The organism is Fumia xinanensis (assembly GCF_014384905.1).
GTDB classification, from domain to species: domain Bacteria; phylum Bacillota; class Clostridia; order Oscillospirales; family Ruminococcaceae; genus Fumia; species Fumia xinanensis.
In genome coordinates this window covers 1,209,635-1,266,574 of the sequence record NZ_JACRSV010000001.1, presented here as the reverse complement: position 1 = coordinate 1,266,574, position 56,940 = coordinate 1,209,635, and the positions used below count along the sequence as shown (strand labels likewise).

At 53.4% G+C, this 56,940-nt stretch carries 57 protein-coding genes (2 of these 57 only partly in view); 30 read left to right on the top strand and 27 right to left on the bottom strand.

The window, feature by feature from the left end; translation table 11 throughout:
- Positions 1–863, top strand: the 3' portion of a protein-coding gene (locus H8710_RS05975; RefSeq protein WP_249294505.1) for a GH36-type glycosyl hydrolase domain-containing protein. 1,621 nt of this gene lie to the left of the window's left edge; only the last 863 of its 2,484 coding nucleotides appear in the window; its start codon lies beyond the left edge, outside the window; the stop codon is at positions 861–863.
- A gap of 84 nt (positions 864–947) precedes the next feature.
- Here the strand turns inward: H8710_RS05975 and H8710_RS13455 are convergent, their stop codons facing one another.
- Positions 948–2,309 carry a collagen-like protein gene (locus H8710_RS13455; RefSeq protein ID WP_430413305.1) on the bottom strand — a complete coding sequence of 454 codons (1,362 nt, stop codon included), beginning with the start codon at positions 2,307–2,309 and terminating at the stop codon, positions 948–950.
- A gap of 255 nt (positions 2,310–2,564) precedes the next feature.
- On the opposite strand from H8710_RS13455, the gene H8710_RS05965 reads away from it, so the two are divergent.
- Together H8710_RS05965 and H8710_RS05960 are read left to right on the top strand one after the other, a co-directional pair.
- A complete protein-coding gene (locus H8710_RS05965) occupies positions 2,565–3,950 on the top strand; it encodes an FAD-dependent oxidoreductase (RefSeq protein WP_249294504.1) in 1,386 nt (461 codons plus the stop codon).
- Between the two features lie 234 nt (positions 3,951–4,184).
- A complete protein-coding gene (locus H8710_RS05960) occupies positions 4,185–4,610 on the top strand; it encodes a pyridoxamine 5'-phosphate oxidase family protein (RefSeq protein ID WP_249294503.1) in 426 nt (141 codons plus the stop codon).
- A 117-nt stretch (positions 4,611–4,727) separates the two neighbouring features.
- Here H8710_RS05960 and H8710_RS05955 read toward each other — a convergent pair whose 3' ends face one another.
- Together H8710_RS05955 and H8710_RS05950 are read right to left on the bottom strand one after the other, a co-directional pair.
- Entirely contained in the window at positions 4,728–5,198 is a 471-nt protein-coding gene (locus tag H8710_RS05955) for a GNAT family N-acetyltransferase (protein ID WP_249294502.1), read from the bottom strand.
- Positions 5,199–5,299: 101 nt separating this feature from the next.
- Positions 5,300–5,986, bottom strand: coding sequence for a hypothetical protein (locus H8710_RS05950; RefSeq protein WP_249294501.1), 687 nt, complete (start codon positions 5,984–5,986; stop codon positions 5,300–5,302).
- A 109-nt stretch (positions 5,987–6,095) separates the two neighbouring features.
- On the opposite strand from H8710_RS05950, the gene H8710_RS05945 reads away from it, so the two are divergent.
- Positions 6,096–7,166 (top strand): M23 family metallopeptidase, encoded by a 1,071-nt coding sequence (locus tag H8710_RS05945; protein ID WP_249294500.1) that lies wholly within the window; start codon positions 6,096–6,098, stop codon positions 7,164–7,166.
- 667 nt (positions 7,167–7,833) lie between these two features.
- Here H8710_RS05945 and H8710_RS05940 read toward each other — a convergent pair.
- Together H8710_RS05940 and H8710_RS05935 are read right to left on the bottom strand one after the other, a co-directional pair.
- The gene (locus H8710_RS05940; protein ID WP_249294499.1) at positions 7,834–8,184 is read right to left on the bottom strand and encodes an SdpI family protein; all 351 of its coding nucleotides are present in this window, start codon (positions 8,182–8,184) and stop codon (positions 7,834–7,836) included.
- Between the two features lie 24 nt (positions 8,185–8,208).
- Positions 8,209–8,628, bottom strand: coding sequence for an NUDIX hydrolase (locus H8710_RS05935; protein ID WP_249294498.1), 420 nt, complete (start codon positions 8,626–8,628; stop codon positions 8,209–8,211).
- Positions 8,629–9,087: 459 nt separating this feature from the next.
- On the opposite strand from H8710_RS05935, the gene H8710_RS05930 reads away from it, so the two are divergent.
- Positions 9,088–11,253, top strand: coding sequence for a YhgE/Pip domain-containing protein (locus tag H8710_RS05930; protein WP_249294731.1), 2,166 nt, complete (start codon positions 9,088–9,090; stop codon positions 11,251–11,253).
- 208 nt (positions 11,254–11,461) lie between these two features.
- Positions 11,462–12,229, top strand: coding sequence for a hypothetical protein (locus H8710_RS05925; protein WP_249294497.1), 768 nt, complete (start codon positions 11,462–11,464; stop codon positions 12,227–12,229).
- 52 nt (positions 12,230–12,281) lie between these two features.
- Here H8710_RS05925 and H8710_RS05920 read toward each other — a convergent pair whose 3' ends face one another.
- From H8710_RS05920 to H8710_RS05910, 3 genes are all read right to left on the bottom strand, one after another.
- A complete protein-coding gene (locus H8710_RS05920) occupies positions 12,282–12,680 on the bottom strand; it encodes a DUF1284 domain-containing protein (RefSeq protein ID WP_249294496.1) in 399 nt (132 codons plus the stop codon).
- Between the two features lie 305 nt (positions 12,681–12,985).
- Positions 12,986–14,329 (bottom strand): MATE family efflux transporter, encoded by a 1,344-nt coding sequence (locus tag H8710_RS05915; RefSeq protein WP_249294495.1) that lies wholly within the window; start codon positions 14,327–14,329, stop codon positions 12,986–12,988.
- Between the two features lie 122 nt (positions 14,330–14,451).
- On the bottom strand, positions 14,452–14,991 hold the full coding sequence (locus H8710_RS05910; RefSeq protein ID WP_249294494.1) for an ECF transporter S component: 540 nt from the start codon (positions 14,989–14,991) through the stop codon (positions 14,452–14,454).
- 337 nt (positions 14,992–15,328) lie between these two features.
- Between H8710_RS05910 and H8710_RS05905 the strand changes: the two genes are divergently transcribed.
- From H8710_RS05905 to H8710_RS05890, 4 genes are all read left to right on the top strand, one after another.
- The gene (locus H8710_RS05905; protein WP_249294493.1) at positions 15,329–16,177 is read left to right on the top strand and encodes a helix-turn-helix domain-containing protein; all 849 of its coding nucleotides are present in this window, start codon (positions 15,329–15,331) and stop codon (positions 16,175–16,177) included.
- Positions 16,178–16,413: 236 nt separating this feature from the next.
- On the top strand, positions 16,414–17,880 hold the full coding sequence (gltX, locus tag H8710_RS05900; protein ID WP_249294492.1) for a glutamate--tRNA ligase: 1,467 nt from the start codon (positions 16,414–16,416) through the stop codon (positions 17,878–17,880).
- A gap of 448 nt (positions 17,881–18,328) precedes the next feature.
- Positions 18,329–18,535 carry a 4Fe-4S binding protein gene (locus tag H8710_RS05895; protein WP_249294491.1) on the top strand — a complete coding sequence of 69 codons (207 nt, stop codon included), beginning with the start codon at positions 18,329–18,331 and terminating at the stop codon, positions 18,533–18,535.
- The gene (locus tag H8710_RS05890) at positions 18,532–19,101 is read left to right on the top strand and encodes a 4Fe-4S binding protein (protein ID WP_249294490.1); all 570 of its coding nucleotides are present in this window, start codon (positions 18,532–18,534) and stop codon (positions 19,099–19,101) included. Before H8710_RS05895 ends, H8710_RS05890 begins: the two co-directional genes overlap by 4 nt.
- A gap of 97 nt (positions 19,102–19,198) precedes the next feature.
- On the opposite strand, the gene H8710_RS05885 is transcribed toward H8710_RS05890, so the two are convergent.
- The 5 genes from H8710_RS05885 to H8710_RS05865 form a co-directional block, all read right to left on the bottom strand.
- Complete coding sequence (locus tag H8710_RS05885; protein ID WP_249294489.1) at positions 19,199–19,537, bottom strand: DUF6897 domain-containing protein; 339 nt, start codon at positions 19,535–19,537, stop codon at positions 19,199–19,201.
- A 69-nt stretch (positions 19,538–19,606) separates the two neighbouring features.
- On the bottom strand, positions 19,607–20,284 hold the full coding sequence (locus H8710_RS05880; protein WP_249294488.1) for a TVP38/TMEM64 family protein: 678 nt from the start codon (positions 20,282–20,284) through the stop codon (positions 19,607–19,609).
- 205 nt (positions 20,285–20,489) lie between these two features.
- A complete protein-coding gene (locus H8710_RS05875) occupies positions 20,490–21,485 on the bottom strand; it encodes a DUF4097 family beta strand repeat-containing protein (protein ID WP_249294487.1) in 996 nt (331 codons plus the stop codon).
- A gap of 1 nt (position 21,486) precedes the next feature.
- A complete protein-coding gene (locus H8710_RS05870; RefSeq protein ID WP_249294486.1) occupies positions 21,487–22,236 on the bottom strand; it encodes a DUF1700 domain-containing protein in 750 nt (249 codons plus the stop codon).
- Positions 22,223–22,594, bottom strand: a complete 372-nt coding sequence (locus tag H8710_RS05865) for a PadR family transcriptional regulator (RefSeq protein WP_249294485.1) — start codon at positions 22,592–22,594, stop codon at positions 22,223–22,225. Before H8710_RS05865 ends, H8710_RS05870 begins: the two co-directional genes overlap by 14 nt.
- 328 nt (positions 22,595–22,922) lie before the next feature.
- Here H8710_RS05865 and H8710_RS05860 point away from each other — a divergent pair, with 328 nt between their 5' ends.
- Genes H8710_RS05860 through H8710_RS05845 form a run of 4 tightly spaced genes read left to right on the top strand, consistent with a single transcriptional unit; the run spans position 22,923 to position 24,675 of the window.
- Positions 22,923–23,072, top strand: a complete 150-nt coding sequence (locus tag H8710_RS05860) for a hypothetical protein (RefSeq protein WP_249294484.1) — start codon at positions 22,923–22,925, stop codon at positions 23,070–23,072.
- A gap of 43 nt (positions 23,073–23,115) precedes the next feature.
- Positions 23,116–23,343 carry a DUF1653 domain-containing protein gene (locus tag H8710_RS05855; RefSeq protein ID WP_249294483.1) on the top strand — a complete coding sequence of 76 codons (228 nt, stop codon included), beginning with the start codon at positions 23,116–23,118 and terminating at the stop codon, positions 23,341–23,343.
- A complete protein-coding gene (sfsA, locus tag H8710_RS05850) occupies positions 23,333–24,172 on the top strand; it encodes a DNA/RNA nuclease SfsA (protein ID WP_249294482.1) in 840 nt (279 codons plus the stop codon). The genes H8710_RS05855 and sfsA overlap by 11 nt, the downstream gene beginning before the upstream one ends.
- A gap of 38 nt (positions 24,173–24,210) precedes the next feature.
- On the top strand, positions 24,211–24,675 hold the full coding sequence (locus tag H8710_RS05845) for a GNAT family N-acetyltransferase (RefSeq protein WP_249294481.1): 465 nt from the start codon (positions 24,211–24,213) through the stop codon (positions 24,673–24,675).
- 65 nt (positions 24,676–24,740) lie between these two features.
- On the opposite strand, the gene H8710_RS05840 is transcribed toward H8710_RS05845, so the two are convergent.
- The 5 genes from H8710_RS05840 to H8710_RS05820 all read right to left on the bottom strand — a co-directional run bounded on the left by H8710_RS05840 (position 24,741) and on the right by H8710_RS05820 (position 28,533).
- Entirely contained in the window at positions 24,741–26,324 is a 1,584-nt protein-coding gene (locus tag H8710_RS05840) for a putative polysaccharide biosynthesis protein (RefSeq protein ID WP_249294480.1), read from the bottom strand.
- 154 nt (positions 26,325–26,478) lie between these two features.
- Positions 26,479–27,279, bottom strand: coding sequence for a class I SAM-dependent methyltransferase (locus H8710_RS05835; protein ID WP_249294479.1), 801 nt, complete (start codon positions 27,277–27,279; stop codon positions 26,479–26,481).
- A 66-nt stretch (positions 27,280–27,345) separates the two neighbouring features.
- Positions 27,346–27,636, bottom strand: coding sequence for a hypothetical protein (locus tag H8710_RS05830; RefSeq protein ID WP_249294478.1), 291 nt, complete (start codon positions 27,634–27,636; stop codon positions 27,346–27,348).
- 108 nt (positions 27,637–27,744) lie between these two features.
- Positions 27,745–28,272: a coiled-coil domain-containing protein gene (locus H8710_RS05825; protein ID WP_249294477.1), complete on the bottom strand. Its 528-nt coding sequence runs from the start codon at positions 28,270–28,272 to the stop codon at positions 27,745–27,747.
- Positions 28,273–28,341: 69 nt separating this feature from the next.
- The gene (locus H8710_RS05820) at positions 28,342–28,533 is read right to left on the bottom strand and encodes a hypothetical protein (protein ID WP_249294476.1); all 192 of its coding nucleotides are present in this window, start codon (positions 28,531–28,533) and stop codon (positions 28,342–28,344) included.
- Between the two features lie 382 nt (positions 28,534–28,915).
- Between H8710_RS05820 and H8710_RS05815 the strand changes: the two genes are divergently transcribed.
- The 7 genes from H8710_RS05815 to H8710_RS05785 all read left to right on the top strand — a co-directional run bounded on the left by H8710_RS05815 (position 28,916) and on the right by H8710_RS05785 (position 39,588).
- Positions 28,916–30,895 carry a DNA gyrase/topoisomerase IV subunit B gene (locus H8710_RS05815; RefSeq protein WP_249294475.1) on the top strand — a complete coding sequence of 660 codons (1,980 nt, stop codon included), beginning with the start codon at positions 28,916–28,918 and terminating at the stop codon, positions 30,893–30,895.
- Between the two features lie 71 nt (positions 30,896–30,966).
- Entirely contained in the window at positions 30,967–33,201 is a 2,235-nt protein-coding gene (locus H8710_RS05810; RefSeq protein WP_249294474.1) for a DNA gyrase subunit A, read from the top strand.
- Positions 33,202–33,594: 393 nt separating this feature from the next.
- Positions 33,595–35,205 carry a colicin E5-related ribonuclease gene (locus H8710_RS05805; RefSeq protein ID WP_249294473.1) on the top strand — a complete coding sequence of 537 codons (1,611 nt, stop codon included), beginning with the start codon at positions 33,595–33,597 and terminating at the stop codon, positions 35,203–35,205.
- A gap of 11 nt (positions 35,206–35,216) precedes the next feature.
- Positions 35,217–35,663 carry a hypothetical protein gene (locus H8710_RS05800; RefSeq protein WP_249294472.1) on the top strand — a complete coding sequence of 149 codons (447 nt, stop codon included), beginning with the start codon at positions 35,217–35,219 and terminating at the stop codon, positions 35,661–35,663.
- Between the two features lie 149 nt (positions 35,664–35,812).
- Positions 35,813–36,967 (top strand): IS110 family RNA-guided transposase, encoded by a 1,155-nt coding sequence (locus H8710_RS05795; RefSeq protein WP_249294471.1) that lies wholly within the window; start codon positions 35,813–35,815, stop codon positions 36,965–36,967.
- A gap of 497 nt (positions 36,968–37,464) precedes the next feature.
- Positions 37,465–37,776: a hypothetical protein gene (locus tag H8710_RS05790; RefSeq protein ID WP_249294470.1), complete on the top strand. Its 312-nt coding sequence runs from the start codon at positions 37,465–37,467 to the stop codon at positions 37,774–37,776.
- Positions 37,777–38,211: 435 nt separating this feature from the next.
- Entirely contained in the window at positions 38,212–39,588 is a 1,377-nt protein-coding gene (locus H8710_RS05785) for an MATE family efflux transporter (protein ID WP_249294469.1), read from the top strand.
- 130 nt (positions 39,589–39,718) lie between these two features.
- Here H8710_RS05785 and H8710_RS05780 read toward each other — a convergent pair whose 3' ends face one another.
- The 6 genes from H8710_RS05780 to H8710_RS05755 form a co-directional block, all read right to left on the bottom strand.
- The gene (locus H8710_RS05780) at positions 39,719–39,913 is read right to left on the bottom strand and encodes a hypothetical protein (protein ID WP_249294468.1); all 195 of its coding nucleotides are present in this window, start codon (positions 39,911–39,913) and stop codon (positions 39,719–39,721) included.
- Positions 39,914–40,038: 125 nt separating this feature from the next.
- Positions 40,039–40,893, bottom strand: coding sequence for an EamA family transporter (locus H8710_RS05775; RefSeq protein WP_249294467.1), 855 nt, complete (start codon positions 40,891–40,893; stop codon positions 40,039–40,041).
- A gap of 243 nt (positions 40,894–41,136) precedes the next feature.
- Positions 41,137–42,246: a putative glycoside hydrolase gene (locus tag H8710_RS05770; RefSeq protein ID WP_249294466.1), complete on the bottom strand. Its 1,110-nt coding sequence runs from the start codon at positions 42,244–42,246 to the stop codon at positions 41,137–41,139.
- 27 nt (positions 42,247–42,273) lie between these two features.
- Positions 42,274–42,891 carry an Rnf-Nqr domain containing protein gene (locus H8710_RS05765; protein WP_249294465.1) on the bottom strand — a complete coding sequence of 206 codons (618 nt, stop codon included), beginning with the start codon at positions 42,889–42,891 and terminating at the stop codon, positions 42,274–42,276.
- Entirely contained in the window at positions 42,884–43,591 is a 708-nt protein-coding gene (locus H8710_RS05760) for an Rnf-Nqr domain containing protein (RefSeq protein WP_249294464.1), read from the bottom strand. Before H8710_RS05760 ends, H8710_RS05765 begins: the two co-directional genes overlap by 8 nt.
- Positions 43,592–43,603: 12 nt before the next feature.
- A complete protein-coding gene (locus H8710_RS05755) occupies positions 43,604–44,650 on the bottom strand; it encodes an RnfABCDGE type electron transport complex subunit D (protein WP_249294463.1) in 1,047 nt (348 codons plus the stop codon).
- Positions 44,651–44,767: 117 nt separating this feature from the next.
- Between H8710_RS05755 and H8710_RS05750 the strand changes: the two genes are divergently transcribed.
- Positions 44,768–45,337: an adaptor protein MecA gene (locus tag H8710_RS05750; protein ID WP_249294462.1), complete on the top strand. Its 570-nt coding sequence runs from the start codon at positions 44,768–44,770 to the stop codon at positions 45,335–45,337.
- A 213-nt stretch (positions 45,338–45,550) separates the two neighbouring features.
- Here the strand turns inward: H8710_RS05750 and rpe are convergent, their stop codons facing one another.
- Complete coding sequence (gene rpe, locus H8710_RS05745) at positions 45,551–46,183, bottom strand: ribulose-phosphate 3-epimerase (protein WP_249294461.1); 633 nt, start codon at positions 46,181–46,183, stop codon at positions 45,551–45,553.
- A 260-nt stretch (positions 46,184–46,443) separates the two neighbouring features.
- Between rpe and H8710_RS05740 the strand changes: the two genes are divergently transcribed.
- From H8710_RS05740 to trpS, 8 genes are all read left to right on the top strand, one after another.
- Positions 46,444–48,720, top strand: coding sequence for a hypothetical protein (locus H8710_RS05740; protein WP_249294460.1), 2,277 nt, complete (start codon positions 46,444–46,446; stop codon positions 48,718–48,720).
- A gap of 36 nt (positions 48,721–48,756) precedes the next feature.
- Entirely contained in the window at positions 48,757–49,977 is a 1,221-nt protein-coding gene (locus tag H8710_RS05735; protein ID WP_249294459.1) for a CapA family protein, read from the top strand.
- A gap of 74 nt (positions 49,978–50,051) precedes the next feature.
- Positions 50,052–50,594, top strand: coding sequence for an AAA family ATPase (locus H8710_RS05730; RefSeq protein WP_249294458.1), 543 nt, complete (start codon positions 50,052–50,054; stop codon positions 50,592–50,594).
- A 13-nt stretch (positions 50,595–50,607) separates the two neighbouring features.
- A complete protein-coding gene (locus H8710_RS05725) occupies positions 50,608–51,285 on the top strand; it encodes a nucleotidyltransferase domain-containing protein (protein WP_249294457.1) in 678 nt (225 codons plus the stop codon).
- 2 nt (positions 51,286–51,287) lie between these two features.
- Complete coding sequence (locus H8710_RS05720) at positions 51,288–52,211, top strand: phosphotransferase family protein (protein WP_249294456.1); 924 nt, start codon at positions 51,288–51,290, stop codon at positions 52,209–52,211.
- 234 nt (positions 52,212–52,445) lie between these two features.
- Positions 52,446–53,579: an aldo/keto reductase gene (locus H8710_RS05715; protein ID WP_249294455.1), complete on the top strand. Its 1,134-nt coding sequence runs from the start codon at positions 52,446–52,448 to the stop codon at positions 53,577–53,579.
- A 133-nt stretch (positions 53,580–53,712) separates the two neighbouring features.
- Entirely contained in the window at positions 53,713–54,900 is a 1,188-nt protein-coding gene (locus tag H8710_RS05710; RefSeq protein WP_249294454.1) for an aminotransferase-like domain-containing protein, read from the top strand.
- Between the two features lie 13 nt (positions 54,901–54,913).
- Positions 54,914–55,921, top strand: coding sequence for a tryptophan--tRNA ligase (trpS, locus tag H8710_RS05705; protein ID WP_249294453.1), 1,008 nt, complete (start codon positions 54,914–54,916; stop codon positions 55,919–55,921).
- A gap of 84 nt (positions 55,922–56,005) precedes the next feature.
- On the opposite strand, the gene H8710_RS05700 is transcribed toward trpS, so the two are convergent.
- Together H8710_RS05700 and H8710_RS05695 are read right to left on the bottom strand one after the other, a co-directional pair.
- Positions 56,006–56,590, bottom strand: a complete 585-nt coding sequence (locus H8710_RS05700) for a hypothetical protein (protein ID WP_249294452.1) — start codon at positions 56,588–56,590, stop codon at positions 56,006–56,008.
- A 61-nt stretch (positions 56,591–56,651) separates the two neighbouring features.
- A protein-coding gene (locus H8710_RS05695; RefSeq protein ID WP_249294451.1) for a zinc ribbon domain-containing protein crosses the window boundary here: on the bottom strand, positions 56,652–56,940 show its end. 890 nt of this gene lie beyond the right edge of the window; the window shows 289 of its 1,179 coding nt (coding positions 891–1,179); its start codon lies off the right edge, out of view — the gene reads right to left on this strand; its stop codon occupies positions 56,652–56,654.

The window sequence follows — 56,940 nt, the reverse complement described above, 5'->3', positions numbered from 1 at the left end:
TGGATAAAGTGGATGCTTACCGGAAAAAATCCGAAGATCTGAAAGAAAACGTCCTGAAATGCGCATTAAACCAAAAAGGCTTCTTTAACGGAACCTTCACCGACAACGGCCAGTGGATTTTCTCCGATAAAGATCCCGACGGCGAGTGCCGCCCCTACGGCCCCGTCAACTGGTACGCCGTCATCACCGGCGTGGCCAAAGACCGGCAGAAAGAGACCGTTTCGGTCATGGAACAGCTGAAAAGCGAGTTCGGCTACCGCCTCTACTGGCCGCCTATGGGCAAGGTCAAGATGGAGAACGTGGGTCGTGCCGCCAGCGGCGACGCCCCCATCTGCTTTGCCGAAAACGGAAACGTCTATAACCACGGCTCCCAGGGCTTCCTGGCAAGGGCGCTGGGCGTAGCAGGGGAGGGCGACAAGCTCCTCGACGTGCTCAAATGGCTCACCCCCTACGACCAGACGAAGCATCCCACCGCCCTCGCCATGACAGCCCCTTACGCCATCGTCAACTGCTGGCAGGAAATTCCCGTTTTCCGCCACAGGGGCCTCATGTGTTTCCTCACCGGAAGCGTCGCCATGGCCATGCGGGGCGTCTACGAGTGGATGATGGGCGTGAAGCCCACCTTGGACGGCTTGATGCTCAGTCCTTGCCTGCCCGAGAGCTTCGAAGCTCCCGAGGTGAAATTCACCTATCTAGGCAAAGACGTCACCCTCCGCTATCTGCGCACTCCCGGCAAGGTGCTGTTAAACGGCGCGCCGGTTGAGAATACCGTTTTAGACCGGTTCTCCGGCCGGGAAAACGTCCTCGTTGCCCCGGAACTCTTAAAAGACGGCGAAAACGTCATCGAGTACCATTTGGGGTAACCAAAAGAAAATAAACCAGATGAAAAACCCCCGGCATTGCCGGGGGTTTTTTGTGGGACTGTTTTTGCAGAGAGGTTTTGCCGGTCAGTCACCTAACCGCACAACAGTGAGAGCTGCATCCTGAAAAGTGAAACCCGCCTGCTGGGCAACGACGGTGAGGCTTTGGGGAGCTCCCGTTACCCGGAAAGGCATGCTGAAAGACACAGTAGCCGCCTCGTTAGTGGAGGCGAAAGTATGGGTGGCTGTTGCACCAGATACAGGCACACCGTTGAGGTTCATCTGCACGTCGATGCTGCCGGGGATGGATGTGCCGGTGTCGACGCTGACAGTACCGTGGAAGGTGGCCTGATAAACGCCGTCGGTGTTGATAAACACATCAGGAGAGCCGGCAGTATGGGTGATGGAGTTGCCAGAAATCAGCGGGTTGTCGTTAAAAATCAGCGAGCCGCCGGGGTTGGTGGGCTGGGGACTGGTGTCCACCGTAGCCAGAACGTCCAGCGTGCCGCCTCCGCCCGGTTCGCCCCGGGGGATGGTGATATCGAGGATGACATCCCGGTCGGTGCCGGTGTTTACTACTTCGGCGGGCGTGCCGGGATCACCTGTAAATACGTTGCCGATGGTAATGGTGGCGGGTTCGCCGTCAGCGCCGGTCGGTCCGGTTTCTCCGGTCGCCCCAGTGGGACCTACAGGCCCTTCCGCCCCGGCTGCACCTTCAGCACCTTCAGCACCCGTGGCGCCTGTAGCGCCGGTTGGTCCAGTAGGACCGGTGGGCCCGGTTGCGCCGGTAGCACCAGCAGCACCTGTAGCACCGGTTCCAGTAGCGCCTGTAGCGCCTGTAGCGCCGGTTGGTCCGGTAGGACCGGTAGGCCCGGTTGCGCCGGTAGCACCAGCAGCACCTGTAGCACCGGTTCCAGTAGCACCTGTAGCGCCGGTCGGTCCGGTAGGACCAGTGGGCCCGGTTGCGCCGGTAGCACCAGCAGCACCTGTAGCACCGGTTCCAGTGGCACCTGTAGCGCCGGTCGGTCCGGTAGGACCAGTAGGACCGGTCGGTCCGGTAGCACCAGCAGCACCTGTAGCACCGGTTCCAGTAGCGCCTGTAGCGCCGGTCGGTCCGGTAGGACCAGTGGGTCCAGTCGGACCCGTGGCACCTGTAGCACCGACTCCGGTAGCTCCGGTAGCTCCGGTTGCACCCGTAACGCCGGTTTCGCCTCGGGGGATAGTGAAGTCTAGGACATGATTAGGGCTTCCAGCCACATCGACGACCGAAGCAGGAGTCCCAGGCTCAGCCGTATTTGTAAAGCGAATTGTAATCGTATCGGCGGGGCCGGGAATACCAGCAGGGCCTGTAGGACCCGCCGGGCCCATAGCGCCGGTTGCACCTGTTGCGCCGGTGGCGCCTCTGGGACAGCAACAGCAGTTGTTGTCCGAACATGGATAAGTGTTCAAAATTGATTCCTCCCAATAGGTACGTCAATTAATATCGTTTTAAATAAGAAAGAGATTTCTCACCGTTATTTTATGCGACAGGATTCGACAATGTGCTGAGGTTCTCACATCAGCGGCAAAAGAACAAAAAAGGGAAATTTTGATTGGTTTTCTATTGAAAAAATCTCCTCATCGGGTATAATGAAGGGAAAGACGGCGGGCCGATTATTGTAATTGGCGCCGTATTTGCGAAAAAGGACAGTGGGAGGATGACGTATGAATACAAAATACCAGTTTTCTTCTGAAGCAGACGTTGTGGTCTGTGGAGGCGGCGTGTCGGGCTGTATGGCCGCTATGGCGGCCGCCGACGAGGGCAAAAGCGTGGTTCTGATTGAACAGTTCGGGCAGTTGGGCGGTTCGGCGACGGCTGGGCTCGTCACTCCGCTGATGGCCATGTTCATGGAGGCCAAGGAGATGGAAAAGGGCGATCCCTGCTGTTCTTATCTCAGCGAGGAATTGAACGCACGGATGCTCAATGAAGGGGGAGCCGCCTGCAACGGGCGGTTTTTCGACCCCATGACCATGCGGATCATTCTGGAGGATATGGTGGTCAAACGGGGCGTCAAGCTCTTCTACCACACCTTCCTGTGCGACGTAGACGTGGCGGACGGCGCGATTAGGGCAGTTGTCGTTCAGAACAAGTCGGGACGGGGCTATATAGGAGGCAAAATGTTTATCGACTGCACGGGGGACGGCGATTTGGGAGTTCTGGCCGGGGCCGGCTACCGCAAGGGAGACGAGGAGACGGGGAAAAACCAGCCGGTGTCCCTGCGGTATCTGGTAGGCGGGGTGGATGTGCCCGCTTTTGACGCTTTCGTCAGGGAGTATTTTGTTCAGGGCCAGCACAACTACTGGTATGATCCGGAAAGCGGCGGCCTGGAAATTTCCGTCACCAGCCACTCTTACGACAAATGCCCTCTGACCCCGGTTTTCCTCAAGGCTGTGGAGAATGGAGATCTCATCGAGGATGACCTTGCTTACTGGCAGATGTTTTATGTCGCCGGGCGGCGGGACAGCATGTCTCTCAACAACCCAGAGTTTTTTGACCACACCGACGCGTCCAATGCAGACGACATGACCTATATCCAGGTGGAGGGCAAAAAGGCGATCCTGCGGCAGCTTCGTTTCTACCGGAAGTATTTCAAGGGGTTTGAAAACGCCTATTTGTCGGAAATTGCCGACATGGTTGGAGTGCGGGAATCCCGCCGCTTAGAGGCCGACGTAATGCTGACGGCCGAGGACATCGTGTCCCACAGAAAGTTTCCCGACGCCATCTGCCGCAACAACTATCCCGTGGACATCCACGGGAAAAAGCTGCGGCTGGTGAACCACCAGGAGAACGAAAACACCGCTCCTTACTACGAAATCCCTTACGGCTGCCTGACGGTGCGGGGGTTTGAAAACCTTTTGGTGGCGGGCCGCTGCGTGGGAAGCGATTTTGTCGCTCAGAGCAGCCTGCGGATTCAGCCTATTTGTCGCGCCTTGGGAGAGGCCGCCGGAATCGGCGCCGCCATGGCCTGCGAAGAGGGAAAAGCCGCCCGTGAAATCGACGGGTCGGATATCCGGGAGAAGATGATCGGCAGAGGAGCACGTTTCGAGTAAAACCATTTGGGTCCGATCGGAATATTCGATTGGGAAAGGTATTTCGGCGAAAAGGACATGTGCCTAAATAAATCCTTTACCGCCAAGCGCCCTTCGAGTCAAGGAAAACGGATTGGCTCGGCAGATTTCATACACCGTGTCAATGTTTTATCGCCAAATCCTTTCCCCTCAGCATCAACCTGCGGCGGCCGGCGCCGACTGTTGCCGGCCGCCCTGTAAAAAGGAGGAAACCTTATGATGCGCGACCCGGAAAAGACCATAGGAAACCTCATCAGCCACCAAAAGACCGCCTATCTTACCTCGCTGGACAAAGACGGTTTTCCCGATGTCCGCGCAATGCTGGCTCCCCGGGTGCGGGAGGGTATCCAGGTGTTTTACCTCACCACCAACACCTCATCCGAGAAGGTGGAGCAGCTTCGGAAAAACCCAAAGGCCTGCCTTTACTTCTGCGACCGCCGTTTTTTTCGGGGCGTGACCCTCAAGGGGATGGTGGAAATCTGCGAAGACCCGGAAACAAAAGAATTGATCTGGGAGCCGGGCGACACCATGTACTATAAGGAAGGCGTGACCGACCCGGATTACTGTGTCATAAAGTTCACCGCCTTTTCGGGGAAATATTACGCGGGATTCAAGGTGGAGGATTTTTCCATTGAAGGATGACGGAAACTGTGATAAAGGCAGCAAACAGAGCGCGCCGCAAGCCTGCGGCGCGCTCTGTTGACATTTTTGCTGAAATCACTGGGGAGTATGAATATCCATTCGGTGTTTTGTCCGGATTTATCGGCTGGGTGGCGAATTCATTTCCGGATGGTATTCCATAAGGGCGCGGCTTTCGTAGCATCGTTCCCGCTCCTGAAAGCCCGCCCGCCGGTAGAGCTCCGCGGCCCTTTCATTTTTGCAGAACACGAAAAGCCGCAGGGGAAGCCCCGCCTTTTTCGCCTCCCACTTGCAGTACCGGAGGATTTGGGAACCCAGTCCCTGTCCCTGAAAAGGCCCAAAAATCCAAAAATTGTCTAGCTCTAGGTATTCCGGATGGCGGAGCAGGGCAAAGTAACCGGCCTTTTCTCCGTTGAGGCGGACGGCCCGGCAGTCGGGGAGCACTCGCCAGAGCTTTTCACTGAGAAACGCCTCCACCTGTTTCCAGTCGAGCTTCGCCGTCTCATAGGTCTTGATGTGGTCCAAATTCCATTGCAGGAGGGGAGTCAGGTCATCTGGCTCTGCGGCATGAAAAGTCAGTTTATTGTGCATAAGCGGCTCCTTTCCAGAGAAAAAACAGCCTGTAAAGCAATTTTGCATTACAGGCTTGTTTTGTGTGTCCTTTGGGTGTTATCCGGGGAGAAGTCCCGCCTCTAGGCGGCTTTTTCCCCGTCGATGGCCTTTTGGATGATGCCGGCGGCTGTATCCAGGTCGGCTCGGCTGTAGGAATCATATTTCTGGGGGTTCCCAGCGTCGGTGAGCATGCCCTTGGCTTCGTCGGTGCCGTCGGCTATCTGTTCCGCTGCCTGCCTGATGGTGTCAAAGTTGGCGGAAAAGTTTTCCTGCTGAACGGCGTCCAGGGCGTTTAGGTAGTGGTAGGTCTGCTCCTCCATCTCCTGGGTGGGCAGCGTCCCCACGTCGTGGAGCCAATCGAGAAGCCCCGCCGCTGCAATATAGGCCTTGAGGGAAGAGCCCGCCGTGCCCTGCTCAAAATTTCCGATACCGTTCAAAGCCTCTTGAAAGCCTGCCATGTCGACAGTTTGGGAGCCGCTTTCCTCCGGTTTATCGGAAGAGGCGTTTATTTCCGCCAGCTGGCTGTTAATCACCTGGGTCTGGGCCAACAGGACGTTCATTTCCTCCTCCAGGGTGTGCACCCGTTCATGGAGGGATATAAACTGCCAGGCGGCCACGCCGATCACCGCAACCGTCACAACGCCGGCGATCCCGTGCCAAAATCCTTTGTTCATCTGTTCTGTCTCCTTTCGAGAGATGCGCCGGAAAAAGGGTTTCCCCGCGCTCTGCACTTTTACCGCCTCCAGAGCGGATTTTCTTTTCCTCATTATACAGCCTTTTGGATATAAAATCCAGCCCTTTTTTGCCGCCCGCTTCTAATGGGAGGCCGGCGCTCATAAATTATCTTATACTAGTACGAACAAGGAGAATCATAGAATGGCGTTAAGCGGAAAAAAGAAGCAGATGCTCTTTACCGCCACGGCGTTGCTGCTGTCGGCGGCTATTTTGTGGAACTTTTGCAGCCTGTTTATCAAAATCGACCCGGTGGGAGCGGAAAAGCCCATTAAATGGGTGGAGTTCAATGTGACGGCTTCCGCTATGGAAAAGGCCCTGTCCATGCAGAAGGAATCCCGGGGAACCGACTGCGAGCTCGATTGGGTGGAGATGCTCTCCTACCTGGGGGCGAAGTACGGCGGAAACTTTAAAAAGTACAAGGCGAAGCACATGGACGATCTGGCCGAAAAACTCCGGTCGGGCCAGACCATGGAGGAGCTCACCAAAGGTATGGAATACTACCATTATTACCATGAGGCCTATGACGCGGTGCTGGGAGGCATGGTGGGGGAGTACGACATCCAGACCGAGGATTCCTACAATAACGGAACCATCGAGATGGAGACCCGGTACGGCCTGAAGGCTTACAGCCCTATTGCCTACGGCTACAGCTTTTCCCATTACGACGACTTTGGGGCCTCCCGCAGCTACGGCTTTTCGAGAAATCACCTGGGCAACGACCTTTTGGGCAACGTGGGCACTCCCATTATGGCGGTGGAGTCCGGCGTCGTCGAGATGATGGGCTGGAACAAATACGGCGGCTGGCGGGTGGGAATCCGCAGCTTTGACGGCAGGCGGTACTACTATTACGCCCACCTGCGGAAGGATAGGCCCTACTCGGTGAACCTGAAAGAGGGCTCCATCGTCGAGGCGGGGGACGTGATCGGTTACCTGGGCATGACCGGCTACTCCGACAAGGAGAACGTCAACGGCATGAACGTGCCCCACCTGCATTTCGGGATGCAGCTGGTGTTCGATGAGTCCCAGAAGGAGTCGAACAATGAAATCTGGATCGACGTTTACGAAATCGTCAAGTTTTTGGAGCACCACAAATCCCCGGTGGTCCGGGACGAGGAATCCAAGGAGTATTTCAGAAAGTACGAGTTTACAGACCCGGCCGTCGAGGCGCTGGAAGGGAAGATTCCGCAGTTCCCGAAGCACGAGCCGGATTAAAACACAAATCCCGGCCCCTGCATTTCCCAGAACGTTTCGAGGAAATTGTAGGGGCGAACTGTGTTCGCCCCTACTCAGAACATTCCGAGGAAATTTGTAGGGGCGGCTAATAGCCACCCGTTTTTTCTGTTATCTTATTGATTCATCCGCGGGCGGCTGATAGCCGCCCCTACGTGTCTATCGGAAATCGTGGGGTAAAAGTTCACAAAATTTCCATCATTTTAAGCTATGTGGTGTCAGACGTATCGGGATTAATATGCTATGATTGCATCATGAAGGAAGTGAAAATATGTTTTATATTCCCAAACAGATCCGCTTGCGTTTGACTGCCGAGGAATGGGAAAAGTTAGATGAATTCGCAGAAAAGCACAGACTATATCTCAATCGGGAGATAAGCTGAATTATCCAGCAAGCGCTAATTGCGCATGGTACAGGCGAGCCAATCTGCCTGGAAAGTGAGACTGATTAGAATCTTCGAATTTCGCTGTCCCGCCGGGAGGCCCAAATCTACCACCCGCACTCAGGCAGACCCCCTCGCCTCCTAACAACGGAACTGCGCCGCAATTGCAGTACAATGAGGGACATGCCGCGGTTTTCGGGTCTCCTGCCCGGGCGGCGAAACGCCTTTAAAACAAAAGAGGATACGGAAAACCCGTATCCTCTTTTGCTATCCAAACCGCCGTTTCAGTTCCTTTTCCACCATCATATAAGGCGCCGCCAAAACCACCACACCGACAGCTAAGTTTATAAAATTCACCGCCGTCCGAGCCGACACGCCGAAGGCCACATTCAAAAGAATCGAAACAGCCAGTGCCACAACGCCCATGAGAAGGCTTTTTTTGCCGTAGCTCTTCTGGGCGTATTTCCACGCCTCCTTAGACGACATGGAACGGGCGCTGTAGTGGCCGAACCAGCCGTTTCCGGGCTTCGGGGGCTTTACGAGCAGCCAGAATCCGATGAGGGTAGCGGTGATAGGAATGATGTAGTTCATAAAAAAGATGACCCAGTTCTGATCCATGAAGAACTCCTTTCAGGCGGCGGTTTAACGGGCTTGCTGCGCTTTTTGCAGCAGCAACGGCTGAATGTCGGGATAGGTCCATCGGGACCGCTCCGAGGGCGGTGCGGCGAGCAGGCGGATTTCCGCCATTTCGAAAGGGGGAAGCGCCTCCAGCTCTTCTATTTCGGCAAAATAAAGAGCGCCGAAGGTTTCCGAAGCCCCGTTTTCTGATACGCTGTACCCTCCCAGGGGAACAAGCTGAAAACGGACGGCTCCCGTCTCTTCTCTGAGTTCCCGGCGGGCGGTTTCCTCCGGGGATTCGCCCGGTTCCCGGTGGCCGCCGGGAAGCTCCAGCGTCTGACGGCTTTTGTGCCGGCAGAACACCCATTTTCCCTCATACCGGGCGGCGATAACGGCGTATTTGAAATCGGCGGCGGCTTCGGGGTAAAATCGGACGGTTCGCATGGCTTTTGGCTCCTTACGGGACTTTTTTCCAGTATACCACATCCGCAAATTCCGCAGGAATTTGTAGGCGGGTTCCCCCGCCGCAGTTCTGCGCCAGCAGAACCGGATGATGATAAAATGTTCTCACTTATCCCGCGCCAGCGGGATAAAGCGCCTATCAGGCGCCTTACAAGTGGCAAAGCCACTTGCTTGTGAGGTTATTATACCATACGGTTATGAATAAAAATAGCCATTCCTCTTAAATTCGCAGAAATTATTTTCTCCCAATTCTATGTGCGAAATACATAAAATAGGACTTTTCTTTTCAGATGGCTGTGTCACCTTGCCCAAAATCCTTCAATTTTTAAACAAACCGGCCGTTTTGTCTATTTGAATCGGGACGGAGGCGGAATATAATGGAACACGGAACTGAAAAAGCGGCCTCATAGCCGCTTCCCATAAACAGAAAGGATGCTTTTGATGAAAAATATCCTCCGCATTTTCGCCCGGGATTTCAAAAAGATTTCCAAAAACGCCATCGCCGTTATCGTGGCTCTGGGCATTTCCATCCTGCCTTCGCTCTACGCCTGGTTCAACATCCGGGCCTGCTGGGACCCTTACGGCAACACTTCCGGCATTAAGGTGGCAGTCGCCAACACCGACAAGGGGTATTCCGCCATGGGGCTCACCCTGAACGTCGGCGACATGGTCATCGCGGAGCTGGCGAAGAACACCCAGCTGGGATGGCAGTTTGTGGACAAAGACGCCGCCATTGAAGGGGCGGAGAGCGGAAAATACTACTCCGCCGTGGTCATCCCGGAGGATTTCAGCGAGAAAATCGCCAGCATTCTCACCACCGACATCCAAAAGCCCCACATCGACTACTACGTCAACGAGAAAAAGAATGCCATCGCCCCGAAGATCACCGACAAGGGGGTGGGGGTCATCCAGCAGCAGGTCAACGAGACCTTTATCAGCACCTGCACCAAGGTGATCCTCGCCGCCCTCAACGAAGGGGACGCCCGTCTCAGCGAAAAGGGAAGTTCCATCGTCGACGGAATCGTTGGAAATTTGGAGACCGCTTCCGCCGACATCGACGAGTTTTCCGCCGCCGTTTCCGCCTTCAGCGCCGCCTTGGAGGCGGGAGGCGGCCTAGTGGACGCCACGCGGGGCATCCTTCCAGAAGCCGACGAGCTCCTGTTCAGCGGCATGGAAAGCATAGGGGATGTCCAGAATCTCATCGTTTCTTCCCGGGATATTTCGTCGGAGCTCATCACCGCTGTGGGGGACACCGTTCAGGCGGCGGAAGATTTGGCGGAAACCATAGACGGGCGGCTGGAAGACGCCTTCTCTGACGCGGAAAAAGACGCGAAACAGGCGGCATCCGACCTGCGAAGCCTGACGAGAATCAACGACCGCATCATCGAGAAAAACAACCGCCTTTATAACACCCTCTCCGCCCTAAACGACGCTCTGCCCATCCGGCTTTCCGCAGTCGACAGGATGCTGGACGCTCTGGATACCGCCACATCCCGGCAGGAGGCCCTTTCCGACGGCATTCAGAAAGCCGCCGATACGGTGGCGGACGCGGGAAAGGTCCCCGCCGAAATGCAGTCGGAGCTCCGGCAGAGCGCGGCCGACGCCAAGGCTTCCCTGAAAAAAGTCAGGGATCAGTATGTGCGGGAAGTTTCCCCCCAGCTCAATAAAAACGTCGATGACATTTACGGCACCCTCGGCAAGTTTTCCGGACTGCTCTTCAGTGTCAGCGGCGCGTCCAAAAGCCTCGGCAATACCCTCTCCGGGGTGGACGACACCCTCGGAAAATGCCTTTTAGCCCTGCAAAAGACCGACGAGATGCTGCAGGGGGCCAAGGGCAAAATCGACAGCCTTATTTCTGAGGTGCGGGCGGTGGACGGGGACGAACAGCTCTCGAAGCTCATCGAAATCATCCAAAACGACCCGGAAATCGCCGGGAGCTTTATGTCCTCGCCGGTGGAGATTAACACCCAAAAGCTCTACCCCATCGAAAATTATGGCTCGGCCATGACCCCCTTCTACACCATTCTGGCCATTTGGGTGGGCGGTCTTATCCTCTGCGCCATTTTGAAGGTACATGTCCGGGAGGACGATAAAATCCGCGGCCTCAAGCCCCATGAGGCCTACTTTGGCCGGTATCTGACATTCATGGTGTTCGGCGTCGTCCAGAGCCTTATTGTCTGTCTGGGGGACCTGTACTTCCTCAAAATCCAGTGTGTGAACCCCGGGCTGTTCCTCTTAGCGGGAGTCACCGCCAGCATCGTGTTCACCAACGTCATCTACACCCTGACCATCTCTTTCGGCGACGTGGGAAAGGCCATTGCCGTCATCCTGCTGGTCATCCAGGTGGCCGGGGCAGGGGGCACCTTCCCCATCGAAGTGACCCCTTCCTTCTTCAACGCCATCAACCCCTACCTGCCCTTCACTTCCGGCATTAACGCCATGCGGGAGACGGTGGCGGGGGTCTACGGCATGGATTATTGGAAGGATATGTGTAAGCTCCTGGTTTACCTGCCCATTTCGCTGTTTGTGGGGCTGGTGCTCCGCAAGCCTCTCATTCGGATGAACGAGTTTTTCGAGCGGAAGCTGGAGGAGACAGGGCTGATGTAAAGGTTCTGTCCCAATCGGAAAAAAGCGTCCCGACACCTACGGGACGCTTTTTGTTGAACTAAATAACCAAAACAAATCTAAAAAGTGAAACATATTAAACAAAAATGTGAAACTTGGAAAGAATCCTCGTTAGAACACTTGTGCTATGCTGAGATATTTGTTATAATCAGCGTAAAGGAGTGGTTCAAAAGTGAAAAGGATCGGATGTTTGCTGATAGCGGCGGTTATGCTGTTGGGGCTCGCCGGCTGCACCATCGGAGTGCCGAGAAGCGAGTACGAAAAGGTGGTTTCGGAACGGGACGCCCTCCAGGCCCAGATTGATTCCGCTTCATTCGGCGGGGATGACGGCTATTCCGATGGCCCCGAAACCGACTGGGACAGCGTCGGCCGCGCGTCGATCATCCTGTCCGACCATCAGTGGCAGTATGAGCTCGTCGAGACGGGAGGGGATTACGTTTATGTCAAGCTGACAAACGATTCCGGCCTCACCTGCGATGAAATCAAGGTCACCGCGGTGTTTTACGACGGGGCCGATATGGTGAGCACCGACTACAATTATTATCAGGTCATTCCCGACGGGAGAACGCTGTTTTTTCCCATCGAAAAACCGTCCGATGACTACTACAACCTGATTCCCTACAGCAAGGTGGAGGTGAGCGTCACCGCCCAGCCGGACGAAGGATATTATGCCGACTGCTCCGCTGAGATCGAGACTACCTACAACCGAGGGGCGGACGGCATCATGATCAAATGCCGGAACAACGGGGACAAGGCGGTGGAAAGAGTCATCTACCAGGTGGTTTACTACAACAACAAAGGCGGCGTCGTCACTGTGGAGGAAACCTATAACGATGAAGCGATTGCCGCCGGTTCCTCCCAGGTCATGAGCGCCTATGAGCCCTATGATTGGTCGGTGGGAACCCTTCCTTACGACCGATATGAAGTGTATCTCGCCATGGCGGTCTGCGAGCCGTAATGGATTTTAAAACACCCCTCCGCGCGTTTCATCCGGCGCGGAAGGGTGTTTTTTATTCTTTCACTTCGTTTCCCTCGCAGATACCGATCCACTGGCAGCCTATGCAGACCTCCCGGTACCGCTTGGGACGGATGACCGCCTCTCGGAGCAGCTCCCGGTATTCCTCCCAGGGGAGGGTGTCGCCCGCCCGCAGGCCGCAGAGGGAGAGGCACCGCTCGTCGAAGCGGAGCACTTTCTGCCCGGAGTCGCAGCCCGAGTCCGCCGTTTTGTGGGGACAGGACCGGCACACTTGGTCCGCGCCCGCAAAGAGGGTGATTTCCCGCCGGGGATTTTGCTCCAGCATGGCGACGATGCGGGCCATTTCTCGGACAAATTCCTCAGAATACCCCTTGCCGCGAAAATTTTGGATACAGAGCCCGTGGTGGGGCCGGAGAAGGATGGGTGCAGACATATGGTTTCCGCCTTTCTATCAAATGGAATAAACAAGGGTTGAAATTCACCGCCGGACGGGGAAGGGCCGCCGAGAAGCCGGAGCCCACGGCTCAAAACGGAAGCTGGGCCGTGCCGCTTCCACAAGTCGCGCCGGTTCAAAATCCCGACATACCGGTCTGATCTTTGGGCCGTGCCGCTTCTATAAGCAGTGCCGATTCATGCCCTGGATACACCGGTCAGGCTTTCTACCGATGATTCAAACCCCAGTCGTTCTTTGCCGCCTTGTGATAAAACCAAAGGAGCCTGACTCGGCAGGCATTGGGTTCAGGCCCCGGCCGTTGTCCGCCGCTTCGCAAAGCCCCCCATGACGGCGAGCCCGGTAATATCCGCCAGCGCCCATCCGATGGGCACCGCCCACCAGATGCCCCAAACGCCGATCTGCGGCAGGGGAGCCAGCAGGTAGGCCAGCGCCACCCGTGTTCCCAGGGAAATGACGGTGAGGACGAGGGACATGACGGGCCGGTTGATGCCCCTGAAATATCCATAGAGCAGGAACAAAAGCCCGATGCCGCAGTAAAACGCCCCTTCTACCCGCAGGTAGCCCACGCCGATTTGGATGATCTCCCGGTTTTCGGGGCTGATAAAAATCATCATCAGGAATTTCGCTAAAATAAACACCAAAACCGAGATAACCGCGCAGTAGGAGAGGGAAATCCCAAAGGCACTTTTGGTGCCCCGTCGAATCCGCTCCTCTTTTCCCGCGCCGAAGTTCTGGGAGATGAAAAGGGAATAGGCGTTGGCAAACTCTTGGGCAGGCATGTAGGCAAAGGAGTCGATCTTCACCGCCGCCGCGAAGGCCGCCATCACCTGGGGCCCGAAGCTGTTGACCAGGCCCTGCACCATCAGCACGCCGAAGTTCATCACCGACTGCTGGGCCGAGGACGCCAGGGAAAACCGCAAAATTTCCGGCGCCGCCCCTTTTTCGCACCGGAAGAAGTTCTTCCCGAACCGCAAAGACGGCTCTTTTATAAAGGTGTAGGCGGCGATGCCGATCCCGGAGATCATTTGGGACAGGACGGTGGCCACAGCCGCCCCCTCGATGCCCCAGCGAAATCCCACGACGAACAGCACATCGAGCCCCACATTCAGCACCACCGTGCTGCCGAGAAACCAGAGCGGGGCCACGGAATTGCCCAGCGCCCGGAGCAGAAAGGCAAAAAAATTGTACAGGAAGATGAAAAAGATACCGAACAAAATGAGAAAGACGTAGCTTCTCATCATGGCGAACAGTTCCTCCGGTACCTGGAGCAGGCGGAGGATCCCGTCGAGGAACAGGAAGGCCAGGATATTGATGAAAACACTGATGCCCCCGATGAGCAAAAAGGCCGCCTGGACCCGGCTCTTCATTTTAGCGGGCTCGTTTTTCCCGAAGTAAAAGGAAAAGATCGCCCCGCTGCCCATGCACAGGCCGATAAGGATGGAAGTGAGAAAGGTCATGAGGGTGTAGGCGCTGCCCACCGCGGCCAGCGCGTCCGGTCCCACGAACTGGCCCACCACAAAGCTGTCGGCGATGTTGTAAAACTGCTGGAGCAGGTTGCCGGCGATCATCGGCCCGGCGAAGGCCAGCATGGTCTTGGTGATGGGGCCGGCGGTCAAATCCTTCTGCATCTTGCTGGCCTTCCTTTCGTAAGGTTTGAGTATTTTGCCGGTCGCAGGCAAAGAAACGCCGCAGAATCGAGAGTGTTCTGCGGCAGATGGGGAGGGGCGGCAAAACAGCCGCCGGACTGGGTTTATTCAGCGATTTTCGCCTTCTGTTTCTTTTTGAGAAAGCCCAGCTGTTCCAGCAAAACGACGAGGGCGGGGATGAAAATCAACTGAATGACGATGCCGGGGAGGGCCGTCACAAAAGCGCCGGTCAGGAAAGCTTCCATACTGTAGGCAGTGCCGGCAATCCCCATGAGTATCAGGTTGACAAGGCCGTAAACCACCCGCCCGCCGATCATGGCGCCGATCAGGGAAACAAAGACGTTGAACCGCTTGTAGAGGAGCCCCGCCAAAACGCCGTAGGCGCACAGCTCCAGCATCATCGAGACCCCCATGGGGTAGATGGGCGGCATGCCGATGATGAGAAAGGAGAGGGGAGGGACGATGAGCCCGCAGAGCCCGCCGTACTTCCAGCCGCAGACCATGCCGCAGACGATCACCGGGATGTGCATGGGGCAGAAAACCGCCCCCGCCTGCCCAAACAGGTGAAATACCGAGGGGATGAGGATGCCCAGGGCCACACAGAGGGCAGCCACCGACAAATCGATGATGTTGTTCTTTTTCATGAGAGAGTTCCGTCCTTTCGTGTCGGCACACTAAAAACAAGTCCGGTGCGCCGGCTAAACTCTAGCCATTGTATCAAAAGAGGGATTTTTTGTCAATCAGAGTCTGTCGAATCCATGAAAAAAGGGTCCGCTTTGGAAACGTCCCGTCATATTTCAGGTCAAAGCGGATGTTTTTTCTATTTTACTATATCGTTCGGCGGTTTGCAAGGCGTGCAGAAAAACCGCAGCTTGCTTTTTCCGCTGTTGCGGCAAGTGGGCAAAAAATGTGAAGACAAATTGCCGGATAGTCTGATATACTGATGATACAGCGGCTGTAAATCAAATTGGAGGTGTGGCGGTGAGCAACTTCTCAAAAATCGGCGAGGCGCTGAAGTATATTGACGAGCATTTGGAGGAACCGATCAGCCTGGAAAAGCTTTCAAGGAAATTTTTCTTTTCGCCGTTCTATTTTCACCGGTTATTTTCTGCTATCGTGGGAAAGACCTTTGCGGCATATGTGCGGGAGAGGCGAATCCTTTTCGCCTGTGAGCAGCTCTGCGTGACGGACAGGACGGTTCTGGACATCGCGCTATGCTGCGGGTTCCAGTCGGCCCAGTCCTTTTCCAGAGCGTTTCATGAAACGCAGGGCCTCTCCCCCAGCGCTTATCGAAAGCAGGGCTTCCGCCCGGTGATCATCAGCGCGGACGAACTGATCATGAAATTTACCAACCGATTAAAAGGAGGAATACTTGTGAATCCGAAAATCATCAGGCGCGGCGGTATACTCGTCGCCGGGGTTTGCGGCGGCGGCGACGAGACGGGAAAGGTGTGGGAAGCTTTTGAGAAGCTGAGCCGGGAAACTCCCCTCGACGGCGTATTGTCGAGAAACGGGTACGAGGTGAGAATCTTTGACGGGGAAAAATGCAGGGTGCATGTGGGTTATCCCGTATCCGGCAAAGAAGTCGCCCCCGAATACACGATGCTGGAGCTGCCCCCATCGAAATACGCTTCCTTTGAAGTGTATGTGGCAAACGGCTACGACAGCGAAAACAACGCCATGAATGAGTGGCTTCTGACAAATGCCGAAGGCTATTCCCAGCGGCTGTTAAACGGCGCATATTACTGCGTCGAGTATTACGACGAGCGGTTTAACGGGGACGAGACAGGCTCCATCGTGGAAATCTGGGTTCCTGTCGAGAAAAAATGAATGAGTACGACGGTGAACGGCTCGATTGAGATGTTTCACACCTCAGGCGCAGAGAGGCCAATCCCTTTGGATCGGCCTCTCTGCGTTTTTGAGGCGGCGGGGCAGGGGAAACCCCCGCTGTCCTCAAATTCCCCCGCTTTTCCTTGACAAGGCTTTGAAAAGACGGTAAAATGATGGGTAGACTAAAAAGGAAAAATTTTCTCCCCGAGCGGGAGATATTGGAGGTACAAAAACACATGGACGGCAAAACAGTTAGAACCAGATTCGCCCCCAGCCCCACCGGCTATATGCACATCGGCAACCTGCGCACTGCGCTTTTTACCTACCTGCTGGCGAAGAAAAATAACGGAAAATTCATTCTGCGCATCGAGGACACCGACCAGGAACGCTACGTCGAGGGCGCGGTGGACATCATATACAACACCCTGCGCCGCACCGGGCTTCAATGGGACGAAGGCCCTGACATCGGCGGCCCCGTGGGCCCCTATGTCCAGAGCGAGCGGATGGGCATGTTCAAGGACTACGCCTTAAAGCTCGTGGAAAGCGGACACGCCTACTACTGCTTCTGCGACAAGGACCGGCTGGAGGAAGTCCGCAAAATCCAGCAGGCCTCCGGCATCGCCCCCAAATACGACGGACACTGCAAAAACCTCTCCAAAGAGGAAGTGCAGGCGAAATTAGACGCGGGCGTCCCCTACGTCATCCGGCAGAAATGCCCCACTGAGGGCACCACCACCTTCCACGACGAGGTGTTCGGCGACATCACGGTGGAAAATTCCGTTTTGGACGACCAGATTCTCATCAAGGCCGACGGCATGCCCACCTACAACTTCGCAAACGTGGTGGACGACCACACCATGGGTATCACCCACGTAGTCCGCGGCAACGAATACCTGTCTTCCACCCCAAAGTACAACCTTCTTTACGAGGCATTCGGCTGGGACGTGCCGGTTTACATCCACGTGCCCCCCGTGATGAAAAACGCCACCGAAAAGCTCAGCAAGAGAAACGGCGACGCCTCCTTCGAGGATTTGGCGGCGAAAGGCTATCTGGACGAGGCAATCGTCAACTACATCGCCCTTCTGGGCTGGGCCCCCAAAGGCGAGAACGAGATGTTCACCATGGAGGAGCTGATTCAAGAGTTCGACGTGAGCGGCATCTCCAAATCCCCGGCGATTTTTGACACCCAGAAGCTCAAAGCGTTAAACGGCGAATATATCCGCAAGCTCACCCCCGAGCAGTTCATCGAGTACGCCGCGCCGTATATCCGGGAGACCTGCAAGCGGGAAGACATCGACATGAATCTGATGGCGGAGCTTTTGCAGCCCCGCACCGAGCTTTTCACCGACATCCCGGAGCAGGTGGACTTTATCGATGAGCTGCCTGACTACGATATCGAAATGTACACCCACAAAAAGATGAAGACGAATTCCGAGAACTCTCTGGAAGCCCTCAGGGAAATCCTCCCGGTGCTGGAAGGGGTCTCTGCGTGGACCCTCGACAACATCCACACCGCGCTCTTTACCCTCATCGAGAAGCTGGAAGTGAAAAACGGCCGCATCCTGTGGCCCCTGCGGGTCGCTGTTTCCGGCAAGCAGTTTACCCCCGGCGGCGGCGTGGAACTGGCGGAAATCCTCGGCAAGGACGAGACCCTCAGACGGATTGAAACCGGCATCGAAAAACTGGAAAAAGCGCTGGCCTAGTCCGGCGCAGAACACCCCCGCGGCAATGGGGCGGTGAAATAGGAAAACATTTGTAGGAGCAGTCTGTGGCTGCCCGCGGGCGAATATAGTTCGCCCCTACAGGTTTTCTTAAAACAGCGCTCTTAAACCGCGGGGTTTTTGCGTATTGTAGCGGTAGTTTGGAGGTTCCTCAGCGTTTTCGGCCTCACTGTTTTGTCTGCCCGGCTCTCAGTGGGAGCACTAGGCAGCGGACCTGGCAAATCGTGACAAAATATGCACTCCGCGGCTGGGAAAAAAATTCGGAAGTTTGTCCGCCGAGAAACATGGGAGAGCCTGCTTTGGCAGGAATTTTTGGGAGCCGTCCCCTTTGTTTTAAACGCTGACGGCATCCGTTTAGGCATCTTGACAAGAGAAAGCGAATAAAGTATAGTTATCGTGGCTTATGAACGGAATACATTTGGAGGTGTCTATGAACAAAGCAATTCGGATTGCCCGTGTGGGAAAAGAATGTGTGGCCTGCGGGTGCTGTGTGACGGTTTGCCCCAAAAGGGCCATCCACATTGACGCGGGCGTCAGGGCAAAGGTGGACGGGGACCAGTGCGTCGGGTGCGGAAAATGCGCCAAAATATGTCCCGCGGCGGTCATTCTCATCGAGAAACGGGGGGCAGAGGCATGAAAAAGAAATGGTACGATTACCTTTGGATCGCCGAACTGCTCTATTTGGCTCTGGGCCTCTTCAACATCCTTTTTGCCTGGCTGGGGGTAGTGTTTTTCGCGCTTCCGCTGCTGATCGCCATTTTTGGCGGCGGCAAGGCCTACTGCAACCGGTTTTGCGGACGGGGGCAGCTCTTGGGCCTGCTGGGTGAAAAGCTCAAACTTTCCCGCAACGCGCCGCCGCCGAAATTTCTGCGGAGCTGGTGGTTCCGGTACGGCTTTCTGACCTTCTTTATGGCCATGTTCGGCCTGATGCTGTTCAGTACCTACAAAGTCTTTTCCGGTGCGCCCTTGCGGCAGGCGGTAACGCTTTTGTGGATGTTCAAGCTCCCTTGGCAGTGGGCGGAGGTGGGGATGGTTTCCCCCTGGATCGCCCAATTCGCTTTCGGCTTTTTTGGTGTCATGCTCACCTCGACTGTGCTGGGTATCGTGACCATGGTGCTGTTCCGGCCCCGGTCCTGGTGCGTTTACTGCCCCATGGGGACCATGACCCAGGGCATCTGCCGGCTCAAAAAGGGCAAGAATTAGGCGCGGCCCATTGGATTTTGCATTCTAAAACAACATGATAAATCAAAAACGCCCGCGGTTTTACACCGTGGGCGTTTTCTATCTGTGGATTCGACGCTCAGTCGCCGACAATAGCCTTTTTCTTGCCGTTTTTATTTCTGGGGTACTCCCGGATGCGGATCACATAGTCCAGATTCACCGCTTCCAGGTCTTTGCCGTTATCCACCGTGATCCAGCTGCCGTCCACCTCTTTGATGACGCCGGCGAGCTGGGAATTCATCGTGTAAATGAGGCATTCGCGCCCGATATAATTTTTGACGAGATCAGTCATGGGATTCGCTCCTTTTTTTCGTTTGGCGGCAATCCGCCGCGCGAGAAACGTTTTTTGCTGCCGGCTGCGCTCGTAGAGGACGAGCAGAATCGGCAGAAAACAGCAGAGCCACAGCGCCGTGTCCAAACGTCCACCTCCAAACTGCCGGAAAACCTGTTTTTTTCAGTATATCACATCGCCTGCGAAACGACAATGCTAATCCTTCGCCTGTTCCTTAAGGCGGCGGTTGAACATTCGGGAGGAAAAGAGGGAGACGAGCACCATGGCCGCCAACAGCAGGAAGAACTTCAGCGAAAACGGGTCGTCCAGGTTTTCCCCCATGAGGGTCTGGATGACCATGATGGGGGACAGCCCCAGGATGGAGCCCACAAGGTAAGGGAAATATTTCGACCGGGAGGCCCCGAAATACATACTCACCACGTCGCCGGGCAGAATGCTGACCACCCGGAGCAGATAAGCGGAGAAGAGGGTGTTGTTGATTTGCAGGTGGTTTAGTTTGTCGATTTTCGGGAACTTCCGGTTGAGCCACTGGATGAATTCGCTGCCGGAAAACCGCCCGATGCAGTAGGGAATGGTGACGCAGAGGGCGAGCCCCAGAACATTGACGAGCAGCGCCGGCCAGAAAGGAAACAGCACCCCTGCCGCCATGTAGAGCGCCACCAGCGGAAACACCACGGTGAGCGACTTCAGCCCGTATAGCCCGATGAGGATGAGCGCCGCTAAAAAGAGGTTTTCCGGGGTATAACTGACGATCTGCTCGAAGGTCAGGTGCCGCAGCCAATCCCAGTTGCAGGCGATGAGAACGCCGATGATTAAAAACGGCAGGATTTTGAGAATCACGCCGAAGATTTTTTGTCCTTTGCTTTTATCCATAAAAACGCCCCAAAGACCGGCGGGGGAGAGCCCCTCAGCCGGAAAATCCGTTTTCTTTTCAGTATAGCACCGGATGGGTAAAAAAACAAACCGAAAATGTCGCAAAACCGTGAACATTTCGGGAAAATTTTGCGGGGGCGGGAAGTTTCGTTTGAAGCAAACACAAAAATCCCCCGGCGGATGCTGTATCCGCCAGGGAAATGGTTTATTGCATGAATTCCACGTCGATTTCGCCGACGCCGCCCCGCAAATCGATTTTGTAGGGAGCATCCGGCTGCCCGTAGGTTTTCTGCTTGCTGGAAAATTCGATGTCGTCGATGCTCAGGTCGCCCACCCCTTTGTCCAGGGTAAAGTAGTAGTCGCCGGGCTCGCCTAAAAGCTTCAGGTCGCAGTCGCCTACGCCCGCTTCCAGGGAAATGTCCCCTTTGACGATGCCCGTCAGGTCGAAATCCCCGGTGCCGCCGGTGATTTTGACGGCGCCTTCAATATTGGCGCCCTCCACGTCCATATCGCCCACGCCCCGGGTCAGGTCAGCGTCTCCCTTACAGGTGAGGCCTTTGACGGTGGTGTCGCCCACGCCGCTGGACAGGCTGAGACGGTTTGTGGATACGTTTTCCATGTAGAGGCTTCCCACCCCGTCAGTGACGGTCAGGGTTCCAGCGGATATGCCTTTGACGCTCAGGTCGCCCACCCCGCGGTCACATTTCATGGCGGCCAGCTCGGCGTCGGGGGGCAGGTTGATGGTCAGCTTCCGCTGCCGTTTGGGCTGCCTGATGCCGAAATTGAAATTTATGTTCCGGGACAGGTCCTTGACGATGAGCTTTCCGTCCGCGACTTCAAAGGAGAGCTTCCCTTCGGGGAAATTCTCGGATTTGACATAGGCCGGGCCGCCGTCCTGGGTGACGGTGGTGTCGGCCAGCCCCAACTGGAGCTCCACCTGGGTGAAACGGGCGTTTGCGCCCTCCAAGGCGAGGCTTTTGTTTTCATAGACCTTGCCGCCGTAGGTGTAGGTCTCCCTGCCGTCGTAGGAATTGTCGTCGTAGATATATGGTTCGTCGGCGCCGTGGCGGCCGAAGCCGAACTGGAAGAAATCTCCCTCGTAGCCGATGGCGCCCATGCTGAAGGTCAGGGCGAAAACGGCGCCTCCCATCACGAGCAGCGCAAATCCCACGCAGAGCATAATGACGGTGCTTTTTTTCATATTACTCCACCCCTTTCTTGCCGAAGGTGGATTTCACCTTCTTGGAGCTGCCGGAAAACAGCTTCCCGATGCCGCGGAACATGCCGGGGATGCCTTTTTTGCAGAGCCAGCCCACCGGCGGGATGAAGATCAGCGCCACGCCCGCCGCCATGACCGCCACAGAGAGCATGTAAAAGCCGTTTAAGGGGTCGTAGAACAGCATGGGAATGCCGAGAATCAGGGCGAGGATCACTGTGGCCACCAGCGCGACGACTGTGACGGCAAAGGAAAAGATCAGCGCCAGAGCCGTAACCGCCAGCGAGAAAATCAACGCCAGCAAGCCGATGCCCAGAGGAAACCAGATGGGAAAAGTGAGGATAAACACCAGCCAGAGCACCCAGCTTGAGGATTTCTGCTGCTTTGCCATCTGCTGGTTTTTGTAGTACCGCTCAAATGCAGAAGGGTCGTAACCGGAGCTTCCGGCAGTGGCCGAGTCGCCAGATGGCGCGCTGTTCGCCTTCTCCGAGGCGGCTTCTTCCGCCCCGTTATCGGCGTTTACCCAGCCCTGTGCCGCCGGAACCGACGGGGAGTTGAGCATGATTTTTTGCGCGACGGCTTCGGGGCTTTCCAGCTCCTCGATGACCCGCTGTTCGTTATCGACACCCGCGTCGTCAAAATACTCCTCATAAAATTGCAGGGCGTCCTCCTGCTCCCCGTAGGGCAGGGTTTTGAGAAGCCCGCGCAGCTGCTCCATAAACTCACGCCTGTTCATGCTGAAAACCATCCTTTCCGTTTTCCGCCGGTTCTTTGGAGGCGGGAAGCGCTTGCTGTAATAAGATGCGGTCGATGCGGGACTTAAAGTCCACCCATTCGCTTTGGTAATCCCTCGCCAGCTGTTCCCCCCGCCCGGTCAGGCGGTAGTAGCGGCGGTTGCGCCCCTGATAGGGGACGTCGTAGGGCTCGACGGCGTCGTCTTTCTGGAGCCGTCTGAGCACCGGGTACAGGGTGGATTCCGACACTTCCACCACCGAGCGGACTTCCTGGGTGAGCCGGTAGCCGTAGGTGTCTTCACGGGCCAGAACCGACAGGACACAGGCGTCCAAAAGGGAAGAACCCATCTGAAAAGCCATTTTTGTTTTGTCTCCCTTCTGTGTAATCGGATAAAGCGTGAGGTTTGCGGCCGAGCCGCCTTCGCAGGGCTTCATCCAGAGGAAAAGGCCTCCTTTGGGCTATCGCCGCCTGGAATCCTTTTCCGGTTGAGTTATGATATGACAAATAACATTGTTTGTTTAACGATATTATATGTTGTATAATATTAGATGTCAATAGGGTAACTGGAAAAAACTTTATTTTTTTTGGATAATCTGATATACTGGACTGCATAATAAGTTGTTTTTTATCAATATAACGATTCAGAAATCCTAAAAATTCAGGGATACGGCAGAAAAAGGGGATTTTATGATGGAGATTCGGTTTGCAAAAAGAAGCGACGGGGATGCCCTGCGCCGCATCTACGATGGGGAGCCTGGCCTATTCGCCCGGTTCGGGAGATTCCCGCCGAAGAATTGGATGGGATTTTACAAAAATACCGTCAGACGTGACGTGTAAGAAATAGAAATTCGGCGTTTCAAACCGTATAGGAGGCCAAAATATGGAAACCATAAAGCTTGGACGATACCGCCACTTTAAAGGAAAAGAATACGAGGTGCTGGGGGTGGCAAAACACTCCGAAACATTAGAGGAGATGGTCGTTTACCGCGCTTTGTACGATAATCGGGACATATGGGTCCGCCCTTTGTCTATGTGGGACGAAATGGTGGAGCGAAACGGGGCCGCTGTCAAGCGTTTTACCTACATCGGAGGCTGCGATGAACTATAAGGATGTGCACCGGGCCGTTTTTCTCGAACGGCCCAACCGGTTCATCGCCCATTGTCTGGTGGAGGGGGGAGAAGCAGCCGTCCATGCGGAGAGCACCGGCCCCATCGGCGACGAAGAAGTGGTAACACACGTGAAAAATACGGCACGATGCCGCATCGGCGGGGAAGAAGTGGTAGCTCACGTGAAAAATACGGCTCGATGCCGCATCGGCGGGGAAGAAGTGGTGGCCCATGTAAAAAACACCGGCCGATGCAGGGAACTGCTGCTCCCCGGTGCCACCGTCTGGCTTCAGCACCACGATAACCCCGCCCGAAAAACGAGCTGGTCCCTCATCGCGGTGCAGAAGGGGGAACGGCTCATCAACATGGACTCTCAGGCCCCCAACGAAATCGCCGCCGAAGCCATTTTAGACGGAACGCTGGCCCTTCCCGGCTGGGAACAGCCCGACGCGGTGCGCCGTGAGGTGCGGTACGGCGACTCCCGGTTTGACCTCTGCCTTGAAAAAGGCGGCAAACAGGCTTTCGTCGAGGTGAAAGGCGTGACGCTGGAACAGGACGGCGCGGTTTATTTCCCCGACGCGCCCACCGAGCGGGGCCTGAAACATGTCCGGGAACTGTGCCGTGCGCTGGACGGAGGGTACGGTGGGTTCATCCTCTTCATCATCCAAATGGAAAACGTCCGCTTTTTTGCCCCCAACGACGAGACCCATCCCGCTTTTGGAGAAGCCCTGCGGGAGGCGGCAAAAAAAGGTATCGGGATCGTTGCCGCCGACTGCTTCGTTAAACCGGACGAGGTGCGGCTCAAATCTATCGTCCCCGTCGAACTGTAGCAGTACCGGTGAAATTGCCGTATATAAAGGAGCAAGCCATGAACATTCTTATCCGAGAAGCGGCGGAAGCCGATTTCCCCGCCATCCACGAGCTGATGCGGCAGGTGCACCAGCTCCATTTGGAGAGCCGCCCCGACATCTACCGGGACGTGGACCCGCTGACCGAGGAATACTACCTGACCATGCTCTCCGACTCCACCGTATTGCTGGCGCTAGACGGGGACCGGGCCGCCGGGTTCTGCGTGTTCCAAATCCGGCCGTCCTATTCAAACCCTCTGTTGGTACCGCGGAAGATGGCGTTTATGGATGACCTCTGCGTCCACTCGGATTACCGGCGGCAGGGCATCGGCAAGCAGCTCTTTGAGGCGGCCTGCCAAATGTCTAAAGACGAGGGCGCCGCAACCTTGGAGCTGATGGTCTGGTCGTTTAACGAAAACGCCGTCCGGTTTTATGAGGAGCTGGGAATGACGGCGAAAAACCTGACTATGGAGCTGAAATTGTAGAAAATATCAGTGTAAAGCAAAACCCGTTTACAGAAGAGGATGCCTCTGTAAACGGGTTTTCTGTCTTATAGGCTGTGGCTTGCTTGCCGATGGGGTGCAGGAGCTATTTGGGATTTTTGATCCTTTGGGTGAAGAATCCGCCGGAAGTCCCGGATTTCCCGAAACGTAACCGCCCGGGTCAGGAGCAGCAGCCCGAAATAGCACAGCAGCATCAGTCCTGCCTTGACGACCACCGCCATGGCATGGGAGGAAAAGGTGAGGCCCCGCACCAGATAGAGCACTCCAATTGAGGAAGCCGTCACGGCGATGATGGGCTTAATGACCCAGTCGCCCAGGGAGAAGGGAATCTCTGTCACCCGGACGAGGCAGTTGATGCTCAACGCCGCGTTGACAAAGGTGCTGATAAACATGACGGCGATGTAGCCATTGACCCCGTAAATAGGGATCAGCAGGTAGATGAGTACAACGCTTATGGCCGAGTCGATGATGCTGTACCGCAGGGAACTGACCTGTTCGTCCAGACCTTTGAGCATGGCGTCTGCCACCGTGTCTAGATACAGCATGGGCACCAGCGGAGCTAGAACCCGCAGCATGGCCCCCGCTTCGGCGCTCTGGTAGACGGCGAGGCCCAAATCCTCCCCAAAGGCGATGAACGCCGCTGTGATGGGCAGGGAAAAAAAGAGGGTGAGCTGCATGACCCGGGAGGCGAGGCGGTTAATCTGCCGCCGGTTGCCCACCGCCGCCGCTTCCGCCAGCTCCGGGACAAGAAGGCTCGAAAAGGATGTGAGAAAAGCCGACGGAAAGGTGAGGATGGGCATGACCATGGCCTCCATCATACCGTACTGAGCCAGGGCGCTCTGGCCGGTTGCCCCGTATTTTTTGAAGCCCCTCGGTATGAGGATATTTTCGATGGTCACCAGCGCCGACCGCAAGTAGGAGCTCAGGGCCACCGGAATGGTGATGGCCAGCACCCTGCGGGTGGTCTCCTTCTGCCGCTTGGGGGTGAAATTCCGTTTCCGCCGGTCCCGGAGGTAGAGGACCAGGGTGTATAAGAAGGCCAGCGCTTCGCCGCCCACCGAGCCCAAAGCGATGGCGGCACATGCCCAGGTCATCCCCTTGGGGAGCAGGATGGTGAGTCCGACGGATACCACCGCCATCCGGATAAGCTGTTCGAGAATCTGGCTGGAAGTGGATTTCACGACGTTGCGGATGGCGAAGAAGTACCCCCGCAGGCTGGAGGAAAAAGCCATGAAGGGCAGGGCGCAGGCGAGAATCCGCAGGGATAAGACGGTCCGCGGGTCGTCTAGGAGCTTTGTCCCGATGGGGACCGAAAACCCGTACAGAGCCGAAGCCGCCACCGTGCTGACGATGACACCGTAGATCATGCACTTGCGCATGGCATCGTTGGCGTCGGCATAAGAGCCCCGGCCGATGCCCTCGGCGACGAGCCTTGTCACCGACAGGTAGATCCCCGAAGTCGCAAGAGTGGAGGCAAAGTTATAAACCGAAAAGACCAGCTGGTAGAGCCCCATTCCCTCGGCGCCGATTTGCCGGGAGAGATACGCCCCAAAGGCCACTCCGATCAACCGCAGGATGATGGAACCCACCGTCAGGATCACGGTGTTTTTGAGGAAAAGTTTTGCTTTCATCGACATCTGCCTTTCCGCCGTCCGCCCCGAGATCCAGGGCCGCGGCCAAATCCATACCATGTACCATTTATATGGACAGGAAGGGGCAAACATGCCAGAAAGGCGTAAAAAACCGACATGGATAACCCATGCCGGTTTTTGGTGACAGGGAAAGCTATTTGATACCGATCCGCATCCGGTAGCTGAAGTGGATGGGGAAGGTTTCGCCGCCGAAAATTTCCTCCGCCGTGCGGATGAAGGCGCTGAGTTCTGTTTCGATTTCCTCCGGGACGGTTTTCAGCACCGTTTGGAGCCCGCCCTGGCTCATAGCAAGGCCGATAAAGCGTTTGGCGTCGCAGTTTTCCTCGCTGGAAAAGAGGACTTCCCGGGCATAGCGGAAATAGCCGCTCTCCCGGATGTTTTGCAGATGCCACTCCTTTGGAAACTGGAAAAAGCTCTCCTGAAGCTCCTTATGGGCGGCGGTGATCCGGTTGCATTTGGCCCGCAACCCGTCAAATGCGCGTTCCGCCTCCCAGCGGGCGACGGGCGGCCAGTCGCAGTCAACAGTGGCAAAGACGCCGCCCGGTTTTAAGAGGCGGTTTATCTCCCGCAGAGTGCTTTCCGGCTCCATCCAGTGGAAGGACTGGGAGCAGATCACCACGTCGGCGATCCCGTCTGAAAGGCCGATTTGATGGGCGTACCCCTGCTGGAAGGAAATACCGCTCTCTTCTTTTTCCAGGGCTTTTTGAAGCATTTCACCGTTGGGTTCTATGCCGATGGCCTCCCGGCACCGCCCCTTCCAGGCGGCGGTGGAAAGGCCGGTGCCGCAGCCCAAATCCACTACGGTATCCGGCGTTTTTTGCAGATACTGCCCGATGATTTCGGTTACCAGTTTCGGCATCCGGGGGCGGTTTTCGTCGTACACCTCGGAAAACCCATTAAACCGGGCGGCGTTTTTCATGGCAGCGGTCAGCATGGCGACACATCCTCTCTAATAATGACAGTAGGGACGAACTGTATTCGTCCCTACTATTTTCTCAGGTTATTTTACATCGAAGATGACGTTTTGAATGGCGGTGATGATCTGCTCCGAGGTGAAGCGGGCGACCCCCACCTGGTCCAGCATTTCGTCGATGGGTGTGGCGGTGGCGTCCAGATAGCTGAAAGTGATGTTCTGAAGCGCCTTGGAGAGGGTCTCTCTGTCTTGGGCATCCTCAGCGGCGGCCAGCTCTGCCTGCAACAGCCGCAGGGTGATGGCTACAGCCTGCTGTTTGGTAAAAAGGGCTTCTTTTGCTTCCACCCGGAACTCATCTATGACTTTTAACGATTTCATTTTAATATCCTCCTTGTGTTTCGGTACTATAACCAGTATAACCAAAAAGTGGGAAAAAGGCAAGGAAAAATGAAAAACCGCATGCCCTAAAAGGCAGGCGGTTTGATGTTACGGTTTCGCATTTATGTATTTCAGCACGCCGACGGTGTTGTCGATATCGTCTATTTTGTCCTCGATGTCCTCGAGCCGTTCCAGCTTGTCGACGTTGAAATGATGGCCCTCCGACAGAAGCTGGATGCCTTTGACCACGTCGTTTTCCAAAACGACCTCCACTCGGGCCAGACGCTCGTCAATACCGGTGACTTTTTCATCCAAAGCGTCAAATTTTTCAAATAGAACGCGCTGTCCTTCTTCCAGTGCGCGTTGTCCTTCTTCCAAAGCGCCGACTCTCGCATCCAGGGCGTCGACCTTTGCAGTGAGTGCGCGTTGTCCTTCTTCCAAAGCGTCAACTCTCGTGTCCAGAGCTTCAACCTTTGCAGTGAGAACCCGCTGCCCTTCTTCCAAAGCGCCGATGCGATTTTCCAGAGAATCCATCCGATTTTCCAGAGAATCCAAGCGCGCATCCACCTGGTCAAACCGCTTATCAAAACGCTCCATCATCTGATAAAGCAGATCGTATACCTTCTGTTCGTCCATGGCCATCCCTCCGTGACTTCCAGTATACCAGACATCGTTTTGGATTTCAAGGAAAAAATTCGTTTCCGGCTAAAATTGCGCGGAATCCGAACTTTCCGTTTCCAGCGGTTCCAACTCCCCGTGCTTTTTCTCGAAAAATTCGATCCGCCGGGTGATCATGATCTTCACCTGAGCGTTGACCGAACGGCCGTAATATTCGCAAAGGGATTTGAACTTTTCATACATCAGATCGTCTACGTGAATAGAAAAATGCTTTACCATTTCGTCACCTCCTTGTATTCATTTTACAGGAAAAGAAAGGAAAATGGGAAAGTGAACCTGACATAGGCCCACTATTTTCTTCCGCTCATAATCTAAAAATCCCTGCACATCATAACCGTGAATAGAGGAAGCATTTGACACCTGCCCCAAAATATACTAAAATAAGACTAGTTACGTCTGCTTGTCAGGCGGATGATGTTGATTTCACTTGCTGTCCCAAGGAAAGCGGGTCTAACCAGCGCGGTCATGTCCCCGGCCCACAAAACGGCGGGGGCGTTTTCGGGTATCGGCGGAGATTCTCTCCGAGACTCTTAGGGACAGGCTGTCCCAGGCCGCCGGTCACGCGGGACAAAGCCCAAAATAAACGGTTACGGAGGACTTCATGGCTAAGAAAAGGGAAGAGTACGGAAATGAAAGCATATCGTCGCTCAAGGGCGCCGACCGGGTGCGCAAACGCCCGTCGGTCATCTTTGGGTCGGACGGCCTGGAGGGCTGTGAGCACTCCTTCTTCGAGATTCTCTCAAACTCCATCGACGAGGCGAGAGAGGGCTACGGCAGCAAAATCGTCGTCACCCATTTTGCCGACGATTCCATTCAGGTGCAGGATTTCGGCCGCGGCATCCCGGTGGACTGGAACAACAACGAACAGTGCTATAACTGGGAGCTGGTGTTCTGCGAGCTGTACGCCGGCGGCAAGTACAAAGAGCAGGGGAACAACTACGAATATTCCCTGGGTCTGAACGGTTTAGGCTCCTGCGCCACCCAGTATTCCTCCGAGTATTTCGACGTGACGGTCGTCCGGGACGGGTTCCAGTACGACCTCCACTTTGAAAAGGGAAATATCGTGGGCGAGATGAAAAAGACCCCCACCACCCAGAAAAAAACCGGCACCACCCAGAAATGGCGGGCGGACCTGGACGTTTTTACCGACATCAAAATTCCCCAGGCATACTTCCTTGACACCATCAAAAAGCAGGCGGTTGTAAACCCCGGCGTCCTCTTTGAATTTGTCGACCACACGCCGGATGGTGTGCAGAAGTTCGATTTCTGCTACGAAAACGGCATTACCGACTATCTGAAAGAACTGGTGGGGGAACAAGGCCTCACCGGGGTGGAGTACTGGGAAGCCGAACGGGTGGGCCGGGACCGTGACGACCGTGACGACTACAAAGTAAAACTCTCGGTGGCCCTCTGTTTTTCCAACCGGGTTCAAATTTCGGAATACTACCACAACTCGAGCTTTCTCGAGTACGGCGGCTCCCCGGAGCGGGCGGTGAGGCAGGCTTTCGTCTCCCAGATCGACTCCTACCTAAAGCAAAACGGCAAGTACCTGAAAAACGAGGGAAAAATCACCTTTGCCGACGTGGAGGACTGCCTCTGCCTGATTTCGTCCTCCTTTTCCACCCAGACCTCTTACGAAAACCAGACCAAAAAGGCCATCACGAACAAGTTTATCTACGAGGCCATGACGGAATTTTTAAAGCACCAGCTGGAAGTTTACTTCCTGGAAAACCCGGTGGACGCCTCCAAAATCGCCGAGCAGGTCCTCGTCAACAAGCGGAGCCGGGAAAACGCTGAGAAAACCCGCCTCAACATCAAAAAGAAGCTCCAAGGTAATATGGATATCACAAACAGGGTTCAGAAATTTGTCGACTGCCGCACCAAGGACGTCTCCAAACGGGAGCTGTTCATCGTGGAGGGCGACTCGGCATTGGGCTCCTGCAAACTCTCTCGGGACGCGGAGTTTCAGGCTATCATCCCCGTCCGCGGCAAGATTTTAAACTGCCTCAAATCGGGCTACGACAAGATTTTTAAAAGCGACATCATTATCGATTTGCTCAAAGTTTTGGGCTGCGGCGTGGAAGTCAAGGCCAAGCAGAACAAGGACATTGCCTCTTTCGACCTGTCGGGCCTGCGCTGGAACAAGGTCATCATCTGTACCGATGCCGACGTGGACGGCTTCCAGATCCGCACTCTCATCCTCACCATGCTCTACCGGCTGACCCCCACCCTCATCGAGGAGGGCTACGTCTACATCGCCCAAACGCCCCTTTACGAGATCAACACCAAAAACAAGGTTTATTTCGCCTACAACGAGCCGGAAAAGGCCCAGATTCTCGAGGAAATCGGCAGCGAGAAGTACACCATCCAGCGATCCAAGGGACTGGGCGAAAACGAGCCGGACATGATGTGGCTTACCACCATGAACCCGGAGACCCGCCGGGCCATTAAGGTCATGCCCGAGGACGCCGAGCGTATGTCCCAGGTGTTCGACCTGTTTGAGGGCGACGATTTGCAGGGAAGAAAAGATCACATCGCAAACCACGGCCATGAGTACCTGGATTTAGCGGATATCTCCTGATTTTTCATCATTTTTATCATCAAAGGGACGACAGCGCCCCGCTGTTTCCTTTCCGAAAGGACTAACGTCAGATGGCTAAAAAGAAAACCCCCGAAACCAAACGTGTCACCCGCACCGACGCCTATATCAAAGACGCCGGCGTGGTCATGGAGCAGCCCATCACCGAAACGATGGAAGTGAACTTCATGCCCTACGCCATGAGCGTCATTATGTCCCGTGCCCTGCCGGAGATCGACGGCTTTAAGCCGTCCCACCGCAAGCTTCTCTACACCATGTACAAGATGGGGCTTTTAAACGGCGCACGGACCAAATCGGCAAACGTGGTGGGGCAGACGATGAAGTTAAACCCCCACGGCGACGGCCCTATTTACGAGACAATGGTGCGTCTGGCCCGCGGCAACGAGGCCCTTTTGCACCCCTATGTGGACAGTAAGGGAAACTTCGGCAAAGCTTACTCCCGGGACATGGCCTACGCCGCCTCCCGTTACACCGAGGTAAAGCTTGAAAAAATCGCCGCCGAGCTCTTTCGGGACATCGACAAAAACACCGTCGATTTCGTCCCCAACTACGACAACACCACCACTGAGCCGGTGCTGTTTCCCACCACCTTCCCGGCGGTTTTAGTTAACTCCAATATCGGCATCGCCGTATCCATGGCAAGCGCCATCTGCCCCTTTAATCTGTCGGAGGTCTGCGAAACAACCATCGGGCTTTTAAAAGACCCGGATTTCGACGTATCGGAGACCTTAAAGGGCCCGGATTTTCCCGGCGGCGGCTACATCATTTACGACGAAACGGAGCTGCAGAAAATCTACAGCACCGGCCGGGGTTCGGTTCGGGTACGTGCCCGCTACCACTACGACAAAACCGAAAACTGCATCGAAATTACCGAGATTCCCCCCACCACCACGGTGGAGGTGGTCATCGACAAGATCATCGACCTCATCAAGCAAAACAAAATTAAGGAAATTTCCGACATCCGGGACGAAACAGATCTGTCAGGCCTCAAAGTCGCCATCGAGATCAAGCGGAGCGTCGACCCGGACAAGCTGATGCAGAAGCTCTATAAAATGACCCCTTTGGAGGAGGCTTTTTCCTGTAACTTCAACGTTTTGATCGACGGGACGCCCCGGGTTATGGGCGCTAAGGAAATTCTCTTAGAGTGGATCCGTTTCCGCCGGGGCTGCGTCCGCCGCCGGGTGGAATTTGACCTGAAAAAAAAGCAGGATAAGCTCCATCTCTTGGAGGGCTTAAGCAAAATCCTTCTCGACATCGACAAGGCTATCAAGATCGTCCGGGAAACCGAGGAAGAAGGGGAAGTGGTCCCCAACCTGATGATCGGCTTCGGCATCGACGAAATCCAGGCCGAGTACGTGGCGGAAATCAAGCTGCGGCACTTGAACCGGGAGTACATTTTAAGCAGATTAGAGGAAATCCAACAGCTCAAAAACGACATCGCCGAGATGCAGGATATCCTCGAAAGCCCCCGGAAGGTGAGCAACATCATCATCGCGGAGCTTCGCGACGACATTAAAAAATACGGCCAGCCGAGAAAGAGCCTCTTTATCTACGCCTCCGACCTGCCCGACGAGGAGGAAGAGGAGGACGTCCCTGACTACGCCGTTAACGTATTCGTGACGGCGGAAGGGTACTTCAAAAAAATCACCCCCCAATCCCTGCGGATGAGCAGTAACCAGAAGCTCAAGGAAGGGGACGAGGTGGTGCTTCAGCTGGAAGTGAGCAACAAGGCAGAGCTTTTATTCTTCTCCGACAAGGCACAAGTCTATAAGGCGAAGCTTTCCGATTTTGCTGAGACCAAGGCAAGCGTCATGGGCGACTATATTCCCTCAAAGCTGGGGTTTGACGAGGGGGAAAAACTCCTGAGTGCCGTCGTGACGACGGATTTTGCCGGACACGTGTTGTTTTTCTTCGAAAACGGAAAGGTGTCCAAGGTGCCGCTTTCTTCCTACGAGACCAAAACCAACCGCAAAAAGCTCCAGAACGCCTACAGCGACAAATCGCCTCTCGTCGCCCTCAAGGTCCCGGCGGAAGGGGAGGAATTTGTCCTCACATCAACGGGTAAGCGGAAGCTGATCTTCAACCCCGACATGATCGCTTCAAAAGCCACCCGGGATAACCAGGGCGTCGCCGTTATGACCCTCAAAAAGGGCGCGTTTTTGCAGTCGGTGGACGCCCTCACCCCCGAGACCTTCGTGAACCCCCATCGGTACCGGACAAAAACCCTGCCCGCGGCGGGCGCCATCGTCCGGGAGGAGGATTTGGGCGAACAGCTCACCTTAGGATAAAACGGGGTGCCGTTTTGGGAATCACTCGGTGCCGATACAGAAAAGAAGACGAATTCGGATCTACAAACAAAAAGCAGGAGAACCCCTCCTGCTTTTGTTTTATGTCAAAAGTTGCATGGTGTAACTAATTTTCTCAAAAAGTATTGACAAGTCTGGAAAAAGATGGTATGCTGAACCCAAAGACAAAAGAAAGAGGCCGCGTAAAAAGCTAGCCGCTTTCCACACAAGCCCCTGACTTTAAGCCATATTGCTATGACCTACTTCGCAACTAGAGTATAGCATACGGCACGGATAATGTCAAGGGGAAACCAACAAAGGGGGGTGTCCCATTGTCTTTTGATAACTATGTGCTGTCCTTCTTTTGTCTCATTTTTGACGAAAGAAGTGGTATGATTGAACCAAAATATCAATGGTTTTGTCCATGAAGCGCAGCTTTTAGTAACAGAAACAGAGCTTAAAAACGCCTGCGCCTGGTTTTATGCCCGATTTTTGATGGAAGCCCCGGAAACAGACATGCTTAGCCAGGCCAACACCTTACTGGTTCCTAGGAAATATAAATTATTGACCCCTCAAGGTCCCCGAGAAGAGGCTTTGCTCCAGCAAAAAGGCGTTCAGAAAAAAATGCTTTTCAAAGGGCAGATATATGACATCGTGGAAAGATATGCCGATCATTATCGCTTGAACGAGTCCTATGCGCCGCCCGAGGTGATTAAAAGGCTGAACGCCACCATCGACCAATTTGTAGAAACTGCTGCGGATAAAATGACCAATAACGTTTCAAGTTTACTGCTGCGGGGAGTTGCGGTTGAATATTTGGCCTTGGGAATGACGGCGATATTCCGGGTAGAGGAAGAAAAATTCCAGAAAAGGATTGCCGATCAGTACGAAAAGGTCGCTTGGTATCTTTATCTGCAAACCTATGAAAAAGGGGAAAGATTTCTTTTTCAGGCGGAAGAAACGGAGAACACCTGCGAACGCTGTGAGGCTCCGCACCTGAAAGCCTATACCCTGGATGAAATCGTGGAGTTGGATCTGCTACCGCCCCTGCACCCAAACTGTCGCTGCCGGCTGACATGGCTGCCGGAGGCTTTGAGCATTGAAATGACTGGAGACCCGCAAAAAGGGCTTTCTGGGATAGACCGTGCCAAGGAAAACAAACGAACTTATGAAAGGCCCAATAATTTTGAGTACAACTTGACCCATTGGGATGAAGAGGTCAGGGAAACAATCCGCTCTTTTCAGCAAGTACAGCAAAGCCGCAAAGAGGCGGGAGACTGGGCCAATTATTGGACTGTGGGCTTAGTGGAACGTTTTGAGCAGCTAAAGGCCAAAGCAGAACTGACAGGAAAGCCATTTGACAAACTGAATATGATTATGTTAGGGTTGCCCGAAGATACAGCCCGAATGATCGTGGGGGCTATTTTTCCCGAGCGACCCGGTTCCTTTGCCCATATCATGGATATTATTGGGACAGGCTCTTTGGTATACGGCGGGGTCAAAGGAATCAAGTCGCTAAGAGCGGGAAAAGTGTCGGGCATATCCGGAGCGGGGTTTTTGGACGACGGGTTGGACTTAACAGATGACGCGGTGAGACGCGGAGTAACCGGGGCCTTGGATAATGTGGATGACGTGGCGAGATATTCACCGAAAAGCGGTGTTGGGATTGTAGATGATGTGGTTAAGGGGGGAAGTGGAACCAAAGGTGACCAGATTGTATTTGGGAGTGATACTAAATCTGCAACAAAACTAAATAATCAAATGACTAAAAGGGGCTGGACAGAAAATACAGTGAGAGATACTGTAAATCAGCCATATACAACACGAGTAAGTACAAACAAAGCGACCGGAAATCCAGCAACAGTATATTATAATAAATCAGGGGGCTATGTAATAATTGATGATGTAACAAATGCAATTGTTCAAGTGAGTGATAATATCAACCCCTCTACTTGGGCACCAGATCCAAGCATTGTTGATCCGTATTTACCTGATACACCGAAATAAGGAGAATTGAAATGGAGACAAAAAAGATTATAAATATACTAGAAAAAAGCCCAGGAAATTTTTGTAAGAACCAGAATGACATTTATATAAGCCTGGACAATATGCTAACGATACCAAACTTAGTAAAAAAGTCTGGGAAATTACACAGTTTACTTATTACTCCGTATCTTATCAATAGAGATAATCACATGATTTTTGAACTGCATTATTATGAATTTGAAATTGAAGTTTGTGATTTGGAAAAATCATATTTTGTTGATTATCCGAAAGAAAATTTGTTATCTAAAGAACTTATTGATAACTTTAAGCCTAAAGCATTTGTAGCCATAAATGATTTTGCTTTTTATGAAAGGATATTAAATGATTACTTAAAAAATATTCAAATGACTTCTTTCGAAGAAGAGAAAACTCTAGACAGCAGATTAGAAAATTCGATGTTATACTTCCAAGTTTTTTAGAAATTTTTATTTTCCGCCCGGCCTTGCCGGCGATGTCTACCGAGGTTATGCCGCTTTCTGGCATAACCTCTTTAACCCGCACACTTTTCGACCCTGGTAATATCGGCGGATTTGGAGAGAAATGCCTGAGTGAGATGGAGTGACGGCAGTTGGGAGAGATCACCATTGAGAACAAGCCAGCCCAGTTTCACAAGCTGACGAGGAAGGTCAGCCGTTATGTGACGGAAGGAAAGACACCCGTCTATGGGCTGGAAAACGCCTACGGCTATGGCCGCACGTTGGCGGTGTGGCTCCTTGAAAAAGGCTGCATCGTAAAAGACTGCATCGTAAAAGACGTAAACACCGCCCTGTCCTACGCCCAGAGAAAAAGCGTCCCCATGTACCAAAAAAGTGACAGCTACGATGCGGAGGCAGTGGCATTGGTCTTAATCAACAAGCTGCCGGATGCCATCCCGGATGATAAATACTGGACGTTAAGCCAGTTGGTCAATCGGAGGGATAACATCAGCGTCCATCAACAGAGACTAAAGAACCAGCTTCACGAACAGCTTTGCATGGCGTATCCAAGCTACAAGAAGTTCTTCGAGGACATCGGACGCCCAACGCCTTTGTATTTCTTCGGGAGATACCCATCCCCCATACATCTGCATGGAAAATCAGCGGAGGAATTGGCGGGAGAGTTGCGCCCGGTGAGCCATAATAACTGCTCCACCAAACGGGCGGACCGGACACTGGAACTGGTAAAGTCCAGACGGGGAAACCTACCGAGACTGCCAGGAGAGCCGGGATGCCGTCACCAGAGGCCTGGTGGAGGATTTGGAGCACTATACCGTGTTCAGATGAAGGAAGTGGAGGCGGCGATAGAAGCCATGCTTCCAAACTTTAACTGCACCCTGATGACCATGCCGGGAATCGACATAGCAACGGCGGCAAACCTGCTGTCCGAAATCGGAAACATTGACCGATTCCCCAATGCCAACAAGCTGGCGAAATTCGCCGGGATCGCCCCTGTGAACTTTTCCTCGGCGGGAAAAGGGAAGGACGTGTGCCCCAAACAGGGAAACCGGCGGCTCCAGGCCATCTTTTACTTTCTTGCCATCCAGATGGTGCAGGTAGCCTCCAGCGGGACGGCGAGGCATCTCGTGTTCCTGGAGTATTATCTGAGGAAGCAGGAGGAAGGCAAGAACAAACCACAGGCGTTAATCTGCATTGCCAGACGCCTGGTGAATATCGTGTACGGAATGTTAAAGAACCACACTGAATTCCGGGAACCGGAGAGAAGAACAGGGGAAGAAACTGTTTGAAATCGGCTGTCGGAGCATTTATATTGGAGACAAACACAGCGGAGAAGGGATTCCCTTGTTCTTTTTCTGTATTTGAGAATCAGGATTAAAAACTGCCGAAACCAACAAGGCAGGGCGCTTTTTCCAAAGAAGGGAATGGAAAAGGCGTAAAAGGCATGAGGGTTCAGTGTCAATGCCAAGTGGGGAAGTAGGGCTACTGATATAGTTAATAATCCCAAAGAAGTAAATATCCATGGAAAAATTAATAGTGAATTAGATGAGGTTGATTTAGTTAACAAAATAATTTACGAAGATAAATCGGCGACTAATTTATATATGGATAATCCTGACTTCCCGCAGACAGAAGCACAATGGGCTTATAAACAAAATCAAACAGCTTGGGGATGGAATATGCAGAACCCAACTGAAATTATTGTTTTACTTACAGAGTTAAATAATGACTTTAAGAATCTATAATGAATTTTTTATTTTCTGCAATAAAAATGGAGGTAAATCATATGTTTTTTTCACTTAAAGAAAAAAACATAATGGAAAAATTGTTTTTGGCAATTAGTAAAAATAAAGATGATATATATATTTTAACATTGTGCAATGGGGATGTTGTCGAAGCAAAAGTAGATACCTGCTATGAAACAGATAATGGCCTTGAGGACGATGATTCAAATTTTGAGGAGTATTTTGCTTGTGCACTAAAAATATTAAAAATTGTAAATAACAATAGTAAAACGCTTAAAAATGGAGAGTTAATCGAAATTAATTACCATAATTATCCTAAGGAGATAAGAACTTCCAAAGGTGAAATCATTTAATCGCAGACACTGTAGGAGGTATTCCATTGGGCAAGGCCTATCGGAATACCTCCAGTTTTCTGTATACGAAAGGTCAAAGGAATCAAGTCGCTGAGAGCGGGAAAAGTGTCGGGCATATCCGTAGCAGGGTTTTTGGACGTTGCCAATGGCTGAGTCTTTCTCCTAGTAGAGCTAATATAAGGATGATGTTGGTTTTTAAGGAAATAGAAAGGCATATGTGATTTTTGGATATTTTAGATGTTTTGCTTCCTGCAGCCTCTTGCCAAACGATAGGAAAAGTCTTATAATCCATAGTGAAGATTCCTGCTTCGCGGGAAAGGGCAATCTCCCGCGGAATTTGAGAACCTCCCTGAGCGGAGGATATTTGGTGCCCGATGAAACTCTCGCATCTGCTTTGGGAGCGGGGAAGACAGAAAAAGAAAGGCGTATGAAGATATGGGACTGTTTACCAAGGACAAAAACTTTTACCGGCGTTTTTTTGCGCTGACCTTTACTATTGCACTGCAAAATGTAATCGTTTTCGCTGTCAATCTGGCGGATAACGTCATGCTGGGAGCCTACAGCGAGCCATCCCTTTCGGGAGTGGCGCTGGTCAACCAAATTCAATTTTTCCTCCAAATGGTGGTTATGGGCGTCGGGGAAGGAATCGTAGTGCTCAGCTCCCGATGCTGGGGGCGCAAAGATATAGACCCCATCCGCAAAATCGTCAATATCGGCTTAAAGTTCGGCGTCATCTTTGCCGTTATCCTCTGGGCAGTGGTGTTTTTCCTGCCTCATCAGACGCTGGGGCTTCTCACCAACGAAGGGGAAGTCATCACCGAAGGGGTAAAATACCTTCAGATCATCTGCTTTTCCTACGTGTTTTTCGCTATGACGAACGTGCTCCTCTGCTCTTTGAGAAGCGTCGAGACGGTCAAGATCGGCTTTGCGGTGTCCACTTCTACGCTGATTATCAACTGCTGCCTCAACTACTGCCTGATTTACGGCAATTTTGGCGCGCCGGAGTTGGGGGCTAGAGGCGCCGCCGTTGCCACTCTGACTTCCAGGGTAATCGAATTCATCATTGTTCTTTTTTACCTGAAATTCGGGGACAAGAAGATTTGTTTGAAGCTGAGGGACTTCGGAAAGATGGACAAGGCTCTTCTCAGCCAGTATGTGAGGGTGGGGTCTCCTGTCATCGCCTCCAATGCCATGTGGGGCATCGCCCAGGCGATCCAGACCGGTATTTTGGGACATCTGGGTGCTTCAGCCATCGCCGCCAACAGCATCGCCACCACGGTGTTCCAGATATTGTCGGTGGTTTCTTACGGCGCAGCCAGCGCGTCTGGGGTCCTGGTAGGCAAGACCATTGGAGAGGGTAAAATCCATCTCGTCAAGGAGTACGCCAAGACGCTGCAAATTCTGTATCTCATTATCGGTGTGGCGACGGGAGCGCTGCTGTTTTTTTCCAAAGGGTTCATCCTTACCTTCTATCAGATTTCCGAAGCTTCCAAGGCGCTGGCAATCCAGTTTATGAATGTTCTGTCGGTGACAGTGATAGGGACGTCCTATCAAGTGGCGGTGCTCACAGGTATCGTCCGCGGGGGCGGGGATACCAAATTCGTCCTCTACAACGACAGTATCTTTATCTGGCTGGTGGTCATCCCTCTGTCCTGGGCCGCGGCGTTTTGGCTGAAGCTTCCGCCCCTTATCGTTTTTTGCTGCCTCAAGTGCGACCAGATCCTTAAATGCTTTGTAGCGGTCGTTAAGGTGAACTTCTGCAAATGGGTCAAGTCTGTGGACAAAGGGCAGATAGAGCTCAGCGAAGAGTGATTTAGGGATTTATAAAACAGAAAAAAGCGCCCGCCAGGAGCGCTCTAATTTCCATCCGCAGGGCGGTGTGCCGCCCGCAAACGCAGTGACGGAGGAAAAAGGGCTTTCGGCGGGTGCTTTTTTGTTTTCACTACAGGGTTTCGACGAAATCTCGGACGTTTTCCAGCTCTTTGCAGAGGGGTTCACCGATGGTCTTTGACAGAGCCTGGTTCAACACGTCGTAGTTGTTGTCCGCCTGAACGATGGGATCATCGGCATGTTTTTTCAAGCGGTCGATCCGGCTGTTCAGTTCGTCGAGCACCTGCTGCTTGACGTTTTTGCTCATCTAAAATTCCTCTCTTTCAGGGAAAGCATGGCACTGCGGGCAAACGCATTTCCGTGGTGCCGATTGCCTTACTAGTATCCGCTGAATTGAAGGAGTTATGCGAAATTTTTTGCAAAGGCATTCGATTACAAATTGAGCGCTACAATGGCAAGTGTGCCCAAAGCGACGCCGAATTTTTGCTGGATCGACAGCTTTTCTTTATACACAAATAGCGATATGAAAACCGTTGTCACAATACCTCCGGCGGAAATTAAGGGAAACATAACAGACGCCGGCATTTTGAGGGACAGTACCAGCACGAAGAGGTTGACAGCGCCGTTGCCAAGACCACATAAAAGATACCAGAGAAAACCTTGCTTCAGGTTGTTGGCAAGTCGTTTCTTTTCCACAGGCAGTGCAAGCAGGAACATAACAACGGCCGAAATAGTGAGGGCTATCATCATAAATTCATTCTTGTATCGGCCGCCGCAATCGATTTGCTGAACTTTTTGAATGGTGGAGCAGGCGCCATTCCCCACAAAAGCCAGTAAGGCAAACAGGCCCCATTTAAGGGTAATTTCTTTTTTTTCTCCCTTTTTTTCCCAGTTGATGAGAAATAGGGAGACAAGCAGCAGGAAAATTCCGATCAAAAGCCAGATTCCTATTGGTTCATTTAAAAAGAGCAAGCCATAAAATGTGGGAATAATCAGCGAGTAAGAAATGATCAAGGAGGTTAAGGCCAGCGGCCCTTCGGTTATGGCAAGCAGGGTGAATACCATTGCAACGCTGTACGCAATTGCAAAAGCAATCGCATAGATTAAGGCTGTCGAGGAAAATTGAAAACTTCCGCCGGAGACCGCAACGAAAAGTAAGGCAGCAACCAGAGCACTCGCCGCGGAAAAGCTGTAAACGCCGCCTTTTACCCTGATGTTGTAGGCTTTTCTTGCCACCTGCTGCAGCGTCATCCCGAATATAATGACAATCAGTAAAAATGCGTTCATTTTTCCTCCTTATGGATGGAAAAGGATATTTTGACTGCTCCATCTAGTGAGATTTTTTCGTGATTTTCTGAAACTTATATTTATCGTGAGATTCAAAATATCATACTCTTTTCCTTTTGTCAACGCATTTTCCAATCAGGTCATTTTTTAGTGTTTTTTCATCAATAATGAAACAGCCGGCGCTTTTTAGCGACGGCTGTTTCTGCTCCATTATTTAATTTCATCATCCGGTATTCTGGTCAGCTATCCCACCAAATACTGTTCAATACCCTTTTCCTTGAGGGCGGGAATCTGGTCTGCCGAGTCAACGGTGGGAATCAGGTCTTTTGTGGGGGCGGTGATTGCGTCGAGGACAGTCAAATCACTTCCAACAATGGGAGAAGCAGGATAAACGGTGAATTCGTTGGGGTTCACAGTGTAGACCTGTGGGCGTTCACCTTTGTAGCATTCGCCTTTATAGGCCGGAATGACGGGCACATCAAAGGCCTTGGCGGAGTCGGACATACCGGTATAGATTTTCTCAAGGGCTTCTTTCGTAGTCATCGCAGAGGCATTGGGGCCGAGGCCCATGCCCCGCTGGTTTGCGGTATTGGGGTATTGGATGCCGTTTACGACGATGGCTTTGTAGCCGGACTGGGCGATTTCAGTGACGATGGCGTTGAGATAACTGCCGGCCGCTTCCATATAGGGGTTCAGCCAGGATTTTCCCCCTGCGTCAGCAGAATTGTCGAGCCAGGTGACTCCCGGCTGGTTCTGATAGAGGTAAGAAGTAGAGTAAGTGGCGTGAGAGGCGTAATCGTCCTGTAAGGCGTAAATGCGGGCGACAGGCCGCAGGCCGTATCGCTCGATGAGCTCCGCTAATGCCTTCCCATCGATTTGAGTCTCGCTCAAAGCGCCGCTTCTTTGGGCCAGCTCCACCTGGGAGGGGTAGAAAATCCGCCCGGCGGCGTTTTTCAGCTCGACGGTGACGCTGTTATAGAGGGTTTTATCCACCGTTTTGAGGAAGGCCTCGGCCGCGTCCAGGCTTCTCATGCTGTCAGCGGGCAGGAGGATAGAACGAATGTCAGAAGCGGTATTCTGAGGCTCCGGCTGAGATTCCGAGCCTTCCGGCTCGCCGGAGCTGTCCGCCGAACTATCTTCTGAGGGCAGGACCGAACTCTCCGAAGATGAGGGCTCCTTCGGCTTATAGTTGGGGTCATTGAGGCGACTGATAGACTGGGCGACGCTGTATCCCACGAAGATAAGCGCAGCCAGCACCAAAATAAATACCAGCGTCTTGACGATTTTCATCCGCCTGCGCTTGCGGCTCATATATCCGCTGCGGTAATGTTTGATTTTTCTTCTTCTTGCCATACCGGTTCCAATCCTTTCGGGAATGTATTACATAGACAGCTCGTGTCCGATGAGGCCGTGAAAGGCCAGAGAGAGGATACCAATGTAAATGAGGGTGATGGGGAAGCCACGGAACACCCGGGGAATTTTATCGCTGTTTAATCGGTCGAAGCCCAGGGCGATCAGGTAGGAGGCCAGTATGAATCCCACGCCGGTGCCGATGCCAAAGGCCAGATATCCCCAAAAATCCATCTTGGCAGACGCGTTTAAGAGAAGCGCTCCTAAAACCGCGCCGTTAAAGGCTGCTAAATGAATCATGGGACGGATTTTATCGATTTGTTTTTTGAGAAACTTGCTGCAAAAGAGCAGCACCGCCACATACACCGCCCCGACGATGACCACATAGAAGAAAGGCCTAAAGTAAACGGCATACTGAAGGGAATTGATGGGCCTTCTGAAAAAGTATATGATGCAGGACGACAGGGTAGTAATCACCGCCATGATGAGCCCGAAAATACCAAGGTTATACTTTTTTCGGATGACGAACAGAGAGGCGCTGGTGCCCAAAGCCCTGGTGAAGATGATGTTTTGGGCAAAAATGGCCAAAAGGGCGATCTGCCCAGATGCCATTGCGATATTCTTGACATCCATCCAGAAATTATTCATCTGCGGCACCTCCTGTTGTGTCCGTTGGGGCCTCAAAGGCCGGTTCGGAAAAAGATTTTCTGCGGCGGCGTTTCTCCCGGGGTTTGCTGTTCAGGAAAAAAACCAGTTTTTTGACTCCCGCCGCCAGGAATCCCACAAGGATAAAGCCCATGAAGGGGAAAAGGAAGGCTGGGGCCTTGAAAGTGATGCCGGGTACTGCCGCACCCATCAGGGTGCCGCTTCCTAAAAGTTCTCGGATACTCCCCACAACAGTAACAACGAGGAAGAAGCCCGCTGCATTACAAAGAAGCTGCAAAAGCATGTCGGAATATTTCATTTTGTGGAACCGGGATTCGCTTTTCTGGATGATAAGAGAATTTGTGGCTAAGAGGGGCAGATAAATCCCCAAACTCTGGGTGGAGCCGGGAAGCATCTGCTCCACCAGCATGGCCCCAGGGATAAAAATCAGCGAGGCGGTCATGGCGTTGCCAATGACCCGGAAGGTGTAGGGGATGCTCTTTGGGATGAAATAGGAAATGGCGATGGTGAAAAAGGTGATGACGGCAAAAGCCACTCCCAGGCTGAGGGCGTTTTTCAGAGAATTCGCCGCCACGATGACCGGCGCGATGACGAGGCCCCGTTCCAGCACTGGATTGTTTAAAAGCACAGCGTCGAATTTATTCACCGTCGTGCGGTGTTTCTGATAGAGTTTTCGCAGCATTCCGGCACCCCCTTATTTGTCGATGATCTTCTGGAATAGGGCAAAGAGTTTGTTCCAGAGGAAAACGAAGAAACGTCCGATTTGACCGCCCAGCCATTTGAGGATCAGCCAAGCATCCTCACAGAAAGCGCCGCCGTACCGCACAATGTTTGCGGCATAGTCGTCGCATTTGTGGTCGATGGCGTTCATGATGATAATGGCGAAAGGGGTGACCAGTTCAATTTTGCTGATATGCCGGAATAGGACAACGAAAAGCCCCAATATAATACCATAGACCCATTTCCCGGAGGTGGTTTGCAACTCACCGTTGTCCATAGAGGCCACAAACAGCACTGAAAAGAGGAGCACGCCGGAAATCAGCTCCAAAATCAGAGAAGTGGGGAGGCTGGCGTTGACTCTCGGGAGGATCAGCGAAAAGAGTGCCACGATCCCCAAGGTCGCTACAGGGATCTGCCAGATGATGGTTTTCCGGACGATGAGAAAAATGCCGCAGCACAAAAGCACCAGGATGCTGGTGGCGCCCAAGGGGCCGTAGAAATTGCCCAAAAGGGCGTTCAAAAGATCAATGTTTTCAGCGCCGCCGTGCATGAGCCGGTAGGCCGGGGAAGTGCTCAAAGCGAGGTTTTCCACCGTAGCGGAAAGGGGCAGGACGGTGCGGGGGGTGGGGTAGCTCGTCACAACGTCGGTCCAGCAGATGGTGACGAAGGCGAAGGCCGTTAAGGCCGGATTGAACATGGTGTTGTAGTGGCCGCCGAAGGGATGGCGCACCACCGCCATGGCGAATACCGCGCCTACGACGACGAGCCAATAGGGCGCCGAGGCGGGAAGCAGCATGGCGAAGAGGTAGCCGGTGACCAGTGCGGAAAAATCGCCCTTTCGGAAGCGGCGCTCCCCCTGCATCAACAGGCAAAAATAGTCGGTCACAAGGGCTGTGAGGACACTGATGAGGGTGAGGATCAGCACCCTGGGGCCGTAAAAATAAACGCCCATGAACAAAAGGGGTGTGAGAGCGAGGCAGGTATCCAGCGCCTGCCTGCGGAATCGTGCTTCAGAGTTCACCGGTTAACACATCCTTAAAAAAATCATATGATAAAGAAACGAGAAAAGGCGTTTTACGCCTTGTAGTATAGAAGGGAAAGGAGAGATTGGCGCTATGCCACCAATCGCGTATCCATTATGAGAATCGAACCGGAACAAACCGGAAACGTCATTGTTTTCCTCACGGGGGAAGATCTTGCCTACTATGACCTCACCTTCCGTTTGCTGGACGCCAAGGGAATCGCCACACGGCGAATGGCGGCGGAGCTTTTAAGCCGCATCCAAGAGCAGACGGGAATCGATTTCACCAAAACCCGCATCCTCATCGAAGCGTACCCAAACGGGGAGGGCTGCATTTTGCGCATCGGACCGGTGGTACATAAAAACGAACGGAAGAAAAAACGGTACCGGGAGACCTTTCGAAACCCGGTGGCCTTCGATTTCGGGGACAAGGAAACCCTTATCGAGGCGGCCAAAATGTTTCACGACCGTTTTGCCAGAGAGATCCGCCGCAGCGCCCTTTATCGGACGGCAGACGGCTACCGGCTCCTGCTCTATTTCATCATTTCCAACCGACAGCCTACTTTTCTAAAGAAAGAATGCTCCTATTACGCGGGGCAGGGCATCCTTCAAGAGGCTTACGCCATCGAGTACGGAAAGCCCATCGCCTTCTCAAATGCCCTGGAGCTGCTGTCTGGAATGCTGTAAAGCAAACCCCTTCACATGCGCCGGCTTCCTGCAACCAACCGTTTAAGGGGGCCGGCGCCTATTTTTCGAGGAGTTCCAAAGAATCGGATTTTTATAAAAAATCTGGGGCCGTGAGGCTAGAAAAATTGTGTTTTGGGGGATTCGCTGCGGAAACATGAACCGATAAACAAAGCACTTGTATCTCTTTATAGTTGATTACGATGCCGAAAAAGGCTATCTCCTCAGGGAATCTGCCGCCGCTTTGGGGTCGGAAGCACCGAAGAAATAGGAGCCAGCCACCAGCACGTCGGCTCCCGCTTCCCGGCAAAGCTCTGCCGTGCGGGCGTTGATGCCGCCGTCCACGCTGATGGGAAGGTTTGGGGCAAGTTCCCGTATCGCCTTGATTTTCGGCAGGGCGGAGGTGAGAAACGCCTGTCCGCCGAAGCCCGGCTCCACACTCATGATGAGCACTAGGTCCAGTTTAGGGAGCAGGGGAAACAGCACGTCCGCTGGAGTGCCCGGCTTGATGGAAATGCCCGCTTTTTTGCCCAGGGCGTGGATTTTATCGATGGTCGCGTTCGGGTCGGACTGGCTTTCATAATGGAAGGTAATGGCGTCGGCCCCTGCATTGGCGAAAGCCTCAACATAATCGAGGGGGCGTTCGATCATCAGGTGCACGTCGAAAAACAAATCGGTGTGCTTGCGGATAGACGAAATGACCGGCACGCCAAAGGAAATGTTGGGCACAAAAGCGCCGTCCATTACGTCCAGATGGAGCCACTCGGCCCCCGCGTCGGAAACCTTCCGGAGTTCGCCGCTTAAATTAGAAAAATCGGCGGCCAGGAGGGAAGGGGCAATTTTTATCATAAAGAATAATCATTCCTTTCTGGAAGTTGAAGCAGTTTTAGGGTTTGGCCACAGAAACGAAAGGGCGGCAAACCGAATGGGAGGAAAAGCTTCCCAAAAAGTACAGCCAAAAAAGGCCACACGTATAGACACTACTCATTGTAGCCGATTTTGTCAAAAACGTCAATCGCGGGGAGGAAATTAGAGGAAATCTATTTTAAAAGATGTCGAATTATGATATAATACCTTAACAATGATTTTAAATGATTACGGTGGAAAGCATGAGAATTTTAGAAAACAGTCAATACGTTGTGGAGATCCGTTCCGGTATTATTGAATCGTTTTATGATAAACAGGACAGGTCAGGGACAAATTTAGCCGGGGATACCCATTTGTTCGGCAGCGTCGGTTTTACACTATTGACTGATGACATTACAAAGCAGCAAAATAAACCGGATTTTACCCCTTATCTCGATCGGACAAGTATCGGTACAGTCACAGCGGAAAATGATCGGTTGGTTACATGCGCGGACGAGGAAAACGGCATCACCGTTTCGTTTTCGCTGGAGAAAGGGCTCATCATTGAGGCGAGTGCAGAAAATCCCGCCATTTCTCAATTTGGAATCAATCTGGATCTCAATTTTCTCGGCAAACAAGGAACCTTTTATGGAAATCAGATTCTGCCCTCTTCTCCTTATACCTCTATCGACCGTCAGTATACCTATTGCCTGATGCCTCGTCCAAACGGGCGCTTTCTCGTCTGTATTGCCGAGACTGCGTGCGACGGCTTTAAAATTGATTATTCGCCGGAATTTTGCGGGCACTATATTCGCAATTTCAAATTTCTCGCTTCCTTTGACCGGGCGTACGGCGGAAGCGGCCGCAAACACATACGCCTGAATTTGCAGTGCGCATCCGGACTGGACGATGCCTATGAAATCATCCATTCCACTTTAGGCGTGCCTATTTGTTTGGGTGTCGTCGGCGGGAATTTTGCGGGAGAACCTGTGGTCAAGGTGTCGGATGACACCGATTCCGTCGAGGTGCTCTCTCCCAGCAAAAAAAGGCGCTTATTCCCTGTGGGAAAGGACAAAACCTTCCGGCTTGAGCTGACAGAAATTGGATTACATACGGTGATTCCCTATCGTCAGGGGAAAAAAGGGCTGGACGCTCAGATTTGGTATCATCATCAGATGGCCGGTTTATTTGATGCCAGCTGCGCTTCTATCCGGAAGCCTTATCATGTGGATGATAACCTTTGTGAAGGCGGCTGTTTTTTGTGGGCAATGCTTGTGGATATGCGATTGCAGCGGCATCGAAAATTCGACGGCGTTGCCAGAGAAGAATTATCGCAGATTATGGGGAAAAACGGCGCTGATATCCCGAGGAAAACCATTGTCCCCTATAAGACCGAAAAGTTCGAGGCCTTTCACATCTCCCACTCCAATCGGATTCAGGAGCAGTTTTTCGGTGTTTCCATCCTGATGGAGGCCTATAAGCTTTATCAGCAAAACGAATACCTGGAATTTGCCGTCTCCGCACTGATGGAGCTCATACAGAACTGGATCACCGACGAAGGGATGGTCTTTAACGGCGAAGATTACACCACTGTCTGCGCTCCTGTGATTCCTATTGTGGACATGGCTTTGCTCCTTTCGTCTATGGAGGACCCGCGGGGGGAAATCTTTCGGGAAACCGCTATTCGCATTGCGGAATTTCTGCTGAAACGGGGCCTGTCCTTTCCGACGGAAGGTACGGGAGAGGATACCTGTTCCGACGCGGAGGATGGTTCCATTTCCTGTACCGCTCTCTCGGTATTGTATGTATGTGCCAATCTGCAATACGATAAGCGCTATCTTGATTTTGCCTCTGAGGTGCTCAAGCTTCACAGGGCCTTTACGATTTATTCGCCTGACGTACGGATGAACCGTTCTTCTTTCCGATGGTGGGAGACGATTTGGGAAGGCGACGGGCAAGGCCCCGCCATCTGCGCCGGGCACGCGTGGACGATCTGGAAGGCGGAAGCCCTTTATCTTTACGGAATGCTGACAGCGGATGAAGAAGCGTTGATGGATTCCTGGAACGGTTTTATGACCAATTTCGTCAAAACTTCTGAGGATGGGACGATGTATTCCTGCTATGAGGTGGACGACATCCGGGGAGGCGGAGAGCCAATGATCAAGCGCACCTTAACCCAGCTGCAAGGCGAGAATACCGATATTTTGTACAAAGTTGCCCATGGATATCCTCAGCATGCTGATTTTTCCTTATCCCGATATGCCTGGGTGAGAAACGCTTTCTGCTGGCTGCATACGGCGGCCATTTTAGAACAGGATAGGGTGCTGGTGGGAATGAATCTCAGACAGTCCGATGAAGAATGGATAATAGGAGAATGGATTGACTGCCTGTTTCTTGGAAAGATGGATAAACACATCGTCCTCCGCTGTGACCATCCCATTCGCATAGCAGGCGGTAACCGCGTCGAAGTCATAACTGGATCGTCTGTCAACAGTTTGATCCAGCCAATTGACGGGAAGATTGTCATTTCCATACACTAAGAAAATAGAACAGAAAACCGATATCGGAGGTGCCCCATGAGAGACTACCTGAACAAGCGGAAATATACGATTTTAATGGGAGTGATTCTGCTGCTGGCGGCGATCCTCATTGTGGCCTTTTGCCTGCCGTTTAAAGGGGAGGGCGGCGAGGGAAGCCTCCCCACGCTGGAAAGCGTCAGCCTGCCGGAATCGCCTTCCGAGCCGGAGGAGCCGCCTTTTGAACCCATCACCGTCCGTCTCCGGGCGGCGGGGGATAACCTGATCCACAGCTCCATCTACAACCAGGCCAAAGCGCGGGCGAAAGACGGGGGCTACGACTTCGGGTACGCCTACGAGAACATTTCGGGGCTCATCAAGGACTGCGATCTGGCTATGATCAATCAGGAGACGGTCGTCGCGCCCATCTACGAGCCGTCGGATTACCCCTGCTTCAACTCGCCGGTGGAACTTCAGCAGGAGATGTTGGATCTCGGTTTCACCGTTTTCAATCAGGTCAACAACCACGTGCTGGACAAGGGAGAAAAGGGGATTTTGTCGGCGCTGGAGCAGTGGAAAACCCATCCGGAGGCGCTGGTCACCGGGGTCTACGAAAATGAGGCGGATTACGAGAACATCCGGGTCAAGGAAGTAAATGGCCTTACTTTCGCCTTCATTGGCATGACCGAAATGACAAACGGTCTGAGCCTGCCGGAAGGGTCGGAGGTGGTGATCCTCCACACCGCAGAGGAGGAGAAGATCAAGACCCGCATCGAAAAGGCGAAGACGCTGGCCGACGTGGTCGTTGTCAACACCCATTGGGGGCAGGAATACACCCACACGCCCAACGACGGGCAAACCTCCCTAGCTCAGGAGATGGCCGACTGGGGCGCCGACCTCATCGTCGGGCACCATCCCCACGTGCTCCAGCCCATCCAGTGGCTTGACGCTTCCGACGGGCGGAAGGTGCTTTGTGCCTACTCCTTGGGGAACTTCATTTCGGCTCAGGACAAGGGGGCACGGATGATCGGCGGCATCCTCGATGTGACCTTCACGAAGGAAACGGCGGACGCCCATCCGATCATTACCTCCGCGGGGCTCATTCCCATCGTCACCCAGTATGACGGGGGATTTCGGAATATCCGGCTCTATCCGTGGAGCAGTTATACGCCGGAACTGGCCAAAAGCCATGGCGTGCGCAACAACGACTCCAAATTCAGTTACGATTTTATAAAAAATACCCTTGACACCGTCATTGGGGCGGAGTTTTTGGAAGAATAATCGATTTGACAAAATGGCCGTCATCCTTTGGCGGCCATTTTGCGGCTCATGTATTCACAGGAAAGGATAAGGAAATGAAAAAGGTCATCTATGTTTACGGCGCGTCCGGCGCAGGCGTGAGCACCCTTGGAAGGGCCATCGCCGAGAGCTACGGCTATCGTCAGCTGGACACCGACGACTACTTCTGGCTTCCCACCGACCCGCCCTTTGTGAAGAGCCGGGAACGGGCCGAGCGTGTAAGGCTCCTGCGGGCCGATCTGGACGCCGCCGGCGAGGCGGTCATTTCCGGCTCCCTCTATGATTGGGGGGATTGTTTTTTGCCGGAAGTGACGTTGGGGGTCCGTGTAGTCACTCCCACCGAGGTGCGGATTGAGCGGCTCCGCCAGCGGGAATACGCCCGGTTCGGAGAGCGGATCCGGGAGGGCGGCGATATGTACGGAGAGCATTTGGAATTCATCGAGTGGGCAAAGGGCTACGACACGGACGGTCCTGACGTCCGAAGCAAGCTGGGCCACGACCGGCACGAACAGGGGCTTTGCTGCCCCCGGGTCATCGTGGACGGCACAAAGCCTTTGGAGGAAATTTTGGCGCTCATCGACGAATTGGAACCATTTTGAGAAGGAGACGGATATGAAGGACATTTCCATTTGGATGGAGGAACTGAAAGAAAAGCTGCTCGCTCATTTCGGCGGGCGGCTTCGTTATCTGGGCTTGCAGGGGAGCTTTGGGCGGGGAGAGGCCACCCCAAAAAGCGACATCGACGTGATGACAGCGGTGGAAAACCTCTCCATCGCCGATTTAGACGCTTACCGGGATATTGTCGCAACCATGGAGGAAAGCGGGCGGGCTTGCGGCTTTATCTGCGGCTTGGAGGAACTGCAAAACTGGCCCCGGTACGAGCTGTTTCAGGTTATGGCGGACACCCGGGACGTGTACGGCGAGCTAAAAGCCATCCTGCCTGCCTTTTCCGACGAAGACGTCCGGGATTTTGTCCGCATCAACGCCGCGAACCTGTACCACGAGCTGACCCACCGGTATCTCTATGAGGACAGGGAACGGAACATAAAAGCTCTCCCTTTTTGTTACAAAGGGAGCTTTTACATTCTCATGAATCTTCATTACCTGCGGACGGGGGAGGTGCTTTCCACCAAAAAGGCGCTTCTTGGGCAGCTTTCCGGGGACGACCAGGTGGTTTTGGAGACTGCCATGGGGGGAACCCCGGTGACGGAGGAGAATTTTGACGAGAAGTTCGCCCTGCTGCTCCGTTGGTGCAGGAGGCTTTTGCGGGAAATGAGGGAGGAAGGATGAAGATGGAGCAAACGCTCCGGACGGCGGCCCGGCGGCAGCTTGGGGCGGAGCCTCTGAGCCTCACCCCTCTAGGCGGCGGCTTTTACGGGCGGGTGTTTCTGGCGAAGCTGCCCGCCCCGCCCTTTGACGTGGTACTGAAACTCTACCTGAAGCCCCGTCTGGGGGCAAAAGAGCGGCTCCAGCTTTCGGTGCTGGGGTCTTACGGAACCCTTCCCATGCCCAAAACGCTGTTTCTCCACGAGGCCGACGGGGAAGCGCCCTACGACGTGCTGGGGATGGAGTACCTGCCCGGCCTCAACGCCGGAATCACCCACATTCCCGACGAGGACGCCCGGGAGCGGATCGGGGACGAGATCGTCGAAAACCTCGTCGCTTGGCACAGCGTCGTCCACCCCGAGGGATTCGGTGAGCTGGACGGCGATGTTTTCGACCCGGATTGGCAGAGCTGCTACTACCGGAAGGCGGAGAAAATTTTCAGGGAGGCGGAGGAGATGGCCGGGAACGGGAGGCTGACCAATAATATTTACGCCGTCGTCCGGCGGGCCTTTGCCCGCTTTGATGAGATTTTTTTCGAGCCGGTGCCGGGGGCACGGCTGCTCCACGGGGACTACAACACCTGGAACATCCAGCTAAACTCTGAAATGACCCACGCCGCGGCCGCCATCGACCCCTACGGGAGCTGCTGGGGCGACCCGGAAATGGACCTGTACCAGCTCCGAAACGCCAACGGGGAGGATTTTCGTCTAATGGCAAAATACGCACAGCGGATGCCCCTCTCCCGATATTTTCCCCTGAAAGACGCCTTTTACGAGGTGTTCACCGAGATCATGCACTATCACGATTCCGGTGTGGAAGTCGATGCTGTCCGGCTCGGCGGGCAAGCCAACCGGCTTCTCCAACAGTTAAACGCCTTTTCGATCCGTTAAAATTGTGACAGATTCCCTTGATTTTTCACTTTAAAGCAACTATAATAAAAAATAGCTGTTTTACTAGGATAATAGATTGAGATTATCCATGCTATTTTTTGTTACGATCAAGGAAGAAAAAAATAGACATTTTCCCGCAGGGGAGGATGGATTTTTCTTATGGAAGAGGATTGCCTGCAATCCGAACCGAAATAACAAAAAGTGAACCATAGCGATTCAAAGGGAGTATTTTTTATGACAGCATTGAGCAAGCGTGCTTTCCGGGATGAGGAAATTTCTCTCCTGGGCCTTGGATGTATGCGTTTTCCCACGATAAAAGTAGGCTCCGAGGAAATCGACGAGGAAAAGGCCCTCCAGATCGTCGACGATGCCTATCAACACGGCGTCAACTACTTTGACACCGCCCACGGCTACCACGCGGGCCTCTCCGAGCCGTTTATGGGCAAGGCTCTCAAGCGGTATCCCCGAGAGAGCTTTTATTTAGCTACCAAAATGCCGCCTTGGGACCTCCGCACCCCCGAGGATGTGCGGAATATTTTTGAGTCCCAGCTCCAGCGCTGCCAGGTGGATTATTTTGACTTTTACCTCTTTCACGCCCAAAACAAAGAGATGTTCAAGCGGTGCGTGGAGCTGGACGTATACGGCTATCTCCAAAAAATGTGGGAGCAGGGGAAAATCCGGTACCTGGGCTTTTCCTTTCATGATACGCCCTCCGTTCTCCGGCAGATTCTCGACACCTATGAGTGGGATTTTGTCCAGATTCAGCTGAATTATCTCGATTGGGAACTCCAGGACGCAAAAGGACAGTATGAGCTTTTGGCACAGCGGGGTATTCCGGCGATTATCATGGAGCCGGTTCGGGGCGGGGCTTTAGCCGACCTGGGCGAAAAAGCCAACGCTGTCCTGAAACAAGCGGCGCCCGGCCGTTCCATCGCCTCCTGGGCCATCCGGTACGCGGCTCAGCTGCCCAACGTGCTGACGGTTTTGAGCGGTATGTCAAATCTCGAGCAGCTTTCCGACAATATCGGCACCCTGTCGCCGCTGGAGCCTTTCAGCGGCGAAGAGAAAAAGGCGCTTGAGACCGCCCTCGACCTTTACCGCAAAAAGGACATGGTGCCCTGCACCGGCTGCCGGTACTGCATGGACTGCTCCTTCGGGGTGGATATTCCGAAGCTCTTCGGCATCTATAACCGGTACGTTTTTTCCCGGGACGCGGGGAGCTTCCGGGAGGAAATCGCCGGCTGCATTCCCGGGGAACTGCCGGGGAGCTGCCAAAAATGTGGGGCCTGTATGGAGCACTGCCCCCAGCACATCGACATTCCCGGAACTTTAGACAAAATGCGGGAACTCATCGGCAAGCTGGCCTGACGGGCAGCGGGCCGAAAGCGACAACTATGTATATTTTGCGTTTTGCTCGAAATGGAGGAGCGCCCCAAGAAATTGGGGGTTCAACGCCGTTTTAACGTGAAACGCTCTAACACCGAAAGGAATGGAAATACAGATGAACTACAAATTTGCTGACCGGATGGGCAACCTAAAAGCGTCCGCCATCCGTGAAATCCTCAAACACACACAGGACCCGTCGGTGATCCCGTTTGCGGCGGGAAATCCCGCGCCGGAAGCGTTTCCCACAGCGGAAATCGCCCGGATTTCAAATGAGATCCTCCAAAAAAATCCCATCGCTGCTTTACAGTACAGCATCACGGAAGGGTATACTCCTCTGCGGAACACCCTGAAAGAGCAGTATCAAGCGAAGAACATCATGAAGGACGGGGACGACCTCATTATCGTCACCGGTACCCAGCAGGGCCTCGATCTGACCACCCGGGTGCTCGTCAACGAAGGCGACACCGTCATCTGCGAGATGCCCAGCTTCGTGGGAGCCCTGAACGCCTTCAAGGCGGGCGGCGCAAACCTGGTCGGCGTCGAGATGGAGGACGACGGCATTTCCATCGAAAAGCTGGAAAAAGCCCTCCAGGAAAACAAAAACACCAAGTTTTTGTACCTGATTCCCAATTTCCAGAACCCCTCCGGCATCACCATGAGCCTTGAAAAACGCAAGGCGGTCTACGAGATGGCCCTCAAATACGGCGTCATGATTTTTGAGGATAACCCCTACGGAGACCTGCGCTTTACCGGTGAGCATGTGCCCAACATCAAGACGCTGGATACAGAGGGCATCGTCATTTACGCCGGGAGCTTTTCGAAAACATTGTCGCCCGGCATGCGGGTAGCCTTTATTATTGCCAACGCCGCCGTCACCCAGAAAATCGTCGTCGTCAAGCAGACAAACGACGTTCACACCAATATCTGGTCCCAGATGGTATGCGAGCAGTTCATGCGGGAAAACGATTGGGACGCCCACATCGCAAACCTCTGTGAAATCTACCGCAAAAAGGCGAAGCTGATGCTCGACGGCATGGACGCTCATTTCAATCCCATCGTGACACACACTGTTCCCGAAGGCGGCCTCTTCATATGGGGCACCTTGCCCGAGGGCGTCGACATGATGAAATTCTGTACCGAAGCTGTTCAGGAGCACAAGGTAGCCGTTGTCCCCGGTACCGCCTTTATGCCCAATGAAAGCGACGTGACCAGGTCCTTCCGCCTCAATTTCTCGACCCCCACCGATGAGCAGATCGTCCGCGGAATCGAGCTTTTGGGCAAAATGACCTACAATCTGAAATAAGGAGAACCGTTTCATGAGTGAGACTACCACCGAGAGAAAAAAAGTGATTTTAAGCGGCATCCAGCCCACCGGAATCTTCACCCTGGGGAACTACCTGGGGGCCATCAAGACCTGGGGCCAGATGCAGGACGATTATCACTGCTGTTACATGATCGCCGACCTCCACGCCCTCACCGTCCGGCAGGAACCGGCAAAGCTCAGAAAACAGGTGCTGGAGTGCTACGCTTTGCTGCTGGCCTGCGGCGTCGATCCGCAAAAGAGTATCGTCTTTATCCAGAGCCAGGTGCCAGCCCACGCGGAACTGGGCTGGGTGCTTTCCTGCAACACCCAGTTCGGGGAACTTTCCCGGATGACCCAGTTCAAGGATAAATCGGCAAAGCACCCGGAAAACATCAACGCCGGGCTCTTTACCTACCCGTCTTTGATGGCGGCGGACATTCTCGTCTACCAGGCGGACATGGTGCCGGTGGGAGAGGACCAGAAGCAGCACTTAGAGTTGACTAGAGACGTGGCGGGGCGCTTTAACAATGTTTACGGCAATACCTTCCGCATCCCCGAGCCCTATATCGGAAAGCAGGGAGCGAGAATCATGTCCCTTGCCGACCCCACCCGCAAGATGTCCAAATCTGACGAGAACCAGAACGCCACCGTGTCGATTCTCGACAAGTCGGAACAGATCGTCAAGAAGTTCAAACGGGCCGTCACCGACTCCGATATGGAAGTTTGCTATAAAGAGGGCAAGGACGGCATCAACAATCTGATGAGCATCTATTCTGTCGTCACAGGAAAGAATATGGACGAAATCACGGCTGAATTTGCCGGCAAAGGCTACGGCGACTTCAAAGTGGCCGTCGGTGAGGCGGTCGCCGAAGAGCTGCGGCCTGTCCGGGAGGAGTTCGACCGGCTCATGGCCGACAAGGCGTATCTTGAACAGTGCTACCGGGAAGGGGCCGAGAAGGCGTCCCGGATCGCCAACCGCACCATGGAAAAGGTCAAACGCAAAGTGGGCCTCATTGGCTGAGAATAACGATAGAAAAAGAGCAGGTCGTGAGACCTGCTCTTTTTTGTGGACGAGAAAATCGAAAAAGCTGGAAAGGGGTTTCATTCACGCTTCCACTATATTCATTTGTAAAGTGTATTTCTGCCATACCTGTGGTAGTTTTTGTCTGATAAACATCGCATAGGAACAATCGGGTTGCTTAGCCATATCTTTTTCTTGCAGGTATGAAACCAATTGGGAATACCACCAATTCAGTTCTTGTTCCGTTTTGTCGGTAAAATGCCCAATCTGCATTTTTCCCTCTTTTACAGCTTCCATGAACCAATCGTAGGCGTTTATTATTCTCGTACATCCTGTTACCGGAATTGGCTGCGCCGCTAATCTTGCACAGGGGATATTTTTCAGAGGGATTACTTGGCTATCATCGGCTGTAATTTCATAAATATATCCGCTGACGCCCTCAGATACCTCTTTTAAGGCATTCGGATACAGTTCATGATAAATGGGAACTGCGCTGTTTTGTGCAAATCCGTATGGAAACCAATAATAGGGCCTTTCCACACCATTGCATAAATAGAAAGCAGCGACTACTTCTATGGCGGTCATATAGACATAAGGGCGGTCGTGATCCGCTTGTTTCGGTTCTAAAACGGTAATATTACCGATGCTGCTTCCATGAAATAATTTCATATCCTGCCTCCAGCGGCCCTGCCGATTTGTTTTCGGATGCTCATTCAGTAACCATATATTTTTAGGAGTCCCTGATGTACCACACTTCCTTGGCTCCGTAGAAAGAAAAAGCGGGTCGCATGGTAAGGGCGGTTTTGTCCTCACTGAGTTTAATTTTGTACTCTTTGCCGTCGATTTCCACTGTTTCCGGCGAGGTGACAGTGTATGGCTTTTGGGAAAGCACATACTCCGTGCGGTAAAAGGGGCTTTTCTGATAGGTTTCCACCACTCCGTCCTCAAAGCGGAGGGCGATGGTGTAGGGCGTGCGATCATTACTTTCCCTCCGGCTTAAACCGAGCGCTAGTGACGCT

Coding starts and splice junctions, on each gene's coding strand:
- H8710_RS05965 (WP_249294504.1), top strand. CDS start 2,565: ATGAATACAAAATACCAGTTTTCTTCTGAAGCAGACGTTGTGGTCTGT.
- H8710_RS05960 (WP_249294503.1), top strand. CDS start 4,185: ATGATGCGCGACCCGGAAAAGACCATAGGAAACCTCATCAGCCACCAA.
- H8710_RS05955 (WP_249294502.1), bottom strand. CDS start 5,198: ATGCACAATAAACTGACTTTTCATGCCGCAGAGCCAGATGACCTGACT.
- H8710_RS05950 (WP_249294501.1), bottom strand. CDS start 5,986: ATGAGGAAAAGAAAATCCGCTCTGGAGGCGGTAAAAGTGCAGAGCGCG.
- H8710_RS05945 (WP_249294500.1), top strand. CDS start 6,096: ATGGCGTTAAGCGGAAAAAAGAAGCAGATGCTCTTTACCGCCACGGCG.
- H8710_RS05940 (WP_249294499.1), bottom strand. CDS start 8,184: ATGGATCAGAACTGGGTCATCTTTTTTATGAACTACATCATTCCTATC.
- H8710_RS05935 (WP_249294498.1), bottom strand. CDS start 8,628: ATGCGAACCGTCCGATTTTACCCCGAAGCCGCCGCCGATTTCAAATAC.
- H8710_RS05930 (WP_249294731.1), top strand. CDS start 9,088: ATGAAAAATATCCTCCGCATTTTCGCCCGGGATTTCAAAAAGATTTCC.
- H8710_RS05920 (WP_249294496.1), bottom strand. CDS start 12,680: ATGTCTGCACCCATCCTTCTCCGGCCCCACCACGGGCTCTGTATCCAA.
- H8710_RS05915 (WP_249294495.1), bottom strand. CDS start 14,329: ATGCAGAAGGATTTGACCGCCGGCCCCATCACCAAGACCATGCTGGCC.
- H8710_RS05910 (WP_249294494.1), bottom strand. CDS start 14,991: ATGAAAAAGAACAACATCATCGATTTGTCGGTGGCTGCCCTCTGTGTG.
- gltX (WP_249294492.1), top strand. CDS start 16,414: ATGGACGGCAAAACAGTTAGAACCAGATTCGCCCCCAGCCCCACCGGC.
- H8710_RS05895 (WP_249294491.1), top strand. CDS start 18,329: ATGAACAAAGCAATTCGGATTGCCCGTGTGGGAAAAGAATGTGTGGCC.
- H8710_RS05890 (WP_249294490.1), top strand. CDS start 18,532: ATGAAAAAGAAATGGTACGATTACCTTTGGATCGCCGAACTGCTCTAT.
- H8710_RS05880 (WP_249294488.1), bottom strand. CDS start 20,284: ATGGATAAAAGCAAAGGACAAAAAATCTTCGGCGTGATTCTCAAAATC.
- H8710_RS05875 (WP_249294487.1), bottom strand. CDS start 21,485: ATGAAAAAAAGCACCGTCATTATGCTCTGCGTGGGATTTGCGCTGCTC.
- H8710_RS05870 (WP_249294486.1), bottom strand. CDS start 22,236: ATGAACAGGCGTGAGTTTATGGAGCAGCTGCGCGGGCTTCTCAAAACC.
- H8710_RS05865 (WP_249294485.1), bottom strand. CDS start 22,594: ATGGCTTTTCAGATGGGTTCTTCCCTTTTGGACGCCTGTGTCCTGTCG.
- H8710_RS05860 (WP_249294484.1), top strand. CDS start 22,923: ATGATGGAGATTCGGTTTGCAAAAAGAAGCGACGGGGATGCCCTGCGC.
- H8710_RS05855 (WP_249294483.1), top strand. CDS start 23,116: ATGGAAACCATAAAGCTTGGACGATACCGCCACTTTAAAGGAAAAGAA.
- sfsA (WP_249294482.1), top strand. CDS start 23,333: ATGAACTATAAGGATGTGCACCGGGCCGTTTTTCTCGAACGGCCCAAC.
- H8710_RS05845 (WP_249294481.1), top strand. CDS start 24,211: ATGAACATTCTTATCCGAGAAGCGGCGGAAGCCGATTTCCCCGCCATC.
- H8710_RS05840 (WP_249294480.1), bottom strand. CDS start 26,324: ATGAAAGCAAAACTTTTCCTCAAAAACACCGTGATCCTGACGGTGGGT.
- H8710_RS05835 (WP_249294479.1), bottom strand. CDS start 27,279: ATGCTGACCGCTGCCATGAAAAACGCCGCCCGGTTTAATGGGTTTTCC.
- H8710_RS05830 (WP_249294478.1), bottom strand. CDS start 27,636: ATGAAATCGTTAAAAGTCATAGATGAGTTCCGGGTGGAAGCAAAAGAA.
- H8710_RS05825 (WP_249294477.1), bottom strand. CDS start 28,272: ATGGACGAACAGAAGGTATACGATCTGCTTTATCAGATGATGGAGCGT.
- H8710_RS05820 (WP_249294476.1), bottom strand. CDS start 28,533: ATGGTAAAGCATTTTTCTATTCACGTAGACGATCTGATGTATGAAAAG.
- H8710_RS05815 (WP_249294475.1), top strand. CDS start 28,916: ATGGCTAAGAAAAGGGAAGAGTACGGAAATGAAAGCATATCGTCGCTC.
- H8710_RS05810 (WP_249294474.1), top strand. CDS start 30,967: ATGGCTAAAAAGAAAACCCCCGAAACCAAACGTGTCACCCGCACCGAC.
- H8710_RS05800 (WP_249294472.1), top strand. CDS start 35,217: ATGGAGACAAAAAAGATTATAAATATACTAGAAAAAAGCCCAGGAAAT.
- H8710_RS05790 (WP_249294470.1), top strand. CDS start 37,465: ATGTTTTTTTCACTTAAAGAAAAAAACATAATGGAAAAATTGTTTTTG.
- H8710_RS05785 (WP_249294469.1), top strand. CDS start 38,212: ATGGGACTGTTTACCAAGGACAAAAACTTTTACCGGCGTTTTTTTGCG.
- H8710_RS05780 (WP_249294468.1), bottom strand. CDS start 39,913: ATGAGCAAAAACGTCAAGCAGCAGGTGCTCGACGAACTGAACAGCCGG.
- H8710_RS05775 (WP_249294467.1), bottom strand. CDS start 40,893: ATGAACGCATTTTTACTGATTGTCATTATATTCGGGATGACGCTGCAG.
- H8710_RS05770 (WP_249294466.1), bottom strand. CDS start 42,246: ATGGCAAGAAGAAGAAAAATCAAACATTACCGCAGCGGATATATGAGC.
- H8710_RS05765 (WP_249294465.1), bottom strand. CDS start 42,891: ATGAATAATTTCTGGATGGATGTCAAGAATATCGCAATGGCATCTGGG.
- H8710_RS05760 (WP_249294464.1), bottom strand. CDS start 43,591: ATGCTGCGAAAACTCTATCAGAAACACCGCACGACGGTGAATAAATTC.
- H8710_RS05750 (WP_249294462.1), top strand. CDS start 44,768: ATGAGAATCGAACCGGAACAAACCGGAAACGTCATTGTTTTCCTCACG.
- rpe (WP_249294461.1), bottom strand. CDS start 46,183: ATGATAAAAATTGCCCCTTCCCTCCTGGCCGCCGATTTTTCTAATTTA.
- H8710_RS05740 (WP_249294460.1), top strand. CDS start 46,444: ATGAGAATTTTAGAAAACAGTCAATACGTTGTGGAGATCCGTTCCGGT.
- H8710_RS05735 (WP_249294459.1), top strand. CDS start 48,757: ATGAGAGACTACCTGAACAAGCGGAAATATACGATTTTAATGGGAGTG.
- H8710_RS05730 (WP_249294458.1), top strand. CDS start 50,052: ATGAAAAAGGTCATCTATGTTTACGGCGCGTCCGGCGCAGGCGTGAGC.
- H8710_RS05725 (WP_249294457.1), top strand. CDS start 50,608: ATGAAGGACATTTCCATTTGGATGGAGGAACTGAAAGAAAAGCTGCTC.
- H8710_RS05720 (WP_249294456.1), top strand. CDS start 51,288: ATGGAGCAAACGCTCCGGACGGCGGCCCGGCGGCAGCTTGGGGCGGAG.
- H8710_RS05715 (WP_249294455.1), top strand. CDS start 52,446: ATGACAGCATTGAGCAAGCGTGCTTTCCGGGATGAGGAAATTTCTCTC.
- H8710_RS05710 (WP_249294454.1), top strand. CDS start 53,713: ATGAACTACAAATTTGCTGACCGGATGGGCAACCTAAAAGCGTCCGCC.
- trpS (WP_249294453.1), top strand. CDS start 54,914: ATGAGTGAGACTACCACCGAGAGAAAAAAAGTGATTTTAAGCGGCATC.
- H8710_RS05700 (WP_249294452.1), bottom strand. CDS start 56,590: ATGAAATTATTTCATGGAAGCAGCATCGGTAATATTACCGTTTTAGAA.